Source organism: Nitrospirillum pindoramense (genome assembly GCF_007827955.1).
Taxonomy (GTDB): Bacteria; Pseudomonadota; Alphaproteobacteria; order Azospirillales; family Azospirillaceae; genus Nitrospirillum; species Nitrospirillum amazonense_B.
In genome coordinates, this window is record NZ_VITR01000020.1 from 1 (window position 1) to 54,171 (window position 54,171).

Below are 54,171 nucleotides of genomic sequence, written 5' to 3' on the forward strand. Positions count from 1 at the left end.
ACACCCTCACCATCACCATCCAGGGCAAGTGAGCCGCCAGCCACACCAGCGCACAAGCAAAACGGCCCCGCCTGGTTGACCAGGCGGGGCCGTTGTTCATTCCGAGCCATCAAGAGGGATCAAGAGGGGCCGGCGGTGGCGCGGTCTTACCTGTAGGCCCGCAGGCGCAGCCAGTGATCGGCCAGCACGCAGGCCATCATCGCCTCGCCCACCGGCACGGCGCGGATGCCGACGCAGGGGTCGTGGCGGCCCTTGGTCAGAATTTCCGTCTCATTGCCCTGCACATCCACCGTCCGGCGGGGCGTCAGGATAGAGCTGGTGGGCTTCACCGCGAAGCGGACGACGATATCCTGGCCGGTCGACAGGCCGCCCAGGATGCCGCCGGCCTGGTTGGACAGGAACACGGGCTTGCCGTCAGGCCCCATCCGCATCTCGTCCGCGTTGTCCTCGCCTGTCAGTTCGGCGGCGGCGAAACCGGCGCCGATCTCAACGCCCTTCACGGCGTTGATGGTCATCATGGCGCGGGCCAGGTCGCTGTCCAGCTTGTCGTAAATGGGCTCGCCCAGGCCAACCGGCACTCCGGACGCCACCACCTCGATCACCGCGCCGACGGACGACCCGTTCTTGCGAATACCGTCCAGGTAGTCGGCCCAATGCTCCGCCGTCCCGGCGTCGGGGCAGAACAGGGGGTTCTGGTCCACCTGGTCCCAGTCCCAGCGTGTACGGTCCACCTTGTGCGGGCCCACTTGCACCAGGGCGCCGCGGATGGTCACGCCGCCCGGCACCGCCTCCAGCACCCGACGGGCCACGGCGCCCGCCGCCACGCGGGCCGCCGTCTCGCGCGCCGAGGAACGCCCGCCGCCACGATAGTCGCGGATGCCGTAGCGTTCCCAATAGGTATAGTCGGCGTGGCCCGGCCGGAACTTGTCCTTGATGTCGCCGTAGTCCTTGGACCGCTGGTCCTCGTTCTCGATCATCAGGCAGATGGGCGTGCCCGTGGTCTTGCCCTCGAACACGCCCGACAGGATGCGCACCGTGTCCGGTTCGCGCCGCTGGGTGGTGAAGCGCGACTGCCCCGGCTTGCGCCGGTCCAGAAAGGCCTGAATCCAGGCCTCATCCAGGTCCAGCAGGGGCGGGACGCCGTCCACCACGCAGCCCAGCGCCACCCCATGGCTTTCGCCGAAGGTGGTGAAGCGGAACTGGGTTCCGATGCCGTTACCGGCCATGGCCGTTTACCCTTCCGACTTCACCAGGCTCTGCAACAGGGCCGAGGTTTCCGCGGCGCTGTCCACCGCCAGCATGCCCACCGTGTGGTAGCCGCTGTCGACGTGGTGAACCTCACCGGTCACGCCGCTGCCCAGGTCGCTCAGCAGGTAGAGGGCGGAGTTGCCGACCTCACCGATGGTGACGTTGCGCTTCAGCGGGGCGTTCAGCTCGTTCCACTTCAGGATGGCGCGGAAGTCGCCGATGCCGCTGGCCGCCAGGGTCTTGATGGGGCCGGCGGAGATGGCGTTGACGCGGATGTTCTGGGGGCCCAGGTCGGCCGCCAGATAGCGCACGCTGGCCTCCAGCGCGGCCTTGGCCACGCCCATCACATTGTAGTGCGGCATCACCCGTTCGGCGCCATAATAGCTTAGGGTCAGCAGGCTGCCGCCGTTGGTCATCATCGGCACCGCCCGCTGGGCGATGGCGGTGAACGAGTAGCAGGAAACATCCATGGTCAACGCGAAGTTGGACCGGGAGGTGTTCAGGTACAGCCCATCCAGCTCGTTCTTGTCGGAAAAGCCGATCGCATGCACCACGAAGTCCAGCGTTCCCCACTGTTCCTTCAGGGACGCGAACACCGCGTCCATGCTGGCCTCGTCGGTGACGTCGCAGGGCAGGACGTGCGGCACGCCCAGCTGCTCCGCCAGGGGCTTCACGCGCTTGGCCAGCGCGTCGCCCATATAGGTGAAGGCCAGTTCGGCACCCTGGGCGGCGACCGCCTTGGCGATGCCCCAGGCGATGGACCGGTCATTGGCCACGCCCATGATCAGGCCGCGCTTGCCGGCCATCAGGGTCCCGGTGGCGGGCCCCTGGGCGGGGGTTGCCGTCGAAGTGGTCATCCGTCTCTCTCCGGAAAATTAGGCGCGCATCCTACACGAACCGATTTTACGGTCAAAGGCCACCCACCCTATATTTGCGCACACCTAGAATACACGCCGGAAAGGTCCTCCCTTGGCAGGTTCCCATGACTGAGACGCGGGCACGATCCTCTCGCTGGGTGCGGTTGGCTGATCGACTGCCATCCGCCGTGCGCCATGTCGTGCTGGCGGTCATCGGTGTCACCACTTATGCCGTGCGCCGCTTCTACCGGGACAATTGCCTGCAAGCGGTGGGTTCGCTGACCTACACCAGCCTGTTGGCGGTGGTGCCCTTGCTGACCGTCGGTTTCGCGATTTTCCAGGCGTTCCCGGCCTTCCAGACCCTGCGGGCGGAGGCGGAAATGCTGCTGCTGCAAAACCTGGTGCCCCAGGTGGGGGAGAACCTGACCGACCGCCTGCAGCAGTTCGTCAGCAACGCCGGCGCCATGACGGGTGTGGGCGTGCTGGGCCTCGCCGTCACCTCCATCCTGTTGTTCTTCTCCATCGAGGGGGCCTACAACGCCATCTGGCGCAGCCGGGAACGGCACTCCGTCCTGGTGCGGGTGCTGTCCTTCTGGGCGGTGCTGACCATGGCCCCCCTGCTGCTGGGCGTCAGTTTGTCGCTGTCCTCCGTCGCGGTCTCCTACCTGGGGGCCGAGGGCTCGGTGGTGGTGGAGCTGGTGCGGCGGGTGTTGCCGGGCATCCTGGAAAGCGCGTTTTTCGGCCTGACCTATCTCGCCATTCCCACCCGGCCGGTGCGCTGGCAGGACGCCCTGGTGGGCGGGGTGGTGGCCGGCGCCGCCATGGAGGCGGCCAAGGTGGGGTTCGCCGTCTATATCGGCCAGGTCCACACCTACACCACCATCTACGGCGCCCTGTCGGTGCTGCCCACGGTGCTGCTGTGGCTGTACCTGGTGTGGTGCCTGATCCTGTTCGGGGCGGAGGTGACGGCGGCCCTGCCGGAATGGCGGTCGGGCCGCATCACCGAACTGGGCCCCGCCGGCCTGTCGCCGGCCCAGCGCCTGGTGGTGGCCCTCGCCATCCTGCGCGAACTGATGCTGGCCGCCCGGGAGGGCCATGCCCTGAAGCGGGCGGACATCATCGCCCGGGTGCCGGTGGGCGCCGTCGCGGTGGATGGCATGCTGGAACAGCTGTGCGCCGCCAACTGGACCATCCGCACCGCCGACGGCGCCTGGGTCGCCACCCGCGACCCGCACGAATCCAGCCTCAGCGACCTGTACTTGGCGCTGGATTTCGGCATGTGGGGCGACCTGCTGTCGGTCGGCCATTTGCAGGCGCCCTGGCAAACCAAGGTGCATGCCATTTTCGAGCGGGCACGGCGTGATGCCGGTGCGCTCATGAATACCCCGCTGGCGAAGCTGCTGGCCCCCGAGGGAGAAGCTCAAGGGGGGCAAGCTATTCCCGGTGAGCCGATTGCGGCGGAGCCGCCGTCCGGGACCGCACGCAAGCGGGCGGGCATCCAGTCCACGGGGGCCTGACCCCTTTCTTTTCCTTTCAGATCAAGAGGAGGCCGACATGGCCGAAAGCATAACGCTGCGCTCCGCCCTCGACGGGTTCGCGCTCACCGCCCTGCACGCGGCGCCCCAGGGGCCGCGCCAGGGCGGCGTCATCGTCATCCAGGAAATCTTCGGCCTGGACTCCTATGTGACCGAGGACGTGGCCCGCTGGTCCGCCCTGGGGTTCGAGGTCATCGCCCCGTCCATGTTCGACCGGCAGCAGAAGGGCTTCGTCGCCGACCATGACGAGCAGGGCTACGCCACAGGGCTCGCCTACGCCCGGGCCAATGGGGCGGAGAACCCCATAGGCGACGTGAAGGCTTGCGTCGACGCGCTCAAGGACAAGGGGCCGGTCTTCCTGGTGGGTTATTGTTATGGCGGCACGGTGGCCTGGCGGGCTGCCGCCCAGGTGCCGGGGCTGGCGGCGGTATCCAGCTATTACGGCAGTGGCGTGGCCGGCCTGGCCGATCTGGTCCCCGCCTGCCCAATCATCTGCCATTTCGGCCGCAAGGACCCCCACATCGCCGCCGACCAGGTGGTGGAAGCCCTGCGGAAAGCCCATCCCGGCGTGCCGGTTTACATCTATGAGAACTCCGGCCACGGCTTCAACAACGACGGCCGCCCGGATTCCGACCTCGAAGACGCGCAACTGGCCCGCAAGCGCACAGCCGAGCTGTTCCGCGCCAACGCGCGATAGCCAATGTGTTCCCTACGTATCATGAACGGGAGTTGGACATGCTGACACGGCGCAAACTGGGCCGCCAGGGCCTGGAGGTTTCGGCCTTGGGCCTGGGCTGCATGGGCATGACCCATGCCTATGGCAGCCCCGATGACGCGGAGTCGATCGCCACCCTGCATCGCGCCATCGAGCTGGGCTGCACCTTCCTGGACACGGCGGAGGTCTACGGCCCCTACACCAATGAGGAGCTGCTGGGCCGTGCCCTGGAGGGGCGGCGCGACCAGGTGCAGATCGCCACCAAGTTCGGCTTCGTCATTGGCGAGGGGGCAACGCCCCTGGGCGGCACGGACAGCCGGCCCGAGCACATCCGTGCCGTGGTCGAGGCCTCGCTGACGCGGCTGCGCACCGACCGCATCGACCTGCTGTATCAGCACCGCGTCGATCCGCAGGTGCCCATCGAGGATGTGGCGGGCACGGTCAAGGACCTGATCCACGAGGGCAAGGTGCTGTATTTCGGCCTGTCGGAAGCCGGCTGCGACACCATCCGTCGGGCCCACGCGGTGCAGCCGGTCACGGCGCTGCAAAGCGAATATTCCCTGTGGGAGCGGAACCTGGAGCAGGACGTGCTGCCGCTGCTGACGCAGCTGGGCATCGGCATGGTGCCGTTCAGTCCCCTGGGTCGCGGCTTTCTCACCGGCATCGCCAAGCGGGCCGAGGAGTACCCGGACAGCGACTACCGTTCCAAGAACGACCCGCGGCTGCAGGGCGCCAACTTCGACGCCAACATGCGACTGGCGGCGTTCGTGCACGAGGTCGCCCAGGGCTATGGCGCCACGGCAGGGCAGGTGGCGCTGGCCTGGCTGCTGCAGAAGCGGCCGGATATCGTGCCCATTCCCGGTACCAAGCGCCGCACCTACCTGGAAGAAAACCTGGCGGCCGATGCGCTGACGCTATCGGCGGCGGATGTGGCCCGCCTGGACGGGGCGCTGGAAACCTACCAGGTCGCCGGGCCCCGCTATGGCGAACGTGCCATGGCCATGGTGGACCGCTGATCCGCTCGGAATAGCGGCGCTTATATCGGCGGCATGAGATCGGGCTCATGCCGCCGCAGGTTTCCGGGGAACGCAGTGGACTGGAAACCGGGGAAGCCAAGCGGCCGGATGGTCGCGCCCGGCGATTGAGGGGGCTTAACCCAACCCGGCCTTGCGGCGGACGTCGTAGTCGTGGGTCTTGGCCCACTTCTCGATGAAGGCTTGCAGATCCGCATCCGGCCGGTCGGGCAGGACGACGGTCAGCTTCACATACTGGTCGCCCTGCGTCCCGCGTTCGGCATTGGCGACCCCCTTGCCCTTGAGGCGCAGGGTGGTGCCGGAGTTGGCGGCCTTGGGCACCTTCACCTGGACCGCGCCGTCCAGGGTGGGCACTTTGATGGTCGCGCCCAGCAGCGCCTCCTGCAGGGTGACCGGAACGTCCAGGTGGATGTCGTCCTCCCGCCGCACGAAATAGGCGTGGGGGCTGACGTGCACCTCGACGATGGCGTCACCGGCCCCCGCGCCGCCCAGGCCGGGCAGGCCCTGGCCCTTCAGGCGCAGCTTCTGCTGGTCCTGCGTGCCGGGGGGGATGGTGATGTCGATGCTCTTGCCCGTGGACAGGTTCAGACGCCGCTTGGCGCCCAGGCAGGCCTCGGTGAAGGTCACCGTCACGGAATAGGCGACATCGCTGCCCCGCGCCTTCACGCCGCTGGTGCGCTTGCGGGCGGCGCCGAAGATGTCAGCGAAGGGATCGTCCTCGTAATCGAAATCGCCCGAGCGGCCGGCACCGGCATAGGCACGGCGGAAGGAGCGGTCAGGCCGTTCGGCGCCGCTGGCGTCGATCTCGCCCCGGTCATAGCGGGCGCGCTTGTCCGGGTCCGACAACAGGCTGTAGGCGCCGTTGGCTTCCTTGAACTTCAGCTCGATATCGGCCCGCCCGGGGTTCAGGTCGGGGTGGTACTGCTTGGCAAGGCGGCGATACGCCTGCTTAATGTCCTCAGCGCTGGCGCTGCGGCCGACGCCAAGGATTTGGTAGGGATCGCGCATGGTCGCACTATCTATTGCCGGTCTGCCCCCACAATATGCGCAACGCGCCCGCCGCTTCAAGCATGCGGACCCTGGCTATTTCGGGGACCGGCCCAGCCGAAAAAGCCCCCTGACGGCGCCATGGGCGGCCAGGGGGCTTTAATTCGGTAACCGGGATCAGTCGTTCACGATCTTCCAGCTGCCGTCGGGCTGGCGGCAGGCGGTGCCGTAGCCCTGCTGGCGTTCGCCGCCGACCACGATGGTCTGTTGGAATTCGCGGCAGTAGGCGCCGTCGCCGCGGGTGCCGTCGCGCACCGGCGTCACAATGACCTGATGGTCGTTGTTGGGGTTGTTCCACACGATGGGCTGGCCGACCGGGGCGGTGTAGGCCATCTGCGTGTTCCGCTCCATGGCCGCGCGGTCGGAATCGTCCATGCGCTTGCCGATGGCGCTGCCGGCCAGACCGCCCAGCAGCACGCCCAGGCCGGTCATGGCCAGCTTGCCGCCGCCATGGCCGAACTGGGAGCCCAGCAGGCCGCCGGCGGCGGCACCACCCAGCATGCCCACGGTTTGATTCTTGCCCCCGGTGGTGTCACACGCGCTCAACAGGACGCTGGACGCCATCAACGCGATGATGACTTTCTTCATGATTCTTAGTCCTTCTTTCCTCTCCTGCGCCGCGCTTTCCCGCGGCATGGCCTTGCGCAATCCGGTCTCGCATCCCCGACACTGTCCCGCATTCACCCCTCTCGGGGCCACCGCCAATGATCTGGGGCAACAAACCACCCCAAAAATCATCCGGCGCCATGCGGGTCGTCCATGCGGCGTCCTGCGTGGACAAGGATGTAGTGTGGCGTATGGTAGGCGGCAATTCCGGCATATCTATGACACGGATTACCACCATGGATTTTGTTGTCGCACCCGACCCTTACGCCCTTTTCCAGTCTTGGCTGGAGGAGGCGTCGCGCACCGAGCCCAATGATCCCAACGCCATGTCGCTGGCCACCATCGGCGCCGATGGTATCCCGGCGGTCCGCATCGTGCTGCTGAAGGGCGTGGATGGCGGCGGCTTCGTCTTCTACACCAACACCCTCAGCCGCAAGGGCCGCGAACTGGCGGCCAATCCGGTGGCGGGCCTCTGCTTCCACTGGAAGACCCTGCGCCGCCAGGTGCGGGTGGACGGCCATGTCGCCCCCGTCACGGCGCAGGAGGCGGACGACTACTACCGCGTCCGCCCCCGCGGCAGCCAGATCGGCGCCTGGGCGTCGCAGCAGTCGCAGCCGCTGGACAGCCGCGCCACCCTCGAACGCCGGGTGGCGGAAGAGACGGCCCGCTTCGGCGATGGCGACATTCCGCGCCCTCCGCACTGGTCGGGCTACCGCGTCACCCCCCTGCGCATGGAGTTCTGGCAGGATCGGGAGTTTCGCCTGCATGACCGCTTGGTCTATACTCGGCAGGGTGACGCCCAAACCTGGACCACGGAACGCCTCTACCCATGACGATGTCGGCCAAGGTGGACCCGGATCCCTCCCGCGCGCCCCTTCCGGTGGAGGGCGAGTCCGCCGGGGATCCGGATGGCCGGTGGCGCCGGGGCGCCACCTACGCCAGCGTCACCGTGGCCGCCATTCTCATCGCCGGCAAATTCGGCGCCTACCTGGCCACCAATTCCGTCAGCATCCTGTCCTCCCTGATCGACAGCAGCGTGGACGCGCTGGCGTCGGTGGTCACGCTCATCAGCGTGGCCCGTGCCCTGAAGCCGCCTGACTTCGCCTTCCGCTTCGGCCATGGCAAGGCGGAGCCGCTGGCGGCCCTGATCCAATCCGCCTTCATCGTCGGCTCGGCCCTGTTCCTGTGCTACGAATCGCTGGGCCGCCTGTTCGAGCCACGGCCGGTGGGCGATATCGGCATTGGCCTGTGGGTCATGGCCGCCGCCATCGCCCTCACCTTCGTGCTGGTGCTGTTCCAGCGCTGGGTCATTCGGCGCACGGCATCGCTGGCCATTGGCGCCGACAGCCTGCATTACAGCGGCGACATGCTGCTGAACGCCGCCGTCATCGTCTCGCTGCTGCTCGGCCGCTGGACCGGCCAGGCCTTCTGGGACCCGCTGTTCGGCCTGGGCATCGCCGCCTTCCTGGCCTGGGGCGCCGTGGGCATCTCCCGCACCGCGCTGGATGTCCTGATGGACCGTGAACTGCCCGACGACGAACGGACCCGGGTGGTGGATTTGGTCAATGCCCACCCCGCGTCGCGCGGCCTGCATGATTTGCGCACCCGCTCGACAGGCATGGGCCAGCATATCGAGTTCCACCTGGAACTGGACAGCCACCTGACCCTGACGCAGGCGCATGACATCACCGATGAGATCGAATCATCGTTGCGCGCTGCCTTTCCCAATGCCGAAATCACCATCCACCAGGAACCCGCCGGGCTGGATGATGAGCGGCTGGACCATCGACTGCGCCCGCGCCACCGCTGAGCGCCGGGGTGAGTGACACCGATTTCAAGGGGGTGTTCCCGGGGAACGGGGCGGCCCTTAAGGGGTAATTGCGCGTTCGCTTAGCGAACATCACTTGACAAGCGCTGTTCAGTTGTGCGCAAGCGCCCCTGGTCCTGTGCGACACGTCACAGACCTTTGCATAAGGCGGGGTTAGCTTGGCCGCGATGGAATTCGGGGCTTGGTTTATGGGTTTCACCGTTACCTTCTGGGGTGTCCGCGGGACTGTCCCCTGTCCGATGGCCAGTCATCTTGAGTATGGTGGCAACACCAGCTGCATCGAGGTGACGGCGGGCGACCGCACGCTTGTGCTGGATGCCGGCACTGGCCTGCGGTCCTTGGGCAAAAGCCTCCGGGCGCGGGGCGTCTGCGACGTGACCCTGCTGCTGACCCATACCCACATCGACCACATCAACGGTTTTCCTTTTTTCGAGCCGTGTTACTGCCCCGACTTTTCCATGCGGGTGATGGCGGGCCATTGCCAGGGTGCCCACTGCATCCAGTCCGTCATGGAAAAGCCCATGGATTCCTGCCTGTTCCCAGTGCCGCTGCAGAAGCTGCGCGCTTCCCTGGTGTTTGAGGATTTCCGTCCCGGCGCCACGCTGGATCTGGGCGATGGCATCACGGTGCGCACGGCGCCCCTGAACCACCCGGGGGGCGGCACCGGTTATCGCATCGACTATGAGGGACGCAGCTTCTGCTACGTCACGGATACCGAGCATGATCCGGACCGCATGGACACCAACGTACTGGGCCTGATCCAGGGTGCCGACCTAGTGGCGTACGACAGTTCCTATACCGATGAGGAATTCGCCGGCCGCCGGGGCTGGGGACATTCCACCTGGCGGGAAGGGCTGCGCCTGGCCCGCGCCGCGGGGGTGGGCCGCCTGTGCCTGTTCCACCATGACCCCGACCATGACGATGCGCGCATGAAGGCCATCGAGGCCGAGGCGCAGCAGGAGTGGAGCCATTGCTTCGCCGCGCGCGAGGGCCTGCAGGTGGACATGATGGCGCAGCGTGACCTGGGCTCTGCCGCAGGCCAGAAGGACGATCCCAAGGCCGACCCGTCCAAGGGCGCCCCGTCCAAGGGGACTGGGGTGGCGGCCTAACCGTTTCCGCCTGATATCCTAGGCCTATTTCACGCTTGCCGGCCGGGCGCGCGCCCTGTAGCGCTGACGCCCATGACCTTGCTGATCCTCATCACCTTCGCCGTCGTCTATCTGGGCATGGCCATCGGCCATCTCCCCCGGCTGAGGGTGGACCGCACCGGCATCGCCATGCTGGGCGCCATCGTCCTGCTGGTGGCGGGCGCGGTGACCGAAGGGGCGGCCATCAAGGCCATCGACTTCCCCACCCTGTTCATCCTGCTGGGCCTGATGATCCTGTCGGCGCAGTTCGCGCTGTCCGGATTCTATGACTGGTGCGCCTGGCGTCTGGCCAATGTGCCCTGGCGGCCGGAGGCGCTGTTGGCCGCCGTTGTCGCGGTGGCGGGCGGCCTGTCCGCCCTGTTGGCCAACGACGTGGTGGTCTTCGCCATGACCCCGCTGCTGTGCGCCGGCCTGCGGGCGCGGGGCCTGGACGTGCGGCCCTACCTCATCGCCTTGGCGGGGGCGGCCAACGCCGGCTCCGCCGCCACGGTTATCGGCAACCCGCAGAACATCCTCATCGGCCAGATGGGCCATCTAGGCTTCTGGCGTTTCCTGTTCGCCTGCGGCGTGCCTGCCTTCCTCTCGCTGATCATCGTTTATTGGGTGGTGGCGCGGGTATGGCGCGGTCGGCTGGTGGACGGCAACGCGCCTCCGTCGCCGACCCGTTTGAACGGGGAGGGACAGCCCCCCGGCCCGCCGGGGACCTGGCAGCTTTCCAAGGGCCTGATCGGAGTCGTCGTCCTGCTGGTGGCCTTCACCACGCCCTTTCCCCGCGACGTGGCCGTGCTGGGCATCGCCGGCTGCATGCTGGTCAGCCGCCGCTTCGCCAGCCGCGACATGCTGGGCCTGGTCGACTGGCACCTGCTGGCCCTGTTCGCCGGCCTGTTCATCCTGACCGGGGCGCTGGCGGATACCGGACTGCCCGGCCGCCTGGTGGACCAGCTGGCGGCGTCCGGCCTGCCGCTGGACCGCTTGCCCTTCCTCGGCGCTTTCTCCGTCCTGGCCAGCAACAGCATCGGCAACGTGCCGGCGGTGGTGCTGCTGATGAAGGTGTGGGCCCATCCGCCAGAGGGGGCGCTCTATGCCCTGGCGCTGTTCTCTACCCTGGCTGGCAACCTGCTGCTGCCGGGCAGCCTGGCCAACATCATCACGGTGGAGCGCGCCGCCGCCGCCGGCGTCACCCTGGGCTTCCGCGAGCACGCCCGCTGCGGCGTGCCCATGACCGTGCTATCCCTGCTGTTGGCTGCGGTGTGGCTGGTGGCGATGGGCTATATCGCGGCGGTGTGAGGGGATGGCGATGCGGCGACTGGTGACGATGGGGATGGGCTTGGCGTTGGCGGCCTGCGCCTACACGGGCGATCGGCGCTGGAACGTCGACATGGCCCTGCTGACGCGCGGGAATCCATCGCTGGCGGCACAGCAGGACCTGGTGCGGGAGAAGGAGCGGCACTTCCCCGAAACCTTGCGCGCCTGCGTGGCCGCCAACGATCCCGACCATCTGCCCGACCTGGACGCGGGCCGGGGCTACCCCATTTCCGACTGGCATGTGGGCCGCGCCCACGACGCCGTGATGGCCTGCATGCGCGACCAGGGCTGGGTGGCCACCTCCACCAGCCGCCTGTCGCCGTAAGAGACCGGCTTACGCCCCCGGCCCCAGCGCCAGATTGTCGATCAGGCGGGTGCGGCCCAGGAAGGCGGCGATCAGGGCGCGGGCGGGGCGGTCCACCCGTTCCAGCGGCGCCAGCGTGTCGGCGTCGACCACGGCGACATAGTCGATGCGGGTGAAGCCGGCGGTGGTGAGTGTTTCCGTCGCCTGAGTGATGGCCGGGGCCACGGGCCGGCTGCCGTCGCCCAGGGTGTCGCGCAACTGGTTCAGGACCCGGCTGATGGTCACGGCTTGCGACCGCTCCTCCGCCGACAGATAGCGGTTGCGGGACGACAGGGCCAAGCCGTCGGGCTCCCGCACCGTGGGCACGCCCTCGATGCGCACGGGGATGTCCAGGTCGGCTGTCAGGCGCCGGATGACGGCCAACTGCTGGTAATCCTTCTGCCCGAAGCAGGCGATATCGGGCAAGGCTTGCAGCAGCAGCTTGGTCACCACCGTGGCCACACCCTGGAAATGGCCGGGACGGAAATGCCCTTCCAACGGCACGGCCACGGGGCCCACGTCGACCGTGGTGGTGAAGCCTGGCGGATAGATCGCCTCCACCCCCGGCGCGTACAGCAAATCGCAGCCGGCGCCGGCCAGCAGGCGGGCGTCGCCCGCCTCATCCCGGGGATAGCGGCTGAAATCCTCATTGGGTCCGAACTGGGTGGGGTTCACGAAGACGCTGGCCACCACCCGGTCGGCCAGTTCGCGCGCGCGCTTGACCAGGGTGAGGTGCCCCTCGTGCAGGGCGCCCATGGTGGGCACCAGGCCGACGCGCAGTCCTTCCTTGCGCCAGGCGGCCACGCGGGCGCGCAGCTCGTCCGGGGTCCGGGCGACGGCGAGGGGGGATTGGGCGGGAGGCGGGGCCATGGCGGCGGTGTCCGTGCTCATAGCCCGGCATTTAGCGACGGGGCCGGTGAGCGGGCAAGCGCTTTCCCACCATATCTCCGCTCAATCCCGTCGTTCCGGCGCCGGCAGGCCGGTTTCCGTTCCGCTGGGGGAGGCGACCATGGTGCCGGTCGTCGCGGGCGTGCCTTGCAGGGCATAGGCGACATCATGCCCCCGGGCATGAAAGGCCAGCTTCAGCCAATGGCCGGACTCATCGTACCAGAAGTCCACTTTGTTGGTGGCCGGCGGCGGATTGGTGACGAAGCCCAGCGTGTAGTGGGTGGCGGCCACGGTGGCATCGCCAGCGCGGATCATCTCCTGCCCCTCGCGGTCCACCTTCACGTCCATGACCACGCCGCGAATGGTGTCCAGCAGGCGCGGCGCCGTCAGGATGGCGGGGTTCCAATAGCTGGTGGGGATGATGTCGGCGGGTGCGGTGACCGACCCGTGCGAGCTTTCGACCGCGAAGCCGTCCGCCACCGCATGCCCCTTCACCCAGTCCTTTTCGCCGTCGTCGTCGGTGGTGCTGTCCAGCGACACCAGGCGCCCGTCGCGCCAGACCTCGTGGCTGACATGATGATAGTGGTAGGCCGTAATCATCAGCAGTTTGGCCTCGAACTGGATATCGACATCCACGACCGTGTCGCCGTTGGCCGCCTTGGCCACCGTGACGCGGTGATGGCCCAGGGGCGTGTCGCGGCCATAATGCGCGGCGAAGTCCAGCGACCGCTCCACGGTGGTGCCGGGGGTGCCGGGCATCGTTGCGGCCGGGACACCGTCCCGCTCCACGGCGCGCGTCGCGGCACTGGCGACTGCGGCTGATCCGCCCCATATCAAGGCGGTGCCCACAAGCAGCGCGGCGCCCGCGCGGCCGGCGCGTCTGGGCCAAGAGTGGTTCGGCCAAGAGTGGTTCGGAAGGATCGGAGCAAAGATGTCGTGTGGCATCGCGCGTCCCTTCGATGCGGTGGAGCCCCCCGGTTTCGGCCCTGCCGGGTGCCTTATTCCCGGAAGCCGATACGAACGGTAACATGATTTGGTTTACGTGGGCGAACCGCACACCCTTCCTTCCGTGCTATGGTCCGCCTGAATGGCAGTTCGAGAAAGGCTTGCGTCAATGCCGGTCGCCCCCCTTAGCCCTAGCCCGCATGTCCATGCCGGCCCATCCCATGCTGGCCCGTCCCATGCCCATGGCGGGCACGACCATAAGGCCTGCGTGGGCGACGCCCTGGCCCGGGCGCACAGCCTGTGCGAGGCGCGGGGTGCCCGCCTGACCACGCTGCGCGAACGGGTGCTGGAATTGGTCTGGTCCAGCCACCGGCCGCGGGGCGCCTACGCCATCCTGGAAGAGATGGCGGTGGACGGCAAGCGCGTGGCACCGCTGACCGTGTATCGCGCCCTGGATTTCCTGGTGGAACAGGGCCTGGTCCATCGCATCGAGTCGCTGAACGCCTATGTCGGCTGCCCGGAGCCGGGACAGGCCCATGCCGGGCAGTTCCTGGTCTGCGAACGCTGCGGCGACGCCACCGAGTTGAACGAACCCGCCGTGACCAACGCCATCACCAACGGCGCCGCCGCCCGTGGGTTCCGCGTTCTGCGCCAGACGGTGGAGGTGCTCGGCCTGTGCCCCGCCTGCCAGTCCGCGGCCTGAGTCACCACCGCCCAGAAGTCACCACTGTCCAGACCGCCCCATCCCATATTTTTCCGCGATTGATCAAGGAACGCCTGCCGTGACCGCTGTTTCCTCCGCCCGCCTGCCCATCTCCGTCCTGACCGGCTTCCTGGGCAGCGGCAAGACCACGCTGCTGTCCCGCATCATCCGCGACCCGCGCATGGCCCGCACCGCCGTCATCATCAATGAGTTCGGCGAGGTCGGGCTGGACCACCTGCTGGTGGCCAAGGCGGATGAGAACACCGTGCTGATGGATTCGGGCTGCATCTGCTGCACCATCCGCAGCGACCTGGCCGACACCCTGCGCGACCTCTACATGCGCCGCCTGCGCGACGAGGTGCCGGAGTTCGACCGCGTGGTCATCGAAACCACCGGCCTGGCCGATCCGGCCCCCATCCTGCACACCCTGATGACCGATCCGCTGGTGGCCGCCCGCTTCCGCCTGGACGGCGTGGTGACCACCGTGGATGCCGTGCACGGCATGGGCCAGCTGGATGCGCAAGAGGAAAGCCTGAAGCAGGCGGCCGTGGCCGACCGTCTGGTGCTGACCAAGACCGATATCGCGACGCCCGAGGCGGTGGAGTATCTGAAGGAACGGCTGAAGCAGTTGAACCCCGCCGCCCTGGTGGTGGATGCCCAGACCGACGAGGCGCTGCCCGTACTGCTGTTCGACGCCGGCCTGTACAATCCAGAGACCAAGAGCCTGGACGTGCAGCGCTGGCTGCGGGCGGAGGCCTATGACGACCATGGCCACCACCATCATCACGATCATCACCACGACCACGACGAAGGGCATGATCACGATGATGGGCATGACCATGCCGAGTGCGACCACGAGCATGGCCATTGCGAGCATGAGGACCATGATCATGACGCCAACCGCCATGACGAGGCCATCGGCGCCTTCTGCCTGACCTTCACCGAGCCGCTGGTGTGGGATGAGCTGGTGGGCTTCCTGGAAACGCTGGCCCGTCTGCGTGGGCCCGACGTGCTCCGGGTGAAGGGGGTGCTGAACGTCCAGGAAAGCGACCAGCCGATCGTCATTCACGGCGTGCAGCACCTGTTCCACCCGCCGGTGCAACTGGACGCCTGGCCCAGCGACGACCGCCGCAGCCGCATCGTCTTCATCACCCGCAACGTCAGCCGCCAGGTGGTGGAGACGCTGTACGCCAGCTGCACCGGGAAGAGCGTGGGCTGAGGGCTTTTTTAGTACGCCTCAAACGTCGGCAGGTCCCGGCTCAGGCGGCGGCCAGCGCCACCTCCGGCGCGCGGCGGTAGCTTTGGATGAAGCCCCAGGACCAGCCGGCGAAGTAGCCGACGCTGAAACCCGACACGCCGATGTCCAGGGCGATGGCGGTGTCGTGCAGCTCGGGGCGTGTGGCGGCCATGACGTTCAGGACGTAGTGGGAACCGAACAGGAAGAGGTTGCGGACCAGGGGCACCCAGCTGCCCGGCTGGCGCACCAGGCCGCGCTCGCGGTCCACTTCGATGCGCACGGTCGTCAGGCTGGCCAGGCCCAGCCCGATGATGGCGCCCACGGCCCAGTCCAGCAACACGGGGCCCAGGGGGCCGGGGCGGGTGACCAGGCCGTACAGGCCCCAGATGATGAAGACGCCGGGGATCAGCCAGACGCGGCCCATCTGCTGCACCGTGGTCCGCAGGCGCCGCGCCCCCATGAACACCAGGAAGGCGAACAGCGCGAAGATCCAGACAGGGGTGTGGCTGATGATGCGGGAAAGGATTTCCATGACGGGACAGGCTCCAGGATGGTGCGCCGGGCGGCGTGGCCAAGGGGTTGATGGGCTTAGCCTTCGCTCAAGCCGCTGCCCCCCGGCAACGCGCCCTTCGCGGCCCGCTTGACGGATTTCGTGAGTGGCTGGTAAAGGCCGTTCACGAAGCGCGAACGGATGAGGCCGGATTTGGCGGCGGAACGCGGGGTGCAACAGGGGGCCGACGCGGGGCGCGCTGGAAAGCGGCCACCGGGAAGCCTTGCCGGCATCGTCGCCGTCGACCTGCCCGACTGGGTGCGCAGTTGGGGTGGCGTCGTGGCGCTGTCCCTGGTGCTGGCCATGTTCGGGCCCTATGGCACCTTCCTGTCCATGGACAGCCTGTCGCGCGTGGCCTTCTGGTGCGCGTCGGCCCTGGGCATTGCAGCCATGACGCGCGCGGTCCATGCGGCCTTGCGCCGCTGGTCCATCGCGGCCGCCTGGCCCGCTTGGCAGCGGCGCGGGGTATCGGCCCTGATCGCATCGTTGCCCGCCACGCTGTGGATCATCCTGCTGTTCAGCCTGTGCGCCAAGGTACCCCTGGACGCCCTGCATTTCTGGCGCGTCTGGCCGCAGGTGATCGTGACCAGCATGGTCTTCGCCGTCATCCTGGGACGCCGGGATCCGCCGGCGCCGCCGAACGTGGCGACGGCGCCCGCGCCGGTCATTGTCGTGCCGGAACCGGCCCCGGATTTGCCAGCCCTGGATTTGGCGGCTCCAGACTTAGCTGGGGCCTTTCTCGCCAGCGCGTGTCCGCGCCTGTCCGGCGCGCGGCTTCTGGCGGTGGAGGCGGAGGACCATTATCTGCGAGTTCATACCGATCGCGGATCCGACCTGGTGCTGATGCGCCTGCGCGACGCCATCGCCGATCTGGGGGAGGGACTGGGGATGCAGGTCCACCGTTCCTTCTGGGTGGCGCGCGACGCGGTAGTGGCGGTGACGGTGCGGGGCCAGGTGGGGCAGCTGCGCCTGAGCGATGGAACGATGGTGCCGGTCAGCCGCACCGCCCTGCCGCGCTTGCGGGCGGCCGGCTGGCTGACGGTCGCCAAGGAATGAACGGGCCACAGGCCCGGGATGGAGAAAGGGTTTGATGCGATGACCATGCGTATCCTGGTCCTGGGCGCCGGCGCCACCGGCGGCTTCTACGGCGGTCACCTGATGATGGCGGGGGAGAACGTCACCTTCCTGGTGCGGGCCAAGCGCCATGCCCAGCTGATGGAGAACGGCCTGGTGGTGGTCAGCCCCGTGGGCAACATCATCCTGCCGGCGCAGGCCGTGACCCGCGTAGCCAAGCCCTTCGACCTGGTGCTGCTGTCGTGCAAGGCCTATGACCTGGACGCCGCCATCGAGGCCATCCGCCCGGCCGTCGGGCCGGAGACCCGTATCCTGCCGGTGCTGAACGGCCTCAGCCACCTCGACCGGCTGGACGCCGCCTTTGGCGCGGAGCGGGTGATGGGCGGCTTGTGTCACCTGACCATCACCATGGACCCGGACGGCACCATCCGCCACCTGCACGCCTTCAACCGCCTGACCTTCGGCGCGCGCCATCCCGCCCAGGCGGCCCTGGCGGCGGCGCTGGCGGAGGCTTACGCCAAGTGCCCCATCACCGTGGTCAACAGCCCCGACATCGTCCATGAGATGTGGGAGAAGTTCTACTTCCTGGCCACCTTGGCGGGGGCCACCACCCTCATGCGCGCGCCCATCGGCGCCATCCTGAAGGCGCCGGACGGCCTGGCCTTCATCACCGGCCTGCTGGAGGAATGCACCCGGGTGGCCACCGCCGCCGGCCACCCGCCCAGCGCCGAGCGCGACGCCGAATCCCGCTATCACCTGACCAAGGATGACAGCAGCCTGTCCGCCTCCATGATGCGCGATATCGAAAGGGGCGGCCCGACGGAGGGGGAGCACATCGTCGGCGACATGCTGCGCCGGGGGCGCGACCTGGGCCTGGAACTCCCCTTGCTGACCCTGGCCGCCACCCACTTGCGGGCCTATGAGGCGCGGCGCACGGCCTCGTAGGCCCCTCATCGGAGCGGGGCGAGTAGGCCTCGACCGAGGCCGCCGTAGCGGTTTGGGGGCGTCAGCGAGCTGGAACGCGAGGAAGCCAAGCCGGCGGATGCCGGCGCCCGGCGCCTGAGGGAACAACAAAAAAGCCCCGGAGGATATCCGGGGCTTTTTCATTACTGCAGCATGGGCGTGCCGGTTTCGATTTCCACCAGGGCCGCCAGCATGGGCACGGCCAAGTCCTTGCGCTGGGTATCGCCGCTGTTGCTGCGTTCCGCCGCCGACAGGCCGGCGAGATAGGTGGTGCGCCAGCGTTGATCCTTGAACAGCAATTTGTCGGCGCGGGCGCGCTGGGCCAGGATCAGGGGCTTGGGATCGGTGCCCGTCGACAGCAGCTTGTCGATGCGGCCGGACAGGGCCTCCGCCTGCTTGCGGTCGCCGGTCTTCAGCGCGTCGGCCATCAGCTGGACGAAGGTTTCCGCCTTGATGTCCGTGTCCTGCACCTGCTCGGCATAGGTGGTGGCTAACTGCATCTCGCCCCGGGCGCCCAGGCGGCCCAGCACGGCGGGGATGGTCCAGGGGCTTTCCTGCTGCACCGTGCGCAGCAGGCCCAGCGCCAGGTTGGGGTCGCCCAGGTCGCCGGCCGCCACGGCCAGCTCGGGCGCGCAGCAATTGCCCTTGCGGTCCTTGAAGCGGCTGAACTGCTCTTCCACCGTGTTCAGGAACATGGTGTGGGCGCGGGCCACGTTGCCGGCCTTGTAGAAGCCTTCGGCGACCAGGCCCAGTTCCCAGGCGCAGTTGTTGGCCTGGGCGTAGTCCGCCGCCTCTTCCACCAGCTTGTTGGCCTGGGTCTTGTCGCCCTTCCAGATCAGCGCCTGGCTGATGTCGGTCAGGTTGTAGATGCGGGTGGAGCAGTCGTTGATGCGCCGGGTGATGTCCAGCGCCATGTCCACCTCGCCCGTCAGCGACAGGGCGCGGCCCAGGAACAGGTCGCGGCCGGTGTCCGTCACCGGCGGGGCGCGGCGGAAGGCGGCGATGAAGGGGGCGATGATCTGCTTGGTGCGGTCCTTGTCGCCCAGGTGGTAGTGGGCGACGGCCAGCGACAGCCAGTCCCAGCGCGGGGCGGTGATGGGATAGTCCACGGGCTGGATCAGCCCCTCGATCCGATACAGGAAGCAACCGGTGGACTGGGCATCGTTGCAAGCCAGGCTGCGGATGCGCGACTTGAAGTCGTTATAGTCGAAATCGCCCACGAACTGGTTGGTCGACAGCTGCACCGCCAGCGGGCTTTCCGGGCTCTGCACCAGGATGTTGGACAACAGCTTGTCCGCCTGCAGCAGCAGCCTGGTCTGTTCCTGCAGGTCATAGCTCTGGTCGGCCTTGCGGATGGCCTCCATCGCCTGGACGAACTGGCGATTGGCCATGGCCTGGGCGTCGGGCAGGGTCTGGTTGCCGGCCAGGCCGGGAATCGGCTGGGCCGCCGCCGGAGCCGCGGGCGCCAGGGCCAGCGTCAGGGCCAGGAGAGGGGCCGCTAGGACCGAAAGACCCGGGAGACGGCCCCGGAAAGCAGAGGAACCCACGGCAACACGCTCAACGACGGACATAATTCACAACCTGGCGGACGCGGGGCAACTCACGGGCGTGCTGTAGCACGGCCTCAAGTTCCACCCCACTACGGGCGACGCCCATGATGTAGACCACCTGGTTGACGGTTTCGATGCTGTAGTTGCTGGATTTGACCTGCCCATCCAGCAGCAGGGCCGCCCACAGCTTGGTGTTGATCCAGGCGTCGGTGGCGCTGTCCGACAGGCTGCTTTCGTCTGCGATCTTGATTTCATTCAGAACTTTGCGCACGCCGTCGGCTTGCCAGGCCAAACGCACCGCGTCCACCCGCATATCAGGGTCGCGGGCATTGCCGGTCAGCAGCACCTCGCCCCTATCGACGGTGACGTTCAGCCGGCTGTTCATCTCCGGGCTTTTTTCCTTCCACAGCCGATGAATTTGCTCATCGATCTGGCTGTCGGGCACGGCCGGCGCTTCAGCCGCCGCCTCCGCCCGCTGGCGGGCCAATTCCGGCGACTCGCGGCCCGGCGACTGGCATCCCGCCAATAGCGCGCCCATGCCCGCCAGCAACAGAAGGACGGTGCCCGTCACGGGGCGGCGCTGGCGGAGGGGGCGGACGGAGATCATCAGCGGTGCCTTGGTCCCTGTTTTTTGGAAATGCGCGTCGACAGGCTAAAAAGGAAATCAGGCGAAAGTAGGGGAGGCGAGCAAGGTCGCCAACTCCCGCGCCAGGATGCCGGCGATACGCTTGCGTTGGGCCGGGTCGCGCAGCAGCGCCTCATCCTGGCGGTTGGACAGGAAGCCCGTTTCGACCAGGACGGAGGGGATGTCCGGCGCCTTCAACACCACGAAGTTGGCGGAGCGCATGGGGTTTTCCAGCAGGCGCAGGTCGCGGCCGGCACCGCGCACGATACCCTGGCGGGCGACCAGCGAGGCCGCCTTGGTGCGCCGGGTCGCCAGGTCCATCAGGATATCGGCCACGACCGGCTTGGTGTGCTTCAGGTCCAGGCCCAGGCGGTCGGCATAGTTCTCCTTGTCCGCCAGCGCCTGGGAGAAGGCGTCCGACGCCTTTTCCGACAGGGTGTAGGCGGACAGGCCCCGCGCGTTGGCGTTGGGCGCGCTGTCGGCATGAATGGACAGGAACAGGTCGGCCTTCGCCTCCCGCGCGACGTCCACCCGCTCCCCCAACTCCAGGAAGTGGTCGTCCTCTCGCGTCAGGCCGGCGTTAAGGCCCTGGGTCTTGCGCAGTTGCAGGGCCAGCTCCTTGGCCAGGTCCAGCGTCACGTCCTTCTCATAGGTGCCCGCGTGGCCGATGGCGCCCGGGTCCTTGCCGCCATGGCCGGGATCGATCATCACCAGCCGGGGCGTGCGCAGGGCCGCAGGGGGGCGGGCGGCGGCCGCGACCGGCTTCACCAGATGCTCGGCCTGTCCTGGGCGGACGATGCCGCCGACGCCCAGGAACGGTATTCCGACGGCAAGCCGGAGTATGGCCCTGCGATCCATGAGACTAAATCCGCCCGAAAAATTGTGTGAACTCTGTGTGTGGACTCTGCTTGCGCGTGCATCGCCATTCCGCAGCGCAACCGCGTTCCGCGCACGGCGGCGCCTGGAAAGGCCGGACCTTTCCGCATGCGGTATGTTTGACCCGCCCCCTGGCGTATCGCAACAAAATCTTGGGGCCCGGCCACAGAAACACGGGCAGGTGTTGCGCCCCGACGACGCGTCCCACCTTTGCGCGGGCGCGTCGCCCGCCCGGGGGTGCGCCGGGCCGTGGGGGCGTGCTAAAACCGGGGAAGGTGCGCCATCGCTGCGGCGCCGTTGATCACCGTTTATGTGGGAGCCTGATTGCCATGCCGTCCTTCGATATCGTTTCCAAGACCGACAAAGCCGAGGTGGACAACGCCGTGGCCGGTGTGGTGCGTGAACTGGGCCAGCGCTTCGATTTCAAGGGCGCCAAGTGCACCATCGAGCACAAGGACAACGTCATCACCATCGTGGCCGATGACGCGCCCAAGCTGTCGCAGATGCAGGAAATGCTGAAGGTGCATCTGACCCGGCGCAAGCTGGACGTGGGGTGCCTGGATTGGGGCACCGACGAGCGCGCCGCCGGCGATGCCCGCCGTCAGGAAGTCAAGGTCAGGCAGGGCATCGACAAGGAACTGGCCAAGACCATCGTCAAGGCCATCAAGGACAGCAAGATGAAGGTCCAGGCCGCCATCCAGGGCGAGGAGCTGCGCGTCACCGGCAAGAAGATCGACGACCTTCAGGACGCCATCCGCCTGGTGAAGGGCCTCAAGATCGAACAGCCCCTGCAATACGAGAACTTCCGGGACTGACGCCCGGGCCCGGCGCGGCGGCCCCTTTGCCGCCGTCCGCCCCACGATCTCCGGTCCCATGCGCCAGCGCGTCCGCCACCATGCGCTGCAGGCGGGGTGGGGCGATGGGTTTGTGGGCCACGACCACGCCCACGGCGGCGGCCTGCTCCATCAACTGGGGATCGGTATCCCCCGTGACCAGCATGCCGCTGACGTCGGCGCCGTAGCGGGACCGGATGTCGGCGATGATGTCCATGCCGCGTCGGTTCCCTGGCAGGCGGTTGTCGGAAATGACCAGGCGCGGCGCCGCCCCGGCCTTGGCCAGCCCCTCGAACAGCGCCTCGGGCGTCGGGGCGGCCAGGGGCACGCAGCCCCAATCCTCCACCATGGCCTCCAACGCCGCCAATTGCAGCGGGTCGTCCTCCAGCAAGGCGACCAACGGGCCCTCCCCGGCTGGCTGCCCGGTCTGGTCGGCCGACGTTTCCTTTTCCTTGGCGGGTTCCTTGGCCGGGGGCTCCGTCACCGGCGGTTCGGCGGCGGGCTCCCGCACCGGGGGTGGGGCGGACGGGGGCTCCCTGACCGGCGTGTCGGCGACCGGCGTGGCGGCCGTGGGCCGCGCCCCGGTGACCAGGACGGGACCCAAGGCGGCCCCCAAGGCGGGAGGGGCGGCGGGCCGGGCCGGTTCAGCCAGGGGCAGGGTGATGGTGAAGCCGGAGCCCCGGTTGGGCGTCGAGACGACCGTGACGGTCAACCCCAGCAGGGTCGCCGTCTTCTTGACGATGGCCAGACCCAGGCCCAGTCCGTGCTGGGCGTCCCGCTTGTTCTGGGCGGCTTTCGCCGGGCCGCCGGCGGGGCAGGCCGCCGTGTCGCCCCGATAGAATTCATCGAAGATGAAGGGCAGCTGGTCCGCCGGGATGCCGCAGCCGGTGTCCCACACCTGCAACTGCACGCTGCCCCCTTGCCGACGGCAGCCGATGAGGATGCCGCCCTCGCGGGTGTGGCGCACGGCGTTGACGATCAGGTTGCGCACCATGCGGTCGATCAGCACCGGGTCGCTGTCGACCTGGGCGCTGGTGCCGATGCAGCGCAGGCGGACGCCGTTGGCCGCGGCCAGCGGCCTGAACTCCCCGGCCAGCCGTTCCATCACCGTGGATAGGGCAAAGCGAGTCGGCGTGGGCGTGACGGTCGCCGCCTCCAGCGCGGAGATCTGGACCAGGGCGTTCAGCAGATCCTCGGTGGCGTCCAGCGACTCCGTCAGCTTGGCCGCCAGGTCGCGCTGGGCATCCTCGGTAAGGCGGGCCTCCAGCAGATGCAGGAACAGGCGCATGGCCTGGAACGGTTGGCGCAGGTCATGGCTGGCGGCGGCCAGGAAGCGGGACTTGGCCCGGTTGGCGCGTTCCGCCTCCGCCTTCACCGCCTGCGCCTCGGCCAGGGCCACGGCGCCGCGGCGTGCCGCCTCCACCGTGATGTCCAGGCCCAGGCCGACGATGCCCACGACGCGGCCATCGGCCTCGCGATGGGGCTCCAGCACCAGGTCGTACAAGCGGCTTTCCGTCTCGCCGGGGATTTCCAGGCGGAACATGTGCCGCTCACCCCGGCCGGTTTCCAGGATGCGGCCCTTGATGGCGTGCAGGGTGGTGAAGCCTTCGGCGCTTTTTCCGCGGCCGTTGCGGATGTCCAGGTCGGTCAGGCCCAGAACGCCGGGACCGAAGGCGGCCACCGGACCCTTGGCCCAAACGTAACGCAAGTCGCCGTCCTGCACGAACGCCAGCAAGGGTGCTGGGGCCGACAGGCGGTTCAGTAAGGCGTTTTCAGCCTTGAGCGCGGCGTTTTCGGCGCGCAGGCGGGCCAATTCTTCCCGCTGCTCTCCCGGCTCCCGGCCTAGAATGCGATTTAACATAGCCCTACCAGACGTTTTACTTGCCAGGCTGGGAGTTAATCCTCTTTTAGGCCAAAAGCGAAGTGCGCCCTTGGGCGTAGGCCCGCAGGGGGAGGCCATTTGGCGGGGGTGCGGGAAAGGGTCGCGGGGAACGCCAGCCGGCCGAAGCCCGCCGCCGCCTTTATCCCCAAAGATCCGGCGGCGGCGGCGCGGCCGTGGTGCCGTCATAGGTGACGCCCGGCGACCGGTCCCGGGCCAGCAGCAGTGGGCCGTCCAGATCCACGAACGCGGCGCCCTGGGCCAGCAGGTGCGCCGGCGCCATGGAGAGGGAGGTGGCCACCATGCATCCCACCATGACCTGAAGGCCCGCCGCCTCGCATGCCGCCTTCAGGGCCAGCGCCTCGGTCAGGCCGCCAGTCTTGTCCAGCTTGATGTTGGCCACGTGATAGCGGCCCACCAGGGCCGCCAGGCTGTCCAGTCCGTGCACGGACTCGTCGGCGCCCAACGGGATGGGGCAGGCGTGGCCCGCCAGGTCGGCGTCACGGCCGGCGGGCAGGGGCTGCTCCAGCAGTTCCACACCCAAGGCCGCCAGGCGCGGGGCGTAACGGTCCAGCTGCTCCAGGCTCCAGCCCTCGTTGGCGTCCACCATCAGTCGGGACAGGGGCGCGTTTTCCCGCACCGCCGCCACCCGCTCCAGATCCCCGTCCCCCGTCAGCTTCAGTTTGAGCAAGGGGTAGTGGCTGGCCGCCGCCGCCGCCCGGCCCATGTTTTCAGGCGTGTCCACCGACAGGGTGAAGGCGGTGGACAGGGGGCCCGGCGCCGCCGCCAACCCGGCCAGGCGCCAGGCCGGCGTGCCCGTCAGCTTGGCCTCCAAATCCCACAGGGCGCAGTCCAGCGCGTTGCGCGCCGCACCCGGCGGCATGCGCCTCTGCAATTCCGCGCGGGTCAGCCCGGCGGCCACCGCGCCGCTTTGGGCGTCCAGCGCCGCCATCACCCCCGCCACCGTTTCACCATAGCGGGCATAGGGTACGCATTCGCCCCGGCCGGTGACGGGGCCGCGCGGTCCCTCGGCGGTCACCTCCGCCACCACCACCCGGGCCTCCGTCTTGGCGCCGCGGGAGATGCGGAAGGTGCCGCGGATGGGGAAGGTTTCGGCACGGATGACGAGAACAGGCTGGGGCATCAGGATATACCTTGGCGAAAGGTGCCGCCGCCGGCGGGGCGCGGCAACATAACGCTTCGCCACGGCCGGCGCGATCCGGCATTCTCCGGGGCGGCGGGACGGTAGTCGAGGGTTGGGTGGTGATGGAGGATGGACGGCGCAAGCCGGTGGTCTGGCATGAGGCGGCGGCCGCGTTCCGGGAGGTCTTGTCCGACCCTGGACGGACCGCGCGTTTCGCCGGCATGCCGGCCCTGGTGATGATGGCGTTGTACGTCATCCTGGCGTTGACCTATCCGCGGCCTGCCAACCCGGCGCTGGAGGACGCGTGGGAAAACGAGGTCCTGCCCCTCTACCTCATCCCCACCTTCTTCAATGCCTGGTTTTTCATCCGCATGCAGGTGTGGTGGGCGCGGTGGGTGCTGCTGGCCGATGATCGCGTGGCCTTTCTCAGCCCCAGCCTGGGGCGTCGCGAACTGGCCTATTTCACCTGGTCGTTGGCGGCGGCCGTGACCACCTTGCCGGTCCTGGTCTTCCTGCTGCCGTTGCTGAGCCTGATCCAGAGCGCCCTGGTGGCGCTGGGGATGGAGATGCCGACGTCGGTCATGAACGGCCTGGTCGTGATGGCTGCGCTGCCGCCGGTCCTGATCATGGCGGGCATCTACGGCCGCCTGATGGTGGGGGTGGTGCCCCTGGCGGTCGGTGGCGTCGCCTCGTTCCGCCAAGGCTGGGTCGCCACCCGTGGGGTCTCTCTGCGGCTGACAGCGCTCAGCCTGCTGACCGTGCTGCCGTCCCTGATCACCCTGGTCTTCAGCCGCCTGACCGATCCCGTCGAGATCGCGGCGAGCTATGCCGTCAGCGTCGGCCTCTATGGCGTCGCCTGGGGCGCCTATGCCGTCATGGTGGCCCGGTTCTACGGGCTGACCCTGGGGCGCGCCCGCCGGTCGGTGCCGGCGGTGGCGCCGTCCCCGTAAAGGCAACTATTGCCCAGGCGATACCGCCTGTAGGTAAAAAGTGCCGGTAAAAATTTCCCGTTGCGGGGATTTCCCAAGCGGTCGGGGCCCTCGCAGTTATGCAAGCATTGGCATGATGGTTGCGTTGGTGCACCCACCTTCTTCTGGAGAGTGCATCGCCATGACCGTCAGCTCCATTAGCCATTCGCCGCTTTCTCCCACCCAATCCAACGCGAGCGGCCCCGTCGGGGGATCCGCCGCCCCCTCCGCCGGATTCAGCAGTTTGCTCGGTGGCGGAAATACCGAGACAGATTCAATAAATGTAAATCTGCCCAACGGTTTCTCCGTGGGCCTCTCTCATGTCGGCGGGGGCTTCAGCGGCTTTAGCGCCCAGATGCTGAGTTCGTTGGAAAACATGGTGAAAACGTTCAGCAATGTGGACACCCAGAATGGCGCGCAGCCATCGGGCAAAGCACCAGGCCACCCGGGGTCGGGTGATGGCTCTGGCACTCAGCAGTTCCGCACGCTGGACACCTTCCATGTGGATCTGCCGGACGGTACCTCCGTCACGATCCACCATGGCGGCCCGGATGGCGAAAACAATCCTGCCGCCATGGATGCCATGGTGCAGGCGATGCAGTCGCTGATGAGCGATTTCGCCGACGTCGCCACCCAGACCAAAGGCATCAACCGCTCACTGCTCAACCATGGCTGACGCCGGCGGCGTCAAATTGGAACCGCAGCCGGCTATGACGGGGTCTGCCTGCGAGCAGATCCACGCTCCCAGGCGATACCGGCTTTCCGCGATCCGCCCCTAGCAGGTCGGTTGCTGACCCAGGCTGGGATGGTGCGCCACCATGAGCCGGCACAGGTCGGGCTGTTCCAGCTTTAGCGTGGCGCCATCGGGCCAGGTGACCTCCAGCAGGTCCACCTGGGTGAGATCCCCCAGCCCGAAGTGGGCCACCGGCTCGCGCTGATAGGGGCCGCCCGATCCGCTGGTGATGCTGCGCAGCTGGCGCCGGCCGCCCGCCGTCAGGCAGACGGTGGCGCCGCGGGCCGGCGCCCCGCCCGCGGTCAGGGGCAGGACGCGCAGCCAGTTATTGCCGGTGGGGGAGGCCAGGAACAGCGAGAGGGGCTGCGCCTCGCCATCGCCATGGCCCAGCAGCAGTTCCAGCTGGCCGTCGCCATCGATGTCGGCCACGACGGCGGCCGTGCCCAGGCCATCCGGTTCCGCGGCGTCGCCCACATCGATCGCGACCCAGCGGTCTTCCCGCCAGGCGAACAGGCGGTTGGGCTGGCCATGCAGGTTGAAGAACAGCTCCTCATAGCCGTCGTTGTCGAAGTCGGCGGCGATGATGGCGCGCACGGGGCCCGGCTGGGCCATTTCCGGCGGCGTGACGTCCACGAATCCACCGCCCGCGCGATGCTGGAACAGGCGCTGCGCCCCATCGACGGTGCCCAGGACCAGGTCCACCAGGCCGTCGCCGTCGGCGTCCAGGATGGTGGCGGCGCTTGCCGTTGCGATGGGGTCGTCCAGCCCCAACTCTTCCGCGACCTCCTCATACTGGCCGCCACCCAGGTTGCGGAACAGCAGGTTGGGGCCGTCGGCGCAGCCGACGAACAGGTCTGGCAATGAGCCGGTGAGGCAGGAGCCCAGCAACAGGCGGGCATCGGCCTCGATATCCAGCCCGGCCTCCTCGGCCATTTCGCGCAGGCGCCCCCGGCGATCCAGCTCGAACAATTGCAGCGGCGTGCCCTGGCCACCGACGACGATGCCATAGCGGCCACTGCCCAGGCGGTCCAGGCAGGCCAGCGTGGTGCCGGGCGCGCGGTTGGCGGCGGCGAAATTCTCCGGCAGGGCCGCCAGGTCGACCCAGCGGTTGCCGAAGCAGGCGAACAGCCGGTCGGGGGTGGGAAGGGCGCCGGCCGCGCCTGGCCCCGCCGGATCGTTCAATATGTAGAGTTCCTCGCGCCCGTCGCCGTCCATGTCGGCGAACAGTGCCGCGCGGGCGCAGGCCTTGGCGTCGGCCAGGGGGCCGGCCGGATGCTCCACCAGGGCGCCGCCGTCCCAGCTTAGCACCCGGTTGGGCGCGTCGGCGCAAATCACCACGAAATCGAAGCGGCCATCACCATCTATGTCCCCTACGGCGATTCCCGCACAAGATATAGGGGGGTTGGGGACGATGAGATTCGAGCACGCGATGAACATCAGGCTATCTCCAGGGTACAGGGTGACCCGCCCGCCCCGCGGGAAGGCCGCGCCGTCGTTAACCATGGCCCGCTCTAGGATAGTGCATGCGGGCCGCAGTTTGCCTGGGAAATTCCGACACAACGGAGCGTTTCGCGGCTGAACGGCAACACCGGCGCCGTGCAACAAATTTTTTTGAGTCCTATTCCTTAAATTCAGTTGGCGGGCTGTCACGATTTGGTAGGATCAGCGCTCGTTGCCGCTAGATGTGGTGTCCGGTCCTCGGTTATCCACAGCGCAATTCATACACAGCCTGGGGATAAGTCATGCGGGACGGAGACGTTTTCGGCAGGATTCAAGTTGCTAACCGTCCGGCGGTCGTTGTGGATCATTCCCGTGACGATCTGTTGACGGCGTTCGGCAAGGCCACCTTGACCGACCGCTACCTGTTGCCGGGTGAAAGCTTCCAGGATCTGTTCGCCCGCGTGGCCAGCTATTACGCCGACGACGCGGCCCATGCCCAGCGCCTGTATGATTACATTTCCAAGCTGTGGTTCATGCCGGCCACGCCCGTGCTGTCCAACGGCGGCACTTCCCGTGGCCTGCCCATCAGCTGCTTCCTCAACGAGTGCAACGACAGCCTGAAGGGCATCGTCGACCTCTGGAACGAGAACGTCTGGCTGGCGTCGCGCGGGGGCGGCATCGGCAGCTACTGGGGCAACCTGCGCTCCATCGGTGAGAAGGTCGGCGGCAACGGCAAGACCTCCGGCGTCGTGCCCTTCATCCGCGTGATGGACAGCCTGACCCTGGCCATCAGCCAGGGCAGCCTGCGCCGCGGTTCGGCCGCCACCTACCTGCCGGTCTCGCATCCCGAGATCGAGGAATTCATCGAGATGCGCCGCCCCACCGGCGGCGACCCGAACCGCAAGGCGCTGAACCTGCACCACGGCGTGGTCATCCCCGACGCCTTCATGCGGGCGGTCGAGGCGGACGGGGAGTGGGCGCTGACCAGCCCCAAGGACGGCTCGGTCATCCGCCGCATTTCCGCGCGGTCCTTGTGGATCCGCATCCTGACCGCCCGCATCGAGACGGGTGAGCCCTACCTGCTGTTCATCGACCATGTGAACCGCGCCATGCCCGAGCACCACAAGCTGGCCGGCCTGTCGGTGAAGATGTCCAATCTGTGCAGTGAGATCACGCTGCCCACGGGCCTGGACCAGTTGGGCAAGGAGCGGACGGCCGTCTGCTGCCTGTCGTCGCTGAATCTGGAATACTTCCTGGAGTGGCAGGACCACCCCACCTTCATCGAGGACACGCTGCGCTTCCTCGACAACGTCATGAGCGACTTCATCGAGAAGGCGCCGGACGATATGGAGCGCGCGCGCTATTCCGCCATGCGGGAGCGCTCGGTGGGCCTGGGTGTCATGGGCTACCACAGCTTCCTGCAAAGCCAGGGCCTGCCGCTGGAGGGCGTCATGGCCAAGGTGTGGAACAAGCGCATGTTCGCCCACATCAAGCGCCAGGCCGACGAGGCGTCGCTGAAGCTCGGTCGCGAACGCGGCCCGTGCCCCGACGCCGCCGACTATGGCTCGGAGGAGCGCTTCTCCAACAAGATCGCCATCGCGCCCACCGCCAGCATCTCCATCATCTGCGGCGGCGCCTCGCCGGGCATCGAGCCGCTGGCGGCCAACGCCTTCAACCACAAGACCTTGTCGGGGTCGTTCTCGGTGCGTAACAAGTACCTGGAGCAGACGCTGGCCACCTATGGCCGCAATGACGAGGACACCTGGTCGTCCATCACGCTGAACGGCGGTTCCGTCCAGCACCTGGACTTCCTGTCGGACATGGAGCGCGACATCTTCAAGACCGCGTTCGAGTTGGACCAGCGCTGGCTGATCGAGCATGCGGCCGACCGCACACCCTTCATTTGCCAGTCGCAGAGCCTGAACATCTTCCTGCCGGCCGACGTGCATAAGCGCGATCTGCACCAGATCCATTTCCAGGCCTGGAAGAAGGGCGTGAAGAGCCTCTATTATCTCCGCTCCATGTCCATCCAGCGGGCGGAAGCCGACATCGGCGCCGTTGTGGCCAAGAAGACGGAAGCGAAAGCCAGCGCCCCGGCGGCCGTGGAAACGAACAATTACGAGGAATGCCTGGCCTGCCAGTGATCGACCGGTTTACCGGTCGACGCAACGGGCCGGTCGTCCGGTCGGTTCATCGATGCTGGCGGGGATGTCGCATGCGGGTTTTGAGGGTACTGGCCGGGGCCGCCTTGGCGGGCGCCATGGGCGTCGGTCTGGTGGGATGCGGCGGGCACGACCTGCCCGTCAACCCCTACCTCCAATTGGTGCCTGTCAGCCCGTCCGGGCAAATCCTGGGGCCGCCCTCGGGCAGCCAGCTGCAGTACAAGACGGTGTTGTTGCTGTGGTTCCACAAGACGGACGCCAACCATGACGGCGTCCTGACCCGGGACGAGGTTTTGGCGGACGCGGACCGCAGCTTCGACCTGTTCGACCTGGACCATGACGGCAGCATCACCTCGGCCGAATTGGAAAAGTACCGCCTGTCCCAGCCCTTCCGGCCGCAGCCCCACCCGGTGACATCCCTCCTCGGGGCCCAGGCCCGCACCGTCCAGCCGGACTCCGTGGAAGCGGCGCCGGAAGGGCAGCGGTATCAGGGGTCGCGGGTGCGGCTGCAGGTGGGGTTGGACCCCGTGATGTCGGCCGACACCGACAGCGATTTCCGGGTGACGCGGGAGGAACTGCGCGCCCAATCGCTGCGCAAGTTCGACCAGTGGGACACCGACCATGACGGCAAAGTGACCGCCGATGAGTTCCTGACGGCGATGATGGCGCCCTTCGAGGCGCTGACCAAGTCGTCAGGCTGGTTCTGATTCTTTTACCAACGACGTTTAGACGAACGGATTTCGCCCGTGCCCAGCCAGCTTCTGACCCCGAACCCCGTCTACAAGCCCTTCCGTTATCCGTGGGCCTATGAGGCCTGGCTGACGCAGCAGCGCCTGCATTGGATGCCGGAGGAGGTGCCGCTGGCCGACGACGTGAAGGACTGGCGTCAGAAGCTGTCGGATGGCGAGCGCAACCTGCTGACCCAGATCTTCCGGTTTTTCACCCAGGCCGACGTCGAGGTGAACAACTGCTACATGAAGAAGTACGCGGCGGTGTTCCAGCCGACCGAGGTGCAAATGATGCTCTCGGCCTTCTCCAACATCGAGACCATCCACATCGCGGCCTACAGCCACCTGCTGGACACCATCGGCATGCCCGAGGTCGAGTACTCCGCCTTCCTCCACTACAAGGAGATGAAGGACAAGTACGACTACATGCAGGAATTCACGGTGGACAACCCTGCCAACATCGCCAAGACCCTGGCGGTGTTCGGCGCCTTCACCGAAGGCCTGCAGCTGTTCGCCTCCTTCGCCATCCTCATGAACTTCCCGCGCTTCAACAAGATGAAGGGCATGGGGCAGATCGTGACCTGGTCGGTGCGTGACGAGACGCTGCACACCCAATCCGCCATCCGGCTGTTCCGCACCTTCGTCGCGGAGAACCAGGAGATTTGGACGGAGGCGTTCCAGAAGGAACTCTACGTCGCCTGCTCCACCATTGTGGCGCATGAGGACGCCTTCATCGACCTGGCGTTCGAGATGGGCGGGGTGCAGGGCCTGACCGCCGAGGACGTGAAGCAGTACATCCGCTGGATCGCCGACCGTCGCCTGGTGCAGCTGGAGTTGCAGCCCATCTATCGCGTGGAAAAGAACCCGCTGCCCTGGATGGACGTCATGCTGAACGGCGTGGAACACGCCAATTTCTTTGAGAACCGCGCCACGGAATACAGCAAGGCCGCCACCGGCGGCAGCTGGGACGAGGCGTTTGATTGACCTTTTTCGCAGTGTCGCGGAAATGCTAATGGACGGGGCGTCGATGTTATCATCGGCGCCCTGTTGCATTACAGTGTTGGCGACCGGCAGACGGTGGAAAAGGGGCGGTCGTGGGTGACGAGGGTTATGATTTGCTGGTGAATGGCCGGTGGGAAGAGGCGGCGGCCCATTTCCATCGTGTCGTAACCGCCGCGCCCGATAACGCCTCCGCCTGGAATAATCTGGGCGTCGCGCTGATGGGCATGGGCTATGGCGAGGCCGCGGTTGACGCCTTCAGGCGCGCTTTGGCGGCGCAAGCGGACGATCCGGCCGCCCGCGCCAACCTGGATTTGGCCCTGGCCCGGACGGGTGCCCCGCCGGCCGCCACGCCCCGTCCCGAAAAGCCGGTGGCGGCGCAGCTTTCGGGGCGCGACGCGGCGGTCGCCTTGAACGTCACCGGCAATGACCATTTCGCGGCGGCGCGCTGGCAGCCGGCGGCGGACGCCTATGCCCAGGCGCTGGGCCTGTGGCCCGATTATGCCGATGCCCAGGGGAACCTGGGGAACGCGCTGCGAGCCCTGGGGCGGATGGAGGAGGCCGTGGCCGCCTACCGACGGGCGGTGACCCTGGCCCCAGACGAAGCCGGCCACTGGTGCAACCTCAGCATGGCGCTGCAGGCCACCGGCATCCTGGCGGAGGCCGCCGCCGCCGCGCGCCGCGCCCTGGAGCTTCGGCCCGATATGGCGTTGGCCCACGCCTGCCTGGGGATCGCCCTGCGCGATCTGAAGGATTTGGATGGCGCCATCGAGGCCTTCCAGCGGGCCCTGGACCTGGACGGGGGCTTGGCGGATGCCATTCACGCCCTCTCGGGCTGCCTGATGGAGCGTCGGCGCTGGGACGAGGTGGAGGCGCTGGGGCGCCGCGCCTTGCTGCGGGATCCCCAGTCCCTTGACGCCCTGGTTTGCCTGGCCGTCGCCCTCCAGGGCCAGAATCGGCTGGAGGAGGCGCTGGACTATGCCCGGCGGGGATTGGCGCTGCAGCCGGGTAATGAACTGGCGCTGAATGTGGCGGCCGCGGCCCTGCACGGGCTGGACCACCAGGACGAGGCCATCGCCGTCGCGGTGCGCGGGGTCGCGCTGGCCCCCCGGAACGCCGACCTGCACAACACCCTGGGGATCGTGCTGATGGATGCCGGCCGAATGGCGGAGGCCCAGGCGTCGCTGCGCCAGGCCATCGCCTGCAAGCCCGATTTCGCCACCGCTCACATGAACCTGGGGATGGCCTGCCTGCAGATGGGCCAGTTGACGGAAGGCTGGGCGGAATACGAATGGCGGCTGCGGGACGGGCATGAGATCAGGTTGTGGGATGTGATGCCCGAACGGGCCTGGCGCCCGGGGGAGGACATCACCGGCCGCGCCTTGATCCTGCATTGTGAGCAGGGCATCGGCGATCTCATCCAATTCAGCCGCTACGCCGACCGCCGGTGGTGGGGCGGTGCCGGCCGTTCCGGCCCACCGTCCAAGATCGTGCTGCGCGTTCCACGGGCGCTGGCCGGCGTGATGTCCACCGTGGCGGGGGTGGACGCCCTGCTGGTGGATGATGAGCTGCCGGACAGCTGCGATGTTCACGCCCCCTTGCTCAGCCTGCCCCACCTGTTGGGCACGACCCTGGAAACCATACCGGCCGCGATCCCCTACATGAGGCCGCCGGACGCGGCCATGGACCGCTGGCGCGGCTGGTTCGGGGCGGAGGCGGATGGAAGCCGGACGGCCGGGCGCGCGCGTCCGCTTCGGGCCGGCCTGGTCTGGGCCGGCAATCCCGGGCATCGGGGCGACCGCCACCGGTCCGTTCACGGGCTGGGCGCCCTGGCGCCGCTTTGGGCGGTTCCGGGTGTGCGCTGGTACAGCCTACAGGTCGGTCCCCGCGCCGCCGACGTGGAAAAGCTGCCGCCTGGCCAGGTGGTGGATTTGAGCGGTCGCCTGCAAGACTATGGCGACACGGCTGCGGTCATCGCGCACCTGGACATCGTGGTCACCGTCGACACCTCCGTCGCCCATCTGGCCGGCGCCATGGGCAAGCCCGTCTGGCTGCTGATCTCCAACCGTCCCGATTGGCGCTGGATGCGCGATCGGACGGACAGCCCGTGGTATCCCACGGCCCGCCTGTTCCGGCAGACGCGGATGAACGACTGGTCCGGCCCCATAGCCGGCATCGCCGCCGCCTTGAGCGAGCAGGTGGCGCGCCCAAGCGTCCCGGGCGCCCATCAGGAGGCATTGCGCCGCCTGTTCGGGCTGTAGCCCTCAGCCCGTGACCGTCTGGACGATCAGCACCCCGTTCAGCAGGACGATGATGCCGGCCACCGCCCAGGCGGCCGCCAGCGTGGCGCGGGAGGCCGCCAGATTGCCCATGATGCGCCGATCGCCGCAGAACCGGACCAGGGGGATGACGGCGAAGGGCAACTGCAGGCTCAGCACCACCTGGGTGAAGATCAGCAGCGTCGTGGCGGCCGACTCGCCGGCCAGGGCCAGCACCAGTACCGTGGGCACCAGGGCCAGCAGGCGGGTCACCAACCGCCGCCACACCGGCTTCAGCCGCAGGGCAACGAAGCCTTCCATCACCACCTGGCCCGCCAGCGTGGCCGTGACCGTTGAGTTCTGGCCGGCCGCCAGCAGGGCCACCGCGAACAGCAGGCTGGCCAGGGGGGCTCCCAGCATGGGGGACAGCAGGCGGTAGGCTTCCTCGATATCATCCACCAGCGCCTGACCATGGAAGGCCGCCGCCGCCAGGATCAGGATGCCGGCGTTGATGAAAAAGGCGATCGACAGCGCCACCGTGCTGTCCAGCGTGGCGAAGCGGATGGCCTCGCGCCGGCCCGTATCGTCCTGGTTGAAGGCGCGGGTGCGCACCACGGCGGAATGGAGGTAGAGGTTGTGGGGCATGACGGTGGCGCCCAGGATGCCCACCGCCACGTAGAGCTTGGCCGGATCGCTCAGCAGGTCGGCCGTGGGCACGAAGCCGGCCAGCACGGCGCCCAAGGCCGGCCGGCTCAACGCCACCTCCGCCAGGAAGCACAGGCCGATCAGGGTGATCAGGCCCAGGATGAAGGCCTCCAGCCGGCGCACCCCCCGATTCTGCAGGGCCAGGATCAGCAGGCTGTCGAAGGCGGTGATGACGGCGCCCACGATCAGGGGCAGGCCGAACAGCAGTTTCAGCGCGATGGCGGAACCGATGACCTCCGCGATGTCGCAGGCGACGATGGCGATCTCGCACAATACCCACAGCACGAAGGCGGTGCGGGGGCCATAGCGCTCCCGGCACAGCTGCGCCAGGTCACGGCCGCTGGCGATGCCCAGGCGCACCGACAAGGCCTGGAGCAGCATGGCCATCAGGCTGGACAGCAGGATGACGGACAGCAGGGTGTAGCCGAACCGCGACCCGCCGGCGATGTCGGTCGCCCAGTTGCCGGGGTCCATATAGCCCACGGCAACCAGGTACCCGGGGCCGGAGAAGGCCAGCAGCTTGCGCCAGAACCCGCCGGCTATGGGCACGCTGGCCGTGGACCCGGCCGAGGGGCCTGGCCACTTGTCTTTACTCGCGTCGACCGCGGACTGCATGCGCCGCCTTTTCGTACTGGATCAGGGGAAAAGCGATGAGGAAGAAAGACGACCATAGCGAAGTTCCCGGCGCGTCACGAGTGGGGGTGTGCTGCGCCCGGTGCGACCTTGTCTCCATTCATTGGCGCCCGCCGACGCTTTGGTGTAGGGATGCGGCCCGAAACGTCCTCGAAGGATCGGTACCGGGATGAGCGCCACCACCGCCGTGAAACGCCTCAGCGTGCCAGACATCGCCGCCCGCAAGGGGGGCGCGCCTGTGGTTTGCCTGACGGCCTACACCGCCCCCATGGCGGGTCTGCTGGATCCGCATTGCGACCTGCTGCTGGTGGGCGACAGCGTGGGCATGGTGCTGTACGGCCTGCCCAGCACCCTGGGCGTCACCGTCGACATGATGGTGGCCCATGGTGCCGCCGTGGTGCGCGGCTCCGCCCATGCCGCCGTGGTGGTGGACCTGCCCTTCGGCAGTTATCAGGAAAGTCCGGAGCAGGCCTTCCGCACCGCCGCCCGCATCCTGGCGGAGACGGGCGCCGCCGCCGTGAAGCTGGAAGGGGGGGAGGAGATGGCCCCCACCATCGACTTCCTGGTGCGCCGGGGCATCCCCGTCGTGGGCCATGTCGGCCTGACGCCGCAGGCGGTGAACGCGCTGGGCGGCTATCGCGCCCGCGGACGGAGCGAGGCGGAGCAGGCCAAGATCCTGGGCGACGCGCGCGCCGTGGCCGAGGCTGGCGCCTTTTCCTTGGTGATCGAAGGGGTGGTGGAGCCGCTGGCCCGCCAGGTGACGGAACTGGTGCCCGTGGTCACCATCGGCATCGGCGCCAGCGCAGCCTGCGATGGCCAAGTGCTGGTGTCGGATGACATGCTGGGCCTGTTCGCCGATTTCACGCCCAAATTCGTGAAGCGCTATGCCGACTTGGCCAGCCAAGTCGGCGCCGCCGCCCAGGCCTATGCCGAGGATGTCCGAGCCCGGCGCTTCCCCGGGTCCGAGCACACCTTCGCCGAGAGGCCGGCGAAGGTGTGATGCCGTTGGGGACGCTGTTGCCATTTGTGCCTGCTTATGTTCTCATCATGTTCCGTTCTGGGGCAGGAGGGAACCATGGTGAACAGGACACGCAAGGCCAAGGCGGGCGACGCCTCCCCTCAGACTCAGATGGATCTTTTCGGGGCGCCCGCGCCAGCGGCCCTTAACCCGCCCACGCCCCTGCGGCCCCGCCCCCCTGCCGAGCCGGCACCGGCCGAGCTGGGCGATGCGGCCCTGCTGGCCCGTCTGCCCGACGCTTCGCTGAGCAGGGCCTTGCCCCTGATCGCGGAGGCTGGCCGCCGCCGGCTGGCCGCCGCCGTGCCTCTGCTGGGGCAGCGTCTCAAGCGTCTGGCCGGTTATGGTCTCAGCGGACGGGAACCGGTGGCGGTGCTGGACGCGTTGGCCGTCATCGGGGGGCCGCAGGCGACCGCCATCGTCGCTGGGCTGCTGGGCGGCGCCGGCTTGGCCGGGCCGGTGGAGGTGGCGGCGCTGGGGGCCGCCGTGCGGCTGGAAGTGGCCTTGGATCGCAAGGTGCTGCTGCGCCTGCTGGGCAATGCCGATGCGGCGGCGCGGGCCGCCGCTTGCCGGTGCGTGCGCCAGGCGGAATTTCCCGTCATCGACGCCCTGGAACGCTTGCGGGCCGATCCCGACCGGGCGGTGGCCACGGGCGCGGTTTGCGCCTTGGGCCGGCTGGGCCGCCCTACCGTGCGCGCCGACCTGGCGCAATTGGTGACGGCGGCGCCGACGCGGGAGACGGTGGCGGCCTTGGTTTCGGTCATGGACCATGTCGGCGTGGACGCCGACAGCCTGGTGGCCCTGCGCCGTGCGGCCCGTCATCCCGAGCTGCGGGACGCGGTGCTGGAGGCGCTGGACGGTTTCGACGACGCCCAGGCCACGGCGCTGGCAGTCAAGCTGCGCCAGCAGGCGGTCCATCAGCAGGCGGTCCATCAGCACGAGGGCCATCAGCAGGAAAGCCGGGCGGACGCCGCCTGAAAACGACAAAGGCCGGCCCCAACGGACCGGCCTTTGCCGAGTTCATATCCGCCCGCCTCTCCTCAGGCCAGCGACCGCTGGCCCCGGGGGGGGGAGCACCGCAGGGCGGAACCAGGATAGCCAAGGCCGCGGATGCGGTCGCCCGGCGCCTGAGGGATAACGATCAAGCGTTCCCGGCCGCCGCGACCTTGCCGGCGGCGGCGCGGGCCGCCCCCTTGGCTGGGGCGGGCAGTTCCACGTTGACCTCCAGCGTGGAATAGCCGCTGGCCCGGTCCAGCTTCACCGCCACCTTGTCGTCGTCGATGGAGACGTACTTCTTGATGACGTCCAGCAGCTCTTTCTGCAGCTGGGGCAGGAAGTCGGGGCTGTCACGGCCAGCCCGCTCATGGGCCAGGACGATCTGCAGGCGTTCCTTGGCCTGGTCGGCCGCGGACGCCTTTTTGGGCGTGCGGAAGAAATCGAAAATGCTCATGCGGTCCTCCGCAGCAGCCGGTCGAAGAAGCCCTTCTTCTCCACTTTGACGAAGCGGTGCTCGATCTTTTCGCCCAGGAAGCGGCCGACAGCGTCGGAATAGGCCTGACCGGCGTTGGACTTGTCGTCCAGCACCACGGGCATGCCGACATTGCTGGCGCGCAGCACGGCGGGGCTTTCCGGGATGATGCCCAGCAGCGGGATGGCCAGAATCTCCAGCACGTCCTCGACCTTCAGCATCTCCCCCTTCTCCACCCGCTCGGGGTCATAGCGGGTGACCAGCAGGTGCTCCTGCACCGGGGACTCGCCCTTTTCGGCGCGGCGCGACTTGGCCTGGATGACGCCCAGGATACGGTCGCTGTCGCGCACCGAGGAAACCTCGGGGTTCGTCACGATGATGGCGTGGTCGGCAAAGTACAGTGCCATCAGGGCGCCGCGCTCGATGCCGGCCGGGCTGTCGCAGATGATGTAGTCGAACTCTTTCTTGAGCTCTTCCAGGATCTTCTCGACGCCTTGCTCGGTCAGGGCGTCCTTGTCGCGGGTCTGCGAGGTGGGCAGGATGTACAGGTTCTCCACCCGCTTGTCCTTGATCAACGCCTGGCTGAGGCGCGCCTCGCCATTGATGACGTTGATGAAGTCGAACACCACGCGGCGCTCGCACCCCATGATCAGGTCCAGGTTGCGCAGGCCCACATCGAAATCGATGATGCAGGTCTTGAACCCCCGCAAGGCCAGGCCGGTGCCGAAGGCGGCGGATGAGGTGGTCTTGCCGACGCCGCCCTTGCCCGATGTCATGACGATGATCTTGGCCAAGAACGTCTCCCTTGGAAAAGAAGGTTACTGGGAAAACCGGCCGTGCGTCAGACGGTGACCGGATCGATGTGGAGGAAACCCTGGTCCAGGTAGATCTGGACCTGGCGGCGCAGGACGGATTTCTCCAGATCCTCGCTCACCCGGTACAGCCCGGCGATGGAGACCATCTCCGCCTCCAGGCTTTGGCAGAAGATGCGGGCGTTGCGGTCGCCCGCCATGCCCGCCAGCGCGCGACCGCGCAGCGAGCCATAGACATGGATGTTGCCGTCGGCCACCAGCTCGGCCCCCGGCGATACCGACCCGATGACCACCAGGTCGCCACCCTGGGCGTACAACTGCCGGCCGGAACGCACGTTCTCCCTGACCAGCAGGGTGGCCTTCTGGTAGGGCAGGTCGTGCGCCGGGGCGGCGGCGGGCGCCGCGGCGGCCGGGGCGTCGGCCACGGCGACGGGACGGGGGGCGGCCGGCTGCGCATCCGCCGCTGCGCGCCCTTGCGGGAACACGGCCAGACCGACGGCCAGCGCCGCCTCCTGCTGTTCACGGGTGCCGCCCTGCAGGCCCACGGCGATCAGGCCCAAGGTGCGCAGCAGGTCGCAGAAATTCTCAAAATCAAAACCCTGTCCCGGCGGAAGATCGTCCAGGTCCAGCACTACCGGCGCATTGCGGAAAAAATTGGGCGCTTGGCGCACCTTGTCCGACAGGGCGAAAAAGAAATTCTGGGCATGCGGGTCGGAAACCTTCAGCACCATCATGGTGAAGTTGCTGCCGCGCAGTTGGAACGGCGCGTCCCGAAATGCCACTTGGTTGCTCATCTCGCCCCTGACCCCTTCAATCCCTTGGCTTCCTGACCATCACCCGCCCGCGCCGACCGAAATGCGGCAAGAAACCCGGCAAAGCCGGACTTAAGCCAACGATCGCCCGCAGGGGGCAGAGGGTCCTCGAAATGCGGGGGCACGTCCATGGGCCCCGGACTTATCCGGGGCGGGCAGGACGTCGCCCCAGGCCGTACCCATCGAAGGCGCGTTTCAAAACCAGATGGGCGCGGGCGTCAAGGGAATCCTCAGATCCACATTTTGAGCGGAAAGCGCCAGCGCACACAATATTTATTGAGTCTTAGTGCACCTTCGGGGTGGCCGGTCCTGATGGGGGCGGCGAGGCCGCCGGGCCAGCGTCTTGAATCGCGGGGCCGTTTTCGCCGCAACGCGGCAATCCGGTTGGAAAGGGGCCGCCCCAGCATCGCCAACCTGGACACGGGGGAATGCCGACTCGGTCCCACCGGCCTAGCCCCCGTCTGCCGACTCGGCCTACTCCCCAACCCGGGCGGGGCACTACATATGGGGTGTGAATCTTTCATGTATGCCCCATGGATTGCTGACAGACGCTCGCACCTGCGGTAGAGTGCATACCAGGGTCGTCACTCGAGAATGACGGAACGGTGTGTTGCCAAACTGTGCGCCGCTGCCTTTGTCACGACATGCACGCCGGGGGAGGGGCCTTCCCCTGATGCCCCCGCCGCCGTCGCCCCTCGAACGATCAATCCAGGATCGGCCCCCATCGCCCCCCGGACTGGCGTCCCCCGGACCCGCACGCCGGCCTTCCGCACTTGGATGCGGACGGCCCGCCCGGCGCCCGGCGATGGCCCTCATCAAACCGCATGCCCCGTTGAGTTGGGGATGCGGTTTTTTCGTGCCCGGTCTCCGGCGCCCGGGGTCCCAACCCCCGGGGTCGCCCGGCACGCGGTTTACTGCCTGCCTAGTAACCAGGCCGCGGGTGTTCCCGCGGCGCAATCCGGTGTGACTGAGGAGACAGACATGGCCAAGCGTCCAGTGAAGGTGCCCCCCGGCGGCTCCAGCTCCGACAAGGTGCGCCCGCTTTTTCCCGATGCCATGCCCGGCCGGTCGGCCAATGGGGCAGCCGGCGGGCCGGCCAGTTCCGGCTGGGACCCGGTGGAGGAGCGGCGGGATCAGAGCTATGTGCGCAAGGTCAAGCCGCAAAGCCCCAATCAGAAGGTGCTGATGGAGGCCATCGCCACCCATAATCTGGCGCTGGCCTTGGGCCCGGCGGGCACGGGCAAGACCTACCTCGCCATTTCCAGCGCGGTGGAAGCGCTGGAGGCCGGCCGCGTCGACCGCATCATCCTGTCCCGCCCGGCCATCGAGGCGGGGGAGAGCATCGGCTATCTGCCGGGCGACATGGGCGAGAAGATGGCCCCCTTCCTGCGCCCGCTGTATGATGCGCTGAACGACCGCCTGGGCGGCAAGCGCCTGCGCACCCTGATGGCGGAGGGCACCATCGAGATCGCGCCGGTGGGCTTCATGCGCGGCCGCACCCTCAACAACTCTTTCGTGGTGATCGACGAGGCGCAGAACTGCACCTACGGCCAGATCAAGATGCTGCTGACCCGCCTGGGCTGGCATTCCACCATGGTCCTGACGGGCGATCCGGACCAGTCCGACCTGCTGAATGGCTTGTCCGGGCTGGCCGACATCGCCCGCCGGCTGGAGGCGGTAGAGGGCATCGCGGTCGTTCGCCTGAACGACCGCGACATCGTCCGCCACCCGCTGGTGGCCAGCATGCTGACCGTGCTGTAAAGCGCCTGACGGCTTGATGGGAAGGGCGGGCGGCGCCGGAGGGTGCCGCCCGCCTTTGTTTTCCCCGCCTTTGTTTTCAGGGCCGGGGCGCGCTAGGGTGGGGGGGACCCATCTTCCCGTCGCACGGGCGCTGCACATCCCATGGCCAAGAAACGTCTGATCCGCCTGCTGGTGACCCTGGTGCCGGCGCTTGCCTTCGCGGCCCTGGTCGCCTGGTGGCTGGGGGCGCCGCCTTCGTCGCGCCCGGCGTCCAGCGCCAGCAGCACGGGCGCCGCCCCAGCCTCGGGCGGCGGCGGCCAGATCGTGCCGGGCGTGGCCGTGGGCGGTCCTTTCACCCTGGTCGATCAGTCGGGCAAGACGGTGACGGAGAAAAGTTATGCCGGTTTCTGGCGGCTGATGTTCTTCGGCTACACCTTCTGCCCCGACATCTGCCCCACGGAACTGCAGGTGATGACCCAGGCCATGGACCAGCTGGGGGTGGAGGGTGACAAGGTGCAGCCCATCTTCGTCAGCGTCGATCCCGGCCGCGACACGCCGCAGCAACTGTCCGACTATGTGGCGCAGTTCCATCCCCGGCTGGTTGGCTTGACCGGCACGGCCGCCCAGGTGGCGGCGGCGACGCGCGCCTGGCGGGTCTATGCCGCCAAGGTCGCCGGCGACGATCCGGATAATTACCTCATGGATCATTCCACCTACGTTTATCTCATGGACCCGGACAACCATCTGGCCACCATCTTCGCCCGGGGCACCACGGCGGAGGATATGGTGAAGGGCATCCGCGAGGCCATGGCCAAGGCGTCGGCGGGGAAGTAAGCCGGAATCGCTGGGCGCTTCCGTCCTCTTGTGGGACTCCTGCCTTCCAGGCACATCGTGCCGTCACTTTCTCGAACCGGGGTTGAGCCCATGGCCCGCGTCCGTTCCGTTCTCGCGTCCCTGATGATCGCCGCCGCATCGGCGGCTCTGCCCGTCGTCGCGTCCGCCCAGGGGGCGGCCGTCCCGGCGCCCGCCATCCAGGCCACCGCCGCCTGGGCGCGGCCCACCATCCGCGGTGCCCGCGCCGGCGTGGCCTTCGTCACGCTGCACAATGCGGGCCCGGCCGACCGGCTGGTGGGCGTCGACGCCGACGTGGGCAAGATGGCCCAGCTGCATGTGATCACGGTGGTGGACGGCATCGCCCGCATGCGGCCGCTGATCGACGGCGTCGTCCTGCCGGCGGGGGGCACGGTGAGCCTGAAACCCGACGGGCCGCATATCATGCTGATGGGCCTGACCCAGCCGCTGGTGGTGGGGCAGCGCGTCCATTTGACCCTGCGCTTCAAGGCCGCGCCGCCCCTCACTGTCGAGGCGACGGTGCTGGCGCCGGGGGCGGAGCCGGGCATGGCCGGCGGTGCCACGCAGGGTGGCGGGCGGAGCGGGGGCTGAGCTTGGGACATCACCCCTGCGCGTGCAGCGCGGGGCGCTAAAATAGTCCTTTAGAATCATGCACTTGATCCTGTGCTTTTGCGACTTGACAGGGGGTGGGCCGCCCCGTATGGTGCCGCCGCTTTCGCATGGCGACGACTCCATTGCGGCGGAAGGGGCATACCTCCAGGGGTTTAGACCTTGACGGACCAGACACCCCCGCCTTCCTTGGATGAGCTTGAGGCCCGCTTGCGGGAAGCGCGACGGGGCGCCGAGTCTTCCTCTTCCTCTCCCACACAGCGGAAAGATGAGGCGGGCAACGGTTTCCTGGGTGTCGCGTTCCGCATCGGCGCTGAGCTGGTCGCGGCGATGGTGGTCGGCGTCGGTGGCGGTTTGGTCATCGATCGCTGGCTGGGCACGTCGCCCTGGGGGCTGATCGTTATGTTCGTCCTGGGGTCGGCGGCCGCGATGTTGAACGTATACCGGGCCGTGAACGGCATGGGATACGCGGTGGGATACCGGCGGCCGGGCTCGGACGCCAATTCAGGGGGCGGAACCAACTCCACCCCCGCCAAGGATGAAGGTGAGGGGAATCGTGGCCACTGATCCGCTGCATCAGTTTCGCATTGAGCAGATCGTTCCTCTGCATCTCGCTGGGCACGACGTCTCCTTCACCAATTCTTCCTTCTACATGGTGGTCGCCGCCGTCCTGATCACCGGGCTGCTGGTGGCCGGAACCGCCTCGCGCGCGCTGGTCCCGGGCCGGCTGCAGTCGGTGGCGGAGCTGCTGTACGAATTCGTATCGGGCATGGTGCGGGACAACGCGGGCGCCGAGGCGCGCCCCTACTTCCCGCTGGTGTTCGCCATCTTCGCCTTCGTGCTGTTCGGCAACATGATCGGCATGGTCCCCGGCACCTTCACGTTTACCAGCCACATCGTCGTGACCTTCACGCTGGCGGCCTTGGTGTTCGTGTTCGTGACCCTGGTGGCGCTGATCCGCCACGGCTTCCACTTCTTCAGCTTCTTCTTCCCCTCGGGCGCGCCCATAGCGCTGGCGCCCATCCTGATCCCCATCGAGGTCATCTCCTACCTGATGCGGCCGGTCAGCCTCTCCATCCGACTGTTCGCCAACATGATGGCGGGCCACACCATGCTGAAGGTCTTTGCCGGCTTCACGATCACCATGATCGGTGCCCTGGGTGCCGTCGGCTGGCTGGCCGGCGCCGTGCCGGTGGCGATCAACGTGGCCCTGATCGGCTTTGAGATCATGGTCGCCTTCCTGCAGGCGTACGTCTTCACCATCCTGACCTGCCTCTACATCCGCGACGCCATCGAGCTGCACTAAGCCCGGGTTGACCGTCGGTAGAGCCTGTCTTCACCTTTCAACCGTTCCATCACAGAGGAAGTCTATAATGGATCCGCAAGCCGCTAAGTTCATCGGCGCCGGTCTGGCCATGTTCGCCCTGGCTGGTGTCGGCATCGGCATCGGCAACATTTTCGCCAACCTGATCGCCGCCGTCGGCCGCAATCCGGCCGCCCGCGCTTCCGTGTTCCCGATCGGCATTCTGGGCTTCGCGCTGACCGAAGCCGTGGCGCTGTTCGCGCTGCTGATCGCCTTCCTGATCCTGTTCACCTAAGCCTGATATCCGGGCGTTGATGGAACGGCCCCGTGGGGCGGCCTTTCTGGGGCTGGCGTCACGGCATTGACAGGGACGGGGCGGGGTTGGCGGTTGCCGACCGCCGCCCCCGATCCCATGTCCGGGACGCGTTCCGACAGCGCTTCATCGCAGGTTCCGATCCGATTTCCGGCGATGGCCCGGTTCTGGGCGTCCTCCATGGCAAATGTCCATGGCGGCGGGCTTGGTACCAGCCCCAAATCCGGGCGATCTCGCAATCAAGGTGATCTTCATGGTGAATCCAAGGCTCATGGTGTGGCTGAAGGGCCTTGCCGCCGCCGCCGTGCTGACGGTGGCCCTGGGCGGCACGCCGTCGTTCGCGCAGACGGGTGAAGAAGCCGTCCACGCGTCGGACAGCGTGGAGCAGGAAGCGGGCGTGCATGACGAAAAGGGTCTGCCCCAGCTGAACACCAAGACGTTCGCGTCTCAGATTTTCTGGCTGGCCGTCACCTTCGGCACGCTCTACGTGCTGGTGGCCAAGGTCGGCCTGCCGCGCGTCGGCGCCGTTCTGGAGGCCCGTGAGGCCAAGATTTCCGGTGACCTGGACAAGGCCACGGCGCTGAAGGCCGAGACCGACGCCATCGTCGCCGCTTATGAGAAGGCCGTGGCCGAGGCCCGCGCCAGCGCCCACAAGCTGCTGAATGAGACGGCGACCGCGGCCGATGCCGCCGCCGCCCAGCGCACGGCTGACGTGGTTGCCGGACTGGTCGCCAAGCAGAAGGAAGCCGAGGCCCGCATCGAGGGCCAGAAGCAGACCGCGCTGGCCAATGTCCGCACCGTGGCCGCAGAGGCCGCCGGTGCCGCCGTCGCCAAGCTGGCGGGCGTCACGCCCGACCAGGCCGGTGTCGATGGCGCCGTGGATGCCGCCCTGAAGGAGCGTGCGTGATGTTCGATCTGCAGAATCCCACTTTCTGGGTTGGCGTCGCCTTCGTCGTCTTCTTCGCCCTGGTGATCTGGAAGGGCGGCCTTGGCGCCCTGGGCAAGGGCCTGGACGCCCGGGCCGAGAAGATTCGCCTGGAGATCGAGACCGCGCAGAAGCTGCGCCAGGACGCCGAGGCGGCCCTGACCGCCTATCAGAAGAAGCAGCGCGACGCGATGAAGGAGGCTGACGCCATCATCGCCGCCGCCCGCGAAGAGGCCGAACGCATCCGCCAGCACGCGGAAGCGGATCTGGAGGCCACCCTGAAGCGCCGCGAGGCCCAGGCCCTGGAGAAGATCGCCCAGGCCGAAGCCGCGGCTCTGCAGCAGGTGCGCAGCCTGGCCGTGGACGTGGCCCTGGCCGCCACCGAGTCGCTGCTGACCCAGACCATCGACCAGTCGCGCAGCGACGCCATGGTGGCCACGGCCATCGAGGAGCTGCCCGGCAAGCTGCATTGAGGTTCAAGCTGCACTGATCCCCGGGTCAGCGGCTCAGCCAAAATGAATAAAGGGCGGTCCCGTTGGGGCCGCCCTTTTGCCATGCGCGGTGGGAAGGGGGCGCTACTTCGGCTGGTACTCCACCACCGGCGCCACCTTGCGGGCGGCCTTGCCGACGCCCCGGCGCAGGGTGACCTTGGTGTGGCCGGCCTTCCAGTCGGCGCTGGCCGACTCGGCGTCCTTCTGCCGGCCGGCGGGGGCGCCCAACTGCTTCACCAGCAGCGCGTCGATGCCGTCGCCGCACTCCTTGGACGCTTCCTGGCCGTAGAGGGTGACGCGGCGCAGCGCGTTCTTTTTCATCTCGAAGTCCACGGCATAGGCGCAGCCGCCCAGGCGTACGCTTTCCAGGCCGAACAGGTAGCGGACATGAGTGCCGCTCCCCATTTCGAATTCCCGCGCCTTGGGATAGGCGGCCAGGATCTGCTTATGGGTCATGCCCCAGGTGACCTGGCCCCAGCCGTTCAGATCCTTGGCCTTCGCCGGCGGTTTCTTGGCCGCCTCGTGCTTGCCCGTTTCGTGCTTGGGGGCGGCCGCCAGCGCCGTGCCCGCGGCGGCGCTGAAAGCCAGGGCCGCCAGCAGGCCAAGGCCCCGGCGGGAAATACGATGGTTCATGGGTGTTGTTCTTCGTACCAGGAGGAATGCTCCAGATCGGGAAGACCCGAATCGAAAATCGGACAAGCCGGCGGGCGCTCAGCCCAGCGCCTCCAGCTCATCAATGAAGCCCTTCAGCATGCCCAGACCCTTGTGCCAGAAGGCAGGGTCGGTGGCGTCCAGGCCGAAGGGCGCCAGCAGTTCCTTATGCCGCTTGGTGCCGCCGGCCGCCAGCATCTCCAGATAGCGGCGCGCGAAGGCGTTCGATTCGTTATGCGCCGACGCCTCCTCGAACGCGGCATAGAGGCTGTTCACCAGGCAATCCCCGAAGGCGTAGGCGTATACGTAGAAGGGCGAATGGATGAAGTGCGGGATGTAGGACCAGTAGGTCGCATAGCCCGCGTCGAATCGCAGCGCCGGTCCCAGGCTTTCCGTCTGCACCGCCAGCCAGATTTCGCCCAGCCGCTCCTCCGACAGCTCACCCTGTCGCCGTTCGCTGTGGACGCGGCGTTCGAAGTCATAGAACGCCGTCTGGCGCACGACGGTGTTCAACATGTCCTCCACCTTGCCGGCCAGCAGGGCGCGGCGGCGGGCGGGGTCAGTCTCGGCGGCCAGCAGGCCACGGAAGGTCAGCATCTCCCCGAACACGCTGGCCGTCTCCGCCAGGGTCAGGGGCGTGTCGGATTGCAGGTGGCCTTGGCCGCCGGCCAGCACCTGGTGCACGCCGTGGCCCAGCTCATGGGCCAGCGTCATGACGTCCCGCGTCTTGCCCATGTAGTTGACCAGCAGATAGGGATGGGCGCTGGGCACGGTGGGGTGGGCGAAGGCACCGGGATTCTTGCCCGGCCGGACGGCCGCGTCAATCCAAGCGTTATCGAAGAATCGCCGCCCCACCCCGGCCAGGTCGGGGCTGAAGCGGGCGTAGGAGGACAGCACGATTTCCCGCGCCTCCTCCCAGGGGATGGTGCGCTCCGTCTCGTCGGGCAGGGGGGCGTTGCGGTCCCAATAGTCCAGGGTGTCGCCGCCGAACCATTTGGCCTTCAGTTTGTAGTAGCGGTGCGATAGCCCGGGGTAGCTGTCCTTGACGGCGCCCACCAGCGCCTCCACCACATCGTCCTCGACGCGGTTGGACAGATTGCGCGCGGACCAGGGCCGATCATAGCGCCGCCACTTGTCCTCGACCTCCTTGTCCTTGGCCAGGGTGTTGGTGATCAGGGTGAACAGCTTGATGTTGCGGCCCAGGACGGCACCGATCTCAAGGGCCGCCGCGCGGCGCACCGCGGTCTCCGGCGCGGACAGCAGGTTCAAGGCTTCCGCCGAGGTCAGATCCTGGCCATCGATTCGGAACCGTAACGATGCCATGGTCTCGTCGAACAGGCGGGTCCAGGCGTTGCGGCCCACCACCGCCTTCTCGTGCAGGAAGCGCTCCAGCTCATCGGACAACTGGTGGGGACGGAAAATGCGGACATCGCGCAGCCAGGCGGCGTAACGCTGCACCTCCGGCGCCTTCAGCTTGGCGTCGATGTCCTTGTCGGCCAGCTGGTTCAGTTCCAGCGTGAAGAACAGCAGGTGGACGGAGACGGCGGTCACCCTCTCCTGCATGGATTGGTAAAAGCGGGCGATGGCGCCGTCGCTCTGGTCCCCGGCGTATAGCAGGCCGGCATAGCTCATGATCCGCGTCAGCGTCTCATCCAGCGCCTCGTACGCAGCGACCGCCTGGCCCAGCTCCTTGCCCGACAGGCTGGGCAGCTTGCCCGCATGGCGCTGATGGAAGGCCTGGGCCTCCCGCTCCACCCGGTCCAGATCGGCCTTCAGCCGCGGGCACTCGGGCCCAGTGTACAGGTCGGACAGGTCCCAGGTGGGCAAGGCGCCCAGGGCGTCAGTGGATTCGGCGGCGGTCGCGGTCATGCCCGTCCCTCTTCAGCAAGCGGTCAGGGCATGACTATAGCGTGCCGGGGCGTTAACTGCGCCAGCGCAGGACGGTGTCGCGCACGGGATTTTCGAAGGGGCGCTTTTCCTCGCGGGCGCGCCGGAACTCGTTCTTCAGCTGATAATACCAACGCGCCTGGGTATCGGCGTCCTTGATCAGCATCAGGGTCGGGTTGTGGCGCAAGCCCTGCTGCTGCATCACCACCGCGTCGCGGTCCTGCCCCAGGAAGCGCTGGGCGATGGGGCGGAACACCGGCTTCAGCAGGCTGGCCCAGGGCATGGTCCAGTAGAACATGTTGGTGATGCGGGTGTTGTTCTCATCCAGCGGCGTCACCGCCGTCAGGTTCCACACCCGGTTCTTGCCGGCCTCGATGGTTTCCGTGCGCACGCCGGGCAGGCGGAAGGAGATTTCCGTCTCCGGCACGCCGCCCAGGATGGCATAGGCGCGGGAGTTGCTGGAGGGCCGGTGCTTCTTCATGACGAAGCCGAAGGGCGCCGGACCGAAGGCCTTCTGCTTGGCATGGATGGATTTGGGCGTGCGCCAGAACCAGGACTGGTGGACGAAGGGGCCATGCGCCGGGTCCATCAGGCCCACCACCGCATGATCCAGGTGGCAGGGGAAATCCATGGTCATCAGCATGTCGGGCTGCTTGTCGGCGGGCAGGCCTGGCGGCTGCGGCGGGTCCTGGTCGGGCTCATCCGTGCCCATCCAGATCCAGATGTTGCCGCTGATCTCCCGCACCGGGTAATCGCGCACGCGGATGCGGTTCAGGTCGAAGTCCTGCCCCTCGACCAGCGACGGGATGTCGGTGCACTTGCCCTGCCGGTCGAAACGCCAGCCGTGATAGCAGCACTCCACCTCCTTGCCGTCGAACCGGCCGCAGGACAGCGGGATGCCGCGATGGGGGCAGATGTCCCGCAGGGCGAAGACGCCGCCATCCGTGGCGCGGCCCAGCAGGACAGGCTGGCCCAGCAGGGTGATGGCCTGCATGGCGCCCTTCGCCAGGGCGCTGCCGGGCATGGCGAAATACCAGATGTCGGTCAGAAAGAAGTTCGGCTCGGCCAAGGCGTCGTCACCAGTCAGGGGAGGGGGCGAATCAGGGCCCGCACTCTACATCGGCGGGGCCATGGGGCCAATGAGACAGGTCAACCGGGGGCCGGGGCACTGGCGGGGACCGGCGGCAGCGCCCGCGCCACCTCCGCCACCCGGCGGCGCAGCCAGGCATGGGCCGGATGGCTGTCCAGGCGGCGGTGCCAGACCATGGACAGGCGCATGCCGCTGGCCGGCAGTTCCGCCGGCAGGGGCCGCACCGCCAGGCCGAAGGCCGCCGCCAGGGGATGGGCCACCCGCGCCGCCATGGTGCAGAGCAGGTCGCTATCGCGCAGCATGGGGGCGGCCACCAGCAGATGGGAGGCCACCACCGCCAGGACGCGTTGCCGTCCCAGGCTTTCCAGCATGCGGTCCACCGCCCCCACCTTGGACGCCGTGGCCGACACCAACAAGTGGGAATAGGCGAGGTAGGTGTCCAGCGTCCACGGCGTGTCCAGCGCCGGGTGGTCCGGCCGCATCAGCACCGCCAGGCCGTCGCGCACCAGCATCTGCCGCGTCATGTGCGCCGGCGGGTCGGGCAGCATGCCCAGGGACAGGTCCAGCAGGCCCGATTCCAGGCCGGGCAGGGCGTTGTCCTTGTCGGCATGGCGCAGGACCAGCGACAGGCCGGGCGCCTCCTTTCTCAGGGCCGCGACCAGGGGCGGGCCCAGCACGAATTCCGCATGGTCGGACAGGCCCACGGTGATCGCGTCCCGCGCCTCGCATGGCTTGAACGGGCGGCTGGCGACCAGGGCGGCGCGCACCTGGTCCAGCGCGCCCTGCAGGGGCCCGGCCATGGCGTCGGCCACGGCGGTGGGCACCATGCCGGCGGGGGTGCGGACGAACAGTTCATCGCCGGCCTGCTGGCGCAGTCGGGCCAGCGCATTGCTGACCGCCGACTGTGACAGGCCCAGCGCCCGCCCCGCCCGCGTCACCTGCCGCTCACGGTAGAGGGCGTCGAAGACGTGCAACAGGTTCAGGTCGATGCGGCTGATATCCATGCAGGGCGCCCTCCGAAGCATCATCACTATGGTGAATGATGATCTTGGTTGCCAGTGATTTGGCAAATGACGAGGTCAGGGCCATGTTGGAGGCTAACGAAGCCTGTTTCCCAACCTTTCGGCATTAAGGTCCCCGCCATGTCCTCCGTGTCATACGCCGCCGCCACCCCCGCTTCCGCCCCGGTACGGCGCCAGCCGGTCTATTTCATTTCCCACGGCTCCCCCATGTTGGCGCTGCAGGATAGTGAGGCGCGGCGTTTCTTGCAGGATCTGGGGCGCGACATCCGCGCGGCGGGCGCGCCGCGCGCCATCCTGGTGCTGTCGGCGCATTGGGAAACGGCGGCGCCCACCGCCTCGCTGGCCCAGCAGCCGGAAACCATCCACGACTTCGGCGGCTTTCCCCGCGCGCTGTTCGAGATGCAATATCCCGCCCCCGGCGCGCCAGAGGTGGCGCGCGCTGCCCTGGCGGCTCTGGCCACCACCGGCATCACGGTGATGGCCGGCGAGACGCGCGGCCTGGACCACGGCGCCTGGGTGCCCCTGATCCTGATGTTTCCGGAGGCGGATATCCCGGTGGCGCAGCTGTCCATCCAGCCGCACCTGGGCCCCGCCCATCACCGCCGGCTGGGGGAGGCGTTGCGGCCCTTGCGGGACCAGGGCGTGCTGATCATGGCCTCAGGCTCCCTGACCCATAATCTGCGGAACCTGGTCTGGGAAGGGACGGATGAGGTGGCCCCCTGGGCGGCCGCGTTCCAGTCCTGGATTCATGACAAGGTCAGCGGGGCGGACATCGCGGCGCTGGATGACTACCGCGCCCGTGCCCCGTTCGCGCGCCAGAACCATCCGCGTGACGAGCACCTGCTGCCCCTGTTCGCCGCCGTGGGTGCTGCGACACCGGGACAGCCCGGCCGCCGCCTGCATGACAGCGTGCAACTGGGCGCCCTGGCCATGGACGCGTACCGGTTCGATTGACGAATTTGTATATCCGGCGGATAGCCTGTACCTTGCGCAAAGCCAGGAGGCCATCATGCAGGTTCAGATTTCACGCTGGGGCAACAGCCTGGGGCTGCGCGTGCCCAAGGATATCGCGAGAGAGGTGGGGCTGGCTGAAGGCGACCGGGTCGAGGTGGTGGCCGAGCAAGGCCGGATTGTCATCGCGCTTGCCCGTCCACGCTATCGGTTGGCTGACCTGCTGGTCGGCATGACCCCGCATGACATGGGGGGCACCTTCGATTGGGGTGAGGACGTGGGCCGTGAGGTGGTCGAGTGACCGACTACCGGCCCGAGGCCGGTGACCTGATCTGGACCGATTTCGATCCCAGGCTGGGACGGGAACAAGGGGGGCGCCGGCCGGCCGTTGTCGTGTCGCCATCGGCTTTCTGGGATGCCAGCCGCTTCGCCATCGTCTGTCCGATCACCAGCAAGATTCGTCCCTTCGGAACCAGCGTGGTGCTGCCGGACGGCTTGCCGATCGCGGGTGAAATACTGACCAGTCATGTCCGCAGCATAGACACCTTGGCGCGGGTTATCCGGCCCATCGGGGCTTCAATTCCGTTTGATGTCTTGGCGGACGTGAGGGCGAAGTTGGGGGCCCTCATCGGCTTTCCGGGCTAAAGAAAAAGGCCGGACACCCCTGGGGCATCCGGCCTTGATCCCAACGGCGGCAGGGCCCTGTCGGGCCCCGCAGCTCACTCCATGCCCAGCGCGGCCTTGTAGAGCTCCAGCAGGGCGTCCTGCTCCTGCCGGTCGTTCTTTTCCATCTTCCGCAGGCGGATGATCTGGCGGAGGATCTTGGTGTCGAACCCCGTGCCCTTGGCTTCGGCGTAGATATCCTTGATATCGTCCGCGATGCCCTTCTTGTCCTCTTCCAGGCGCTCGATACGCTCAATGATGGAGCGCAGGCGTTCGCCGGCGATGCCGCCAACATCCGTTACCGGGGCGTCCGACATGGGGAATGCCTCTTATCTTAAGTGGGTGGTCTGAATGGTGAGGGCGCGACCTTACCTGCGCCGTCCCGGATGGGCAAGCGTCGGAAAGGGAAGGTCGCCTCGCGTCAGTCTCTCGGCTTGTTCTGCTCGAACGCGGCCTTCTGCTCCGCCGTCGCCTCGCGCTGGTGCAGGCGTTTGAAATCCTCATACGGCATTCCATAAACAATCTCCCGCGCTGCCTCATAGTCCAGATCCACGCCCCGCTCTTCGGCGGCGGCGCGATACCATTTGGACAGGCAGTTGCGGCAGAAACCGGCCAGGTTCATCAGGTCGATGTTCTGGACGTCGGTGCGCTCACGCAGATGCGCCACCAGCCGGCGGAAGGCCGCGGCCTCAAGCTGCACCCGGGTGGCGTCGTCGATCTCGGGAACCATGGGAATATCCTCTGGGTGAAGGGGGCCTGGATGAAAGGGCCGGCTCAGGCGCCGGCCAGGACGTGATGTATATCGGCGCGGCCGATCAGCTGTCCAAGGGCTTGGGCCAGCAGGGTGGACCAGCGCTCCACGCCGTCCGCGTCGCCGATCAAGTCCTGCCGCACCTCGATCAGCACCCCCGGCAGGCCCGGTTGGGTGGAATGGGTCTTCAGGGTGTAGCCGTGGCCATCGCGCCCGGAATAGGGGACGTTGTCGCCGACCACCACGCCCGGCAGGGTCCGCAGCAGGTCCAGCAGCGGCAGGGGCAGGCGGCCGTCCTGGTCCCACAGCACGCCCAGGTGCCAGGGCCGCTGGAAGCCGTCCATGACCGGCGTGAAGCTGTGGATGGAAAGGATGGCCGGCACCTGGCCCGCCGCGCGCTTGGCGTCCACGCAGGCCCTGACCGCGGCGTGGAAGGGGTGGAACAGGGCATCCAGGCGCGCCTGGCGCTCTGTTTCCGTCAATGTCTGGTTGGCCAGGATGGGCGTGCCGTCACTGACGACCGGCATCAGCGTCGGGCTGTCCAGCGGACGGTTCAGGTCCACCACCAGGCGGGAGTAGCCGGCAACGACCGCCGGCGCGTCCAGCCGCCGGGCCAGGGCCCGGGTGACGGCCTCCGCCCCGATGTCCCAAGCGATGTGGCGTTCCATATCCGCCGCCGAGACGCCCAGGTTGGCAAGGCGCGTCGGCACCCGGCGCGAGGCATGCTCGCACAACAGGACCACGGGGGCCGCGCCGTTTGGGTTCACGACCGTCACGGCCGGCGGCTCATCCGGGGCGAGAAAGGGCGCGGCGAAGGGGGAGGCGGCCAAGGGGGAGGTAGGGGTCGGGGATGGCGTGTCCAAAGGGGATGCCCGTGGTGAAGGTCATGCCCCGGCAGGATAGCGGCCCTGGCCCCGGATGGAAGCCCTGCCGATCATTTCAGCACGATGACGGGCCGCTTGCACACCAAGGGGATTATCGTGAAAATAGCAAGAGGTGCATCCGCGTCGTCGCCCCGGCCGTCTCCTCCGTGCATAATTTTTATCGACACAGCTTTACCGTGCTCGCGGCGGCTGGGCGCATTTTCCGTACGAACGGCTGCGGCCTGTCAGCTCCGGAGTGGGCAATATCCGGGTGGGCTTCCAAGGGTGGGACGACAATTGGGCGGCATGTACCGGTCTAGCATACGCACACCTCCGCCGGATGCTCCGGCCCCGGTGATCCGGCCAGGCCAGGCCGATGATGCCGAGGGCATAC

General features: G+C 67.8%; 57 protein-coding genes (1 of these 57 only partly in view). 33 read left to right on the forward strand and 24 right to left on the reverse strand.

The features are described 5' to 3' along the window. Positions 1 to 146: 146 nt before the first annotated feature. Both aroC and fabI read right to left on the reverse strand, forming a co-directional pair. Positions 147 to 1,226, reverse strand: a complete 1,080-nt coding sequence (gene aroC / locus FBZ90_RS24880; RefSeq protein WP_145735944.1) for a chorismate synthase — start codon at positions 1,224 to 1,226, stop codon at positions 147 to 149. 6 nt (positions 1,227 to 1,232) lie between these two features. Further along, on the reverse strand, positions 1,233 to 2,105 hold the full coding sequence (gene fabI / locus FBZ90_RS24885; RefSeq protein ID WP_276509117.1) for an enoyl-ACP reductase FabI: 873 nt from the start codon (positions 2,103 to 2,105) through the stop codon (positions 1,233 to 1,235). Between the two features lie 125 nt (positions 2,106 to 2,230). On the opposite strand from fabI, the gene FBZ90_RS24890 reads away from it, so the two are divergent. Genes FBZ90_RS24890 through FBZ90_RS24900 form a run of 3 tightly spaced genes read left to right on the forward strand, consistent with a single transcriptional unit; the run spans position 2,231 to position 5,371 of the window. After that, a complete protein-coding gene (locus tag FBZ90_RS24890) occupies positions 2,231 to 3,622 on the forward strand; it encodes a YihY family inner membrane protein (RefSeq protein WP_145735946.1) in 1,392 nt (463 codons plus the stop codon). A 37-nt stretch (positions 3,623 to 3,659) separates the two neighbouring features. Next, positions 3,660 to 4,337: a dienelactone hydrolase family protein gene (locus tag FBZ90_RS24895; RefSeq protein ID WP_145735948.1), complete on the forward strand. Its 678-nt coding sequence runs from the start codon at positions 3,660 to 3,662 to the stop codon at positions 4,335 to 4,337. 38 nt (positions 4,338 to 4,375) lie between these two features. After that, positions 4,376 to 5,371, forward strand: a complete 996-nt coding sequence (locus FBZ90_RS24900; protein WP_145735950.1) for an aldo/keto reductase — start codon at positions 4,376 to 4,378, stop codon at positions 5,369 to 5,371. A 135-nt stretch (positions 5,372 to 5,506) separates the two neighbouring features. Here FBZ90_RS24900 and FBZ90_RS24905 read toward each other — a convergent pair whose 3' ends face one another. Beyond that, entirely contained in the window at positions 5,507 to 6,397 is an 891-nt protein-coding gene (locus FBZ90_RS24905) for a DnaJ C-terminal domain-containing protein (RefSeq protein WP_145735952.1), read from the reverse strand. A gap of 156 nt (positions 6,398 to 6,553) precedes the next feature. After that, positions 6,554 to 7,024, reverse strand: a complete 471-nt coding sequence (locus tag FBZ90_RS24910) for an RT0821/Lpp0805 family surface protein (RefSeq protein ID WP_040842529.1) — start codon at positions 7,022 to 7,024, stop codon at positions 6,554 to 6,556. Positions 7,025 to 7,278: 254 nt separating this feature from the next. Between FBZ90_RS24910 and pdxH the strand changes: the two genes are divergently transcribed. The 5 genes from pdxH (at position 7,279) to FBZ90_RS24935 (ending at position 11,648) form a co-directional block, all read left to right on the forward strand. Then, positions 7,279 to 7,875: a pyridoxamine 5'-phosphate oxidase gene (pdxH, locus tag FBZ90_RS24915; RefSeq protein ID WP_145735954.1), complete on the forward strand. Its 597-nt coding sequence runs from the start codon at positions 7,279 to 7,281 to the stop codon at positions 7,873 to 7,875. Continuing rightward, positions 7,872 to 8,852, forward strand: a complete 981-nt coding sequence (locus FBZ90_RS24920) for a cation diffusion facilitator family transporter (RefSeq protein WP_246130860.1) — start codon at positions 7,872 to 7,874, stop codon at positions 8,850 to 8,852. Before pdxH ends, FBZ90_RS24920 begins: the two co-directional genes overlap by 4 nt. Positions 8,853 to 9,058: 206 nt before the next feature. Beyond that, positions 9,059 to 9,979: an MBL fold metallo-hydrolase gene (locus FBZ90_RS24925; RefSeq protein WP_246130861.1), complete on the forward strand. Its 921-nt coding sequence runs from the start codon at positions 9,059 to 9,061 to the stop codon at positions 9,977 to 9,979. Between the two features lie 72 nt (positions 9,980 to 10,051). Continuing rightward, on the forward strand, positions 10,052 to 11,305 hold the full coding sequence (locus FBZ90_RS24930) for an ArsB/NhaD family transporter (RefSeq protein WP_145735955.1): 1,254 nt from the start codon (positions 10,052 to 10,054) through the stop codon (positions 11,303 to 11,305). 10 nt (positions 11,306 to 11,315) lie between these two features. Then, entirely contained in the window at positions 11,316 to 11,648 is a 333-nt protein-coding gene (locus tag FBZ90_RS24935; RefSeq protein WP_145735957.1) for a hypothetical protein, read from the forward strand. A gap of 9 nt (positions 11,649 to 11,657) precedes the next feature. On the opposite strand, the gene panC is transcribed toward FBZ90_RS24935, so the two are convergent. Together panC and FBZ90_RS24945 are read right to left on the reverse strand one after the other, a co-directional pair. Continuing rightward, positions 11,658 to 12,536, reverse strand: a complete 879-nt coding sequence (panC, locus tag FBZ90_RS24940; protein WP_246130862.1) for a pantoate--beta-alanine ligase — start codon at positions 12,534 to 12,536, stop codon at positions 11,658 to 11,660. A gap of 81 nt (positions 12,537 to 12,617) precedes the next feature. Further along, positions 12,618 to 13,313, reverse strand: coding sequence for a DUF6134 family protein (locus FBZ90_RS24945; protein ID WP_145735959.1), 696 nt, complete (start codon positions 13,311 to 13,313; stop codon positions 12,618 to 12,620). 454 nt (positions 13,314 to 13,767) lie between these two features. Here FBZ90_RS24945 and FBZ90_RS24950 point away from each other — a divergent pair, with 454 nt between their 5' ends. Then, positions 13,768 to 14,202 (forward strand): Fur family transcriptional regulator, encoded by a 435-nt coding sequence (locus FBZ90_RS24950; RefSeq protein ID WP_246130863.1) that lies wholly within the window; start codon positions 13,768 to 13,770, stop codon positions 14,200 to 14,202. Positions 14,203 to 14,281: 79 nt separating this feature from the next. Continuing rightward, a complete protein-coding gene (locus tag FBZ90_RS24955) occupies positions 14,282 to 15,421 on the forward strand; it encodes a CobW family GTP-binding protein (protein ID WP_145735962.1) in 1,140 nt (379 codons plus the stop codon). 40 nt (positions 15,422 to 15,461) lie between these two features. Here FBZ90_RS24955 and FBZ90_RS24960 read toward each other — a convergent pair whose 3' ends face one another. Then, complete coding sequence (locus FBZ90_RS24960; RefSeq protein ID WP_145735964.1) at positions 15,462 to 15,971, reverse strand: DUF6622 family protein; 510 nt, start codon at positions 15,969 to 15,971, stop codon at positions 15,462 to 15,464. Between the two features lie 159 nt (positions 15,972 to 16,130). Here FBZ90_RS24960 and FBZ90_RS24965 point away from each other — a divergent pair, with 159 nt between their 5' ends. Together FBZ90_RS24965 and panE are read left to right on the forward strand one after the other, a co-directional pair. After that, entirely contained in the window at positions 16,131 to 17,045 is a 915-nt protein-coding gene (locus FBZ90_RS24965) for a LytTR family DNA-binding domain-containing protein (RefSeq protein ID WP_145735966.1), read from the forward strand. 39 nt (positions 17,046 to 17,084) lie between these two features. Then, the gene (panE, locus tag FBZ90_RS24970; RefSeq protein WP_246130864.1) at positions 17,085 to 18,008 is read left to right on the forward strand and encodes a 2-dehydropantoate 2-reductase; all 924 of its coding nucleotides are present in this window, start codon (positions 17,085 to 17,087) and stop codon (positions 18,006 to 18,008) included. Positions 18,009 to 18,169: 161 nt separating this feature from the next. Here the strand turns inward: panE and FBZ90_RS24975 are convergent, their stop codons facing one another. Genes FBZ90_RS24975 through FBZ90_RS24985 form a run of 3 tightly spaced genes read right to left on the reverse strand, consistent with a single transcriptional unit; the run spans position 18,170 to position 21,059 of the window. Continuing rightward, positions 18,170 to 19,597: a tetratricopeptide repeat protein gene (locus FBZ90_RS24975; protein WP_246130865.1), complete on the reverse strand. Its 1,428-nt coding sequence runs from the start codon at positions 19,595 to 19,597 to the stop codon at positions 18,170 to 18,172. Beyond that, a complete protein-coding gene (locus FBZ90_RS24980) occupies positions 19,584 to 20,183 on the reverse strand; it encodes a BON domain-containing protein (RefSeq protein WP_145735967.1) in 600 nt (199 codons plus the stop codon). The genes FBZ90_RS24975 and FBZ90_RS24980 overlap by 14 nt, the downstream gene beginning before the upstream one ends. Positions 20,184 to 20,240: 57 nt before the next feature. Continuing rightward, a complete protein-coding gene (locus FBZ90_RS24985) occupies positions 20,241 to 21,059 on the reverse strand; it encodes an N-acetylmuramoyl-L-alanine amidase family protein (protein ID WP_145735969.1) in 819 nt (272 codons plus the stop codon). A gap of 347 nt (positions 21,060 to 21,406) precedes the next feature. Here FBZ90_RS24985 and FBZ90_RS24990 point away from each other — a divergent pair, with 347 nt between their 5' ends. Then, a complete protein-coding gene (locus FBZ90_RS24990) occupies positions 21,407 to 21,892 on the forward strand; it encodes a YajQ family cyclic di-GMP-binding protein (RefSeq protein WP_145735970.1) in 486 nt (161 codons plus the stop codon). Here FBZ90_RS24990 and FBZ90_RS24995 read toward each other — a convergent pair. Next, the gene (locus FBZ90_RS24995) at positions 21,849 to 23,771 is read right to left on the reverse strand and encodes a hybrid sensor histidine kinase/response regulator (RefSeq protein WP_186456033.1); all 1,923 of its coding nucleotides are present in this window, start codon (positions 23,769 to 23,771) and stop codon (positions 21,849 to 21,851) included. The genes FBZ90_RS24990 and FBZ90_RS24995 overlap by 44 nt on opposite strands. A gap of 160 nt (positions 23,772 to 23,931) precedes the next feature. Continuing rightward, positions 23,932 to 24,933 (reverse strand): N-acetyl-D-Glu racemase DgcA, encoded by a 1,002-nt coding sequence (gene dgcA / locus FBZ90_RS25000; RefSeq protein ID WP_145735975.1) that lies wholly within the window; start codon positions 24,931 to 24,933, stop codon positions 23,932 to 23,934. Between the two features lie 119 nt (positions 24,934 to 25,052). Here dgcA and FBZ90_RS25005 point away from each other — a divergent pair, with 119 nt between their 5' ends. Together FBZ90_RS25005 and FBZ90_RS25010 are read left to right on the forward strand one after the other, a co-directional pair. Next, positions 25,053 to 25,883 carry a hypothetical protein gene (locus FBZ90_RS25005; protein WP_145735976.1) on the forward strand — a complete coding sequence of 277 codons (831 nt, stop codon included), beginning with the start codon at positions 25,053 to 25,055 and terminating at the stop codon, positions 25,881 to 25,883. A 160-nt stretch (positions 25,884 to 26,043) separates the two neighbouring features. Continuing rightward, positions 26,044 to 26,577 carry a hypothetical protein gene (locus FBZ90_RS25010; protein ID WP_145735978.1) on the forward strand — a complete coding sequence of 178 codons (534 nt, stop codon included), beginning with the start codon at positions 26,044 to 26,046 and terminating at the stop codon, positions 26,575 to 26,577. Positions 26,578 to 26,676: 99 nt separating this feature from the next. On the opposite strand, the gene FBZ90_RS25015 is transcribed toward FBZ90_RS25010, so the two are convergent. After that, positions 26,677 to 28,071, reverse strand: coding sequence for a CRTAC1 family protein (locus FBZ90_RS25015; protein ID WP_145735979.1), 1,395 nt, complete (start codon positions 28,069 to 28,071; stop codon positions 26,677 to 26,679). Positions 28,072 to 28,376: 305 nt separating this feature from the next. Here FBZ90_RS25015 and FBZ90_RS25020 point away from each other — a divergent pair, with 305 nt between their 5' ends. The 4 genes from FBZ90_RS25020 to FBZ90_RS25035 all read left to right on the forward strand — a co-directional run bounded on the left by FBZ90_RS25020 (position 28,377) and on the right by FBZ90_RS25035 (position 34,224). Then, positions 28,377 to 30,218, forward strand: coding sequence for a ribonucleoside-diphosphate reductase subunit alpha (locus tag FBZ90_RS25020; RefSeq protein WP_145735981.1), 1,842 nt, complete (start codon positions 28,377 to 28,379; stop codon positions 30,216 to 30,218). A 71-nt stretch (positions 30,219 to 30,289) separates the two neighbouring features. After that, positions 30,290 to 30,943 (forward strand): EF-hand domain-containing protein, encoded by a 654-nt coding sequence (locus tag FBZ90_RS25025; protein WP_186456034.1) that lies wholly within the window; start codon positions 30,290 to 30,292, stop codon positions 30,941 to 30,943. Positions 30,944 to 30,982: 39 nt separating this feature from the next. After that, a complete protein-coding gene (locus FBZ90_RS25030) occupies positions 30,983 to 31,948 on the forward strand; it encodes a ribonucleotide-diphosphate reductase subunit beta (protein WP_145735985.1) in 966 nt (321 codons plus the stop codon). A gap of 110 nt (positions 31,949 to 32,058) precedes the next feature. Continuing rightward, the gene (locus tag FBZ90_RS25035; RefSeq protein ID WP_145735986.1) at positions 32,059 to 34,224 is read left to right on the forward strand and encodes a tetratricopeptide repeat protein; all 2,166 of its coding nucleotides are present in this window, start codon (positions 32,059 to 32,061) and stop codon (positions 34,222 to 34,224) included. Between the two features lie 3 nt (positions 34,225 to 34,227). Here FBZ90_RS25035 and FBZ90_RS25040 read toward each other — a convergent pair whose 3' ends face one another. Then, positions 34,228 to 35,541, reverse strand: a complete 1,314-nt coding sequence (locus tag FBZ90_RS25040; RefSeq protein WP_145735988.1) for an Nramp family divalent metal transporter — start codon at positions 35,539 to 35,541, stop codon at positions 34,228 to 34,230. 187 nt (positions 35,542 to 35,728) lie between these two features. Here FBZ90_RS25040 and panB point away from each other — a divergent pair, with 187 nt between their 5' ends. Then, positions 35,729 to 36,559 (forward strand): 3-methyl-2-oxobutanoate hydroxymethyltransferase, encoded by an 831-nt coding sequence (gene panB, locus FBZ90_RS25045; RefSeq protein WP_145735989.1) that lies wholly within the window; start codon positions 35,729 to 35,731, stop codon positions 36,557 to 36,559. Between the two features lie 75 nt (positions 36,560 to 36,634). Next, positions 36,635 to 37,552 carry a hypothetical protein gene (locus FBZ90_RS25050; RefSeq protein WP_145735991.1) on the forward strand — a complete coding sequence of 306 codons (918 nt, stop codon included), beginning with the start codon at positions 36,635 to 36,637 and terminating at the stop codon, positions 37,550 to 37,552. Between the two features lie 163 nt (positions 37,553 to 37,715). On the opposite strand, the gene minE is transcribed toward FBZ90_RS25050, so the two are convergent. The 3 genes from minE to minC are packed head-to-tail and all read right to left on the reverse strand — an operon-like array spanning position 37,716 to position 39,648. Then, complete coding sequence (minE, locus tag FBZ90_RS25055) at positions 37,716 to 38,024, reverse strand: cell division topological specificity factor MinE (protein ID WP_145735993.1); 309 nt, start codon at positions 38,022 to 38,024, stop codon at positions 37,716 to 37,718. Then, positions 38,021 to 38,836, reverse strand: a complete 816-nt coding sequence (gene minD, locus FBZ90_RS25060; protein WP_145735995.1) for a septum site-determining protein MinD — start codon at positions 38,834 to 38,836, stop codon at positions 38,021 to 38,023. The genes minE and minD overlap by 4 nt, the downstream gene beginning before the upstream one ends. Before the next feature lie 47 nt (positions 38,837 to 38,883). Beyond that, positions 38,884 to 39,648, reverse strand: coding sequence for a septum site-determining protein MinC (gene minC, locus FBZ90_RS25065; protein ID WP_145735997.1), 765 nt, complete (start codon positions 39,646 to 39,648; stop codon positions 38,884 to 38,886). A 999-nt stretch (positions 39,649 to 40,647) separates the two neighbouring features. Between minC and FBZ90_RS25070 the strand changes: the two genes are divergently transcribed. The 8 genes from FBZ90_RS25070 (at position 40,648) to FBZ90_RS25105 (ending at position 45,881) form a co-directional block, all read left to right on the forward strand. Beyond that, positions 40,648 to 41,427 (forward strand): PhoH family protein, encoded by a 780-nt coding sequence (locus FBZ90_RS25070; protein WP_186456035.1) that lies wholly within the window; start codon positions 40,648 to 40,650, stop codon positions 41,425 to 41,427. Positions 41,428 to 41,568: 141 nt separating this feature from the next. Further along, a complete protein-coding gene (locus FBZ90_RS25075) occupies positions 41,569 to 42,240 on the forward strand; it encodes an SCO family protein (RefSeq protein WP_246130867.1) in 672 nt (223 codons plus the stop codon). Positions 42,241 to 42,330: 90 nt separating this feature from the next. Then, a complete protein-coding gene (locus FBZ90_RS25080) occupies positions 42,331 to 42,849 on the forward strand; it encodes a copper chaperone PCu(A)C (RefSeq protein ID WP_145735998.1) in 519 nt (172 codons plus the stop codon). A gap of 180 nt (positions 42,850 to 43,029) precedes the next feature. Then, positions 43,030 to 43,434, forward strand: a complete 405-nt coding sequence (locus FBZ90_RS25085) for an AtpZ/AtpI family protein (RefSeq protein ID WP_145736000.1) — start codon at positions 43,030 to 43,032, stop codon at positions 43,432 to 43,434. Next, the gene (locus tag FBZ90_RS25090; RefSeq protein ID WP_145736002.1) at positions 43,406 to 44,173 is read left to right on the forward strand and encodes a F0F1 ATP synthase subunit A; all 768 of its coding nucleotides are present in this window, start codon (positions 43,406 to 43,408) and stop codon (positions 44,171 to 44,173) included. The genes FBZ90_RS25085 and FBZ90_RS25090 overlap by 29 nt, the downstream gene beginning before the upstream one ends. A 67-nt stretch (positions 44,174 to 44,240) precedes the next feature. Then, the gene (locus FBZ90_RS25095; RefSeq protein ID WP_145736003.1) at positions 44,241 to 44,465 is read left to right on the forward strand and encodes an ATP synthase subunit C family protein; all 225 of its coding nucleotides are present in this window, start codon (positions 44,241 to 44,243) and stop codon (positions 44,463 to 44,465) included. Between the two features lie 271 nt (positions 44,466 to 44,736). After that, positions 44,737 to 45,390: a F0F1 ATP synthase subunit B family protein gene (locus tag FBZ90_RS25100; RefSeq protein ID WP_186456036.1), complete on the forward strand. Its 654-nt coding sequence runs from the start codon at positions 44,737 to 44,739 to the stop codon at positions 45,388 to 45,390. After that, positions 45,390 to 45,881, forward strand: a complete 492-nt coding sequence (locus FBZ90_RS25105; protein WP_145736007.1) for a F0F1 ATP synthase subunit B family protein — start codon at positions 45,390 to 45,392, stop codon at positions 45,879 to 45,881. The genes FBZ90_RS25100 and FBZ90_RS25105 overlap by 1 nt, the downstream gene beginning before the upstream one ends. 102 nt (positions 45,882 to 45,983) lie before the next feature. Here FBZ90_RS25105 and FBZ90_RS25110 read toward each other — a convergent pair whose 3' ends face one another. The 4 genes from FBZ90_RS25110 to FBZ90_RS25125 all read right to left on the reverse strand — a co-directional run bounded on the left by FBZ90_RS25110 (position 45,984) and on the right by FBZ90_RS25125 (position 50,531). Next, the gene (locus FBZ90_RS25110) at positions 45,984 to 46,532 is read right to left on the reverse strand and encodes a hypothetical protein (RefSeq protein ID WP_145736009.1); all 549 of its coding nucleotides are present in this window, start codon (positions 46,530 to 46,532) and stop codon (positions 45,984 to 45,986) included. A 78-nt stretch (positions 46,533 to 46,610) separates the two neighbouring features. Further along, on the reverse strand, positions 46,611 to 48,419 hold the full coding sequence (locus FBZ90_RS25115) for a M3 family oligoendopeptidase (protein WP_145736011.1): 1,809 nt from the start codon (positions 48,417 to 48,419) through the stop codon (positions 46,611 to 46,613). Positions 48,420 to 48,471: 52 nt separating this feature from the next. Next, positions 48,472 to 49,506, reverse strand: coding sequence for an aromatic ring-hydroxylating oxygenase subunit alpha (locus FBZ90_RS25120; RefSeq protein WP_211102314.1), 1,035 nt, complete (start codon positions 49,504 to 49,506; stop codon positions 48,472 to 48,474). Positions 49,507 to 49,586: 80 nt separating this feature from the next. Next, entirely contained in the window at positions 49,587 to 50,531 is a 945-nt protein-coding gene (locus tag FBZ90_RS25125) for a LysR family transcriptional regulator (protein WP_186456037.1), read from the reverse strand. Between the two features lie 138 nt (positions 50,532 to 50,669). Between FBZ90_RS25125 and FBZ90_RS25130 the strand changes: the two genes are divergently transcribed. Genes FBZ90_RS25130 through FBZ90_RS25140 form a run of 3 tightly spaced genes read left to right on the forward strand, consistent with a single transcriptional unit; the run spans position 50,670 to position 52,145 of the window. After that, positions 50,670 to 51,503 (forward strand): DODA-type extradiol aromatic ring-opening family dioxygenase, encoded by an 834-nt coding sequence (locus FBZ90_RS25130; RefSeq protein ID WP_145736015.1) that lies wholly within the window; start codon positions 50,670 to 50,672, stop codon positions 51,501 to 51,503. Positions 51,504 to 51,558: 55 nt separating this feature from the next. Then, the gene (locus FBZ90_RS25135) at positions 51,559 to 51,801 is read left to right on the forward strand and encodes an AbrB/MazE/SpoVT family DNA-binding domain-containing protein (protein ID WP_186456038.1); all 243 of its coding nucleotides are present in this window, start codon (positions 51,559 to 51,561) and stop codon (positions 51,799 to 51,801) included. After that, complete coding sequence (locus FBZ90_RS25140; protein WP_145736019.1) at positions 51,798 to 52,145, forward strand: type II toxin-antitoxin system PemK/MazF family toxin; 348 nt, start codon at positions 51,798 to 51,800, stop codon at positions 52,143 to 52,145. The genes FBZ90_RS25135 and FBZ90_RS25140 overlap by 4 nt, the downstream gene beginning before the upstream one ends. A 74-nt stretch (positions 52,146 to 52,219) precedes the next feature. Here FBZ90_RS25140 and FBZ90_RS25145 read toward each other — a convergent pair whose 3' ends face one another. The 3 genes from FBZ90_RS25145 to FBZ90_RS25155 all read right to left on the reverse strand — a co-directional run bounded on the left by FBZ90_RS25145 (position 52,220) and on the right by FBZ90_RS25155 (position 53,777). Continuing rightward, the gene (locus FBZ90_RS25145; protein ID WP_145736021.1) at positions 52,220 to 52,480 is read right to left on the reverse strand and encodes a DUF2312 domain-containing protein; all 261 of its coding nucleotides are present in this window, start codon (positions 52,478 to 52,480) and stop codon (positions 52,220 to 52,222) included. A 104-nt stretch (positions 52,481 to 52,584) separates the two neighbouring features. Then, complete coding sequence (locus FBZ90_RS25150) at positions 52,585 to 52,893, reverse strand: DUF1244 domain-containing protein (RefSeq protein ID WP_186456039.1); 309 nt, start codon at positions 52,891 to 52,893, stop codon at positions 52,585 to 52,587. A gap of 44 nt (positions 52,894 to 52,937) precedes the next feature. Continuing rightward, positions 52,938 to 53,777 carry an N-formylglutamate amidohydrolase gene (locus FBZ90_RS25155; protein WP_246130868.1) on the reverse strand — a complete coding sequence of 280 codons (840 nt, stop codon included), beginning with the start codon at positions 53,775 to 53,777 and terminating at the stop codon, positions 52,938 to 52,940. A gap of 354 nt (positions 53,778 to 54,131) precedes the next feature. Between FBZ90_RS25155 and FBZ90_RS25160 the strand changes: the two genes are divergently transcribed. Beyond that, positions 54,132 to 54,171, forward strand: partial view of a GNAT family N-acetyltransferase gene (locus FBZ90_RS25160; RefSeq protein ID WP_186456040.1) — the 5' portion only. It continues 476 nt past the right edge of the window; only the first 40 of its 516 coding nucleotides appear in the window; it begins with the start codon at positions 54,132 to 54,134; its stop codon lies beyond the right edge, outside the window.

Excerpts from the sequence above, each read along its gene's own strand:
- aroC (WP_145735944.1), bottom strand. The coding sequence starts at position 1,226 with ATGGCCGGTAACGGCATCGGAACCCAGTTCCGCTTCACCACCTTCGGC.
- fabI (WP_276509117.1), bottom strand. The coding sequence starts at position 2,105 with ATGACCACTTCGACGGCAACCCCCGCCCAGGGGCCCGCCACCGGGACC.
- FBZ90_RS24890 (WP_145735946.1), top strand. The coding sequence starts at position 2,231 with ATGACTGAGACGCGGGCACGATCCTCTCGCTGGGTGCGGTTGGCTGAT.
- FBZ90_RS24895 (WP_145735948.1), top strand. The coding sequence starts at position 3,660 with ATGGCCGAAAGCATAACGCTGCGCTCCGCCCTCGACGGGTTCGCGCTC.
- FBZ90_RS24900 (WP_145735950.1), top strand. The coding sequence starts at position 4,376 with ATGCTGACACGGCGCAAACTGGGCCGCCAGGGCCTGGAGGTTTCGGCC.
- FBZ90_RS24905 (WP_145735952.1), bottom strand. The coding sequence starts at position 6,397 with ATGCGCGATCCCTACCAAATCCTTGGCGTCGGCCGCAGCGCCAGCGCT.
- FBZ90_RS24910 (WP_040842529.1), bottom strand. The coding sequence starts at position 7,024 with ATGAAGAAAGTCATCATCGCGTTGATGGCGTCCAGCGTCCTGTTGAGC.
- pdxH (WP_145735954.1), top strand. The coding sequence starts at position 7,279 with ATGGATTTTGTTGTCGCACCCGACCCTTACGCCCTTTTCCAGTCTTGG.
- FBZ90_RS24920 (WP_246130860.1), top strand. The coding sequence starts at position 7,872 with ATGACGATGTCGGCCAAGGTGGACCCGGATCCCTCCCGCGCGCCCCTT.
- FBZ90_RS24925 (WP_246130861.1), top strand. The coding sequence starts at position 9,059 with ATGGGTTTCACCGTTACCTTCTGGGGTGTCCGCGGGACTGTCCCCTGT.
- FBZ90_RS24930 (WP_145735955.1), top strand. The coding sequence starts at position 10,052 with ATGACCTTGCTGATCCTCATCACCTTCGCCGTCGTCTATCTGGGCATG.
- FBZ90_RS24935 (WP_145735957.1), top strand. The coding sequence starts at position 11,316 with ATGCGGCGACTGGTGACGATGGGGATGGGCTTGGCGTTGGCGGCCTGC.
- panC (WP_246130862.1), bottom strand. The coding sequence starts at position 12,536 with ATGGCCCCGCCTCCCGCCCAATCCCCCCTCGCCGTCGCCCGGACCCCG.
- FBZ90_RS24945 (WP_145735959.1), bottom strand. The coding sequence starts at position 13,313 with ATGCCCGGCACCCCCGGCACCACCGTGGAGCGGTCGCTGGACTTCGCC.
- FBZ90_RS24960 (WP_145735964.1), bottom strand. The coding sequence starts at position 15,971 with ATGGAAATCCTTTCCCGCATCATCAGCCACACCCCTGTCTGGATCTTC.
- FBZ90_RS24965 (WP_145735966.1), top strand. The coding sequence starts at position 16,131 with ATGAGGCCGGATTTGGCGGCGGAACGCGGGGTGCAACAGGGGGCCGAC.
- panE (WP_246130864.1), top strand. The coding sequence starts at position 17,085 with ATGACCATGCGTATCCTGGTCCTGGGCGCCGGCGCCACCGGCGGCTTC.
- FBZ90_RS24975 (WP_246130865.1), bottom strand. The coding sequence starts at position 19,597 with ATGTCCGTCGTTGAGCGTGTTGCCGTGGGTTCCTCTGCTTTCCGGGGC.
- FBZ90_RS24980 (WP_145735967.1), bottom strand. The coding sequence starts at position 20,183 with ATGATCTCCGTCCGCCCCCTCCGCCAGCGCCGCCCCGTGACGGGCACC.
- FBZ90_RS24985 (WP_145735969.1), bottom strand. The coding sequence starts at position 21,059 with ATGGATCGCAGGGCCATACTCCGGCTTGCCGTCGGAATACCGTTCCTG.
- FBZ90_RS24990 (WP_145735970.1), top strand. The coding sequence starts at position 21,407 with ATGCCGTCCTTCGATATCGTTTCCAAGACCGACAAAGCCGAGGTGGAC.
- FBZ90_RS24995 (WP_186456033.1), bottom strand. The coding sequence starts at position 23,771 with ATGTTAAATCGCATTCTAGGCCGGGAGCCGGGAGAGCAGCGGGAAGAA.
- dgcA (WP_145735975.1), bottom strand. The coding sequence starts at position 24,933 with ATGCCCCAGCCTGTTCTCGTCATCCGTGCCGAAACCTTCCCCATCCGC.
- FBZ90_RS25010 (WP_145735978.1), top strand. The coding sequence starts at position 26,044 with ATGACCGTCAGCTCCATTAGCCATTCGCCGCTTTCTCCCACCCAATCC.
- FBZ90_RS25015 (WP_145735979.1), bottom strand. The coding sequence starts at position 28,071 with ATGTTCATCGCGTGCTCGAATCTCATCGTCCCCAACCCCCCTATATCT.
- FBZ90_RS25020 (WP_145735981.1), top strand. The coding sequence starts at position 28,377 with ATGCGGGACGGAGACGTTTTCGGCAGGATTCAAGTTGCTAACCGTCCG.
- FBZ90_RS25025 (WP_186456034.1), top strand. The coding sequence starts at position 30,290 with ATGCGGGTTTTGAGGGTACTGGCCGGGGCCGCCTTGGCGGGCGCCATG.
- FBZ90_RS25040 (WP_145735988.1), bottom strand. The coding sequence starts at position 35,541 with ATGCAGTCCGCGGTCGACGCGAGTAAAGACAAGTGGCCAGGCCCCTCG.
- panB (WP_145735989.1), top strand. The coding sequence starts at position 35,729 with ATGAGCGCCACCACCGCCGTGAAACGCCTCAGCGTGCCAGACATCGCC.
- FBZ90_RS25050 (WP_145735991.1), top strand. The coding sequence starts at position 36,635 with ATGGTGAACAGGACACGCAAGGCCAAGGCGGGCGACGCCTCCCCTCAG.
- minE (WP_145735993.1), bottom strand. The coding sequence starts at position 38,024 with ATGAGCATTTTCGATTTCTTCCGCACGCCCAAAAAGGCGTCCGCGGCC.
- minC (WP_145735997.1), bottom strand. The coding sequence starts at position 39,648 with ATGAGCAACCAAGTGGCATTTCGGGACGCGCCGTTCCAACTGCGCGGC.
- FBZ90_RS25070 (WP_186456035.1), top strand. The coding sequence starts at position 40,648 with ATGGCCAAGCGTCCAGTGAAGGTGCCCCCCGGCGGCTCCAGCTCCGAC.
- FBZ90_RS25075 (WP_246130867.1), top strand. The coding sequence starts at position 41,569 with ATGGCCAAGAAACGTCTGATCCGCCTGCTGGTGACCCTGGTGCCGGCG.
- FBZ90_RS25080 (WP_145735998.1), top strand. The coding sequence starts at position 42,331 with ATGGCCCGCGTCCGTTCCGTTCTCGCGTCCCTGATGATCGCCGCCGCA.
- FBZ90_RS25090 (WP_145736002.1), top strand. The coding sequence starts at position 43,406 with ATGAAGGTGAGGGGAATCGTGGCCACTGATCCGCTGCATCAGTTTCGC.
- FBZ90_RS25095 (WP_145736003.1), top strand. The coding sequence starts at position 44,241 with ATGGATCCGCAAGCCGCTAAGTTCATCGGCGCCGGTCTGGCCATGTTC.
- FBZ90_RS25100 (WP_186456036.1), top strand. The coding sequence starts at position 44,737 with ATGGTGAATCCAAGGCTCATGGTGTGGCTGAAGGGCCTTGCCGCCGCC.
- FBZ90_RS25105 (WP_145736007.1), top strand. The coding sequence starts at position 45,390 with ATGTTCGATCTGCAGAATCCCACTTTCTGGGTTGGCGTCGCCTTCGTC.
- FBZ90_RS25110 (WP_145736009.1), bottom strand. The coding sequence starts at position 46,532 with ATGAACCATCGTATTTCCCGCCGGGGCCTTGGCCTGCTGGCGGCCCTG.
- FBZ90_RS25115 (WP_145736011.1), bottom strand. The coding sequence starts at position 48,419 with ATGACCGCGACCGCCGCCGAATCCACTGACGCCCTGGGCGCCTTGCCC.
- FBZ90_RS25125 (WP_186456037.1), bottom strand. The coding sequence starts at position 50,531 with ATGGATATCAGCCGCATCGACCTGAACCTGTTGCACGTCTTCGACGCC.
- FBZ90_RS25130 (WP_145736015.1), top strand. The coding sequence starts at position 50,670 with ATGTCCTCCGTGTCATACGCCGCCGCCACCCCCGCTTCCGCCCCGGTA.
- FBZ90_RS25135 (WP_186456038.1), top strand. The coding sequence starts at position 51,559 with ATGCAGGTTCAGATTTCACGCTGGGGCAACAGCCTGGGGCTGCGCGTG.
- FBZ90_RS25145 (WP_145736021.1), bottom strand. The coding sequence starts at position 52,480 with ATGTCGGACGCCCCGGTAACGGATGTTGGCGGCATCGCCGGCGAACGC.
- FBZ90_RS25150 (WP_186456039.1), bottom strand. The coding sequence starts at position 52,893 with ATGGTTCCCGAGATCGACGACGCCACCCGGGTGCAGCTTGAGGCCGCG.